This is a genomic window from Agromyces sp. NPDC056389 (genome assembly GCF_042262385.1).
Taxonomy (GTDB): domain Bacteria; phylum Actinomycetota; class Actinomycetes; order Actinomycetales; family Microbacteriaceae; genus Agromyces.
The window spans coordinates 567,468-622,862 of sequence record NZ_JBHJPN010000003.1; the positions used below are offsets into that span (position 1 = coordinate 567,468).

Below are 55,395 nucleotides of genomic sequence, written 5' to 3' on the forward strand. Positions count from 1 at the left end.
CGAGGGGCTGATCCGCACGAAGAACTCGCCGTGGAAGGTCAGCATCCACCTCTGGCTGCACTACACGGTCGATGCCCTCTGGGTGGCGAACGGCATCGTCTTCATCGTGCTGCTCTTCATCACCGGGCAGTGGATGCGCATCGTGCCCACGAGCGCCGACATCTGGCCGAACGCCGTCTCGGCTGCGCTGCAGTACGCCTCGCTCGACTGGCCCGTCGAGCACGCCTGGGTGAACTACAACAGCCTGCAGGTGCTCAGCTACTTCGCGATCGTGTTCGTCGTCGCACCGCTCGCGGTGGTCACCGGCCTGCGGCTCTCGTCGGTCTGGCCGCAGCGCGCCGAGCGCCTGAACCGCGTCTACCCGGCGAAGCTCGCGAAGGCCGTGCACTACCCGGTGATGCTCGTGTTCGTCGCCTTCGTCATCGTGCACGTGACCCTCGTGTTCGCAACGGGTGCGCTGCGCAACCTCGACGCGATGTACGCGAGCCGCGACGGTGCATCGTGGCTCGGCTTCGCGATCTTCGCGCTGTCGCTCGCGGTCATGATCGGGGGATGGTTCGCGGTGCGGCCCGCCGTGCTGAAGCCGCTCGCGAGCCGCATGGGCACCGTCACGCGCTGAGCCGGGCTCGCCCGGCTGACGCCCCGGCTCACGCCTGGGCGGTGCGTCTCGTCAGGTGCATGTGCCAGTTGGGCGGCTGCCACGTCGCGCCGCCGTCGAGCGAGAACGACTGCTGCCAGTGCGGATGCCCGGGGTCGCTCGTGATCCACTCGAATCGCTCGCGCGCCGGAGCCCCGCGCAGTTCGAAGTCGGCCTCGAACACGCCGTGACCGTCGGTGAACCGGCCTTCGACGGGAGTGTCGAGCACTCCGGGAAACCGGGTCGAGCTCCACCAGATGCGCCAGAGATCGGCACCCGGTTCGTACAGGCGCAGCGTGAAGCCCTCGAATCCGCCGCCGTCGGGGGCGTCGGGAACGAGCATGCGGTCGATGTGCCCGATGCCGTCGAGCACGGGGTGCACGTCGGCCGTCGCGTCGAACTCGACCCATTCGGTGCAGTCGGGGTCGGTCGTGTCGCGCAGCTTGCGGTTGCGCACATGCCACTCGCCGTAGAGGAACTCGAAGTCGTCGGCTGCCATGCCGGCAGTCTCCACGGCACCACCGTCATTCGAGTGATTCGGTCGGATAGGTAAGGCTCACCTCAGAAGAAAACCGCGTTGATCTGCGGAATTTCGTCCCGTCGCTGCTGCGTGTTCCACCCCCTCGGGCGTACCATCGCCGTATCGAACGGTCGTACACCGCACTGGGAGGTCACCATGAGCATGACGCTCGACGAACTGCCCGCCGTCGCCGAATGCTCGGTGGCCGGATGCTCGTACAACGATCACTCGCATTGCCATGCCGCCGCGGTCACGATCGGTGGCTCGGTCGGCGACGCGGAGTGCGCGACCTTCATCCCGCTCGGCAAGAAGGGCGGGCTCGACAAGGTGATCACGCACGTCGGGGCGTGTCAGCGAGCGGAGTGCGTGCACAACGAGTCGCTCGAGTGCACCGCGGCGTCGGTGCGCATCGGTGCGGGGTCGACCGACGACGCCGACTGCCTCACGTACGACCCGCGCTGAGGCGCGAGACCGCCGTCAGGCCACGACGTGGTCGACGGGTCCCTCGCTGAACTGGCACGACGTGGCTGAGAGGCGCGCGTCGGGATCGAGCCGCGCGAGCACGGCGCCCGCGATCGCGTAGAGCTGTTCGAGCTGCTCGGGCGCGAGGGCGTCGAGCACGTTCGCGCGCACGGTCTCGACATGGCCGGGGGCGGCCTCGGAGATCAGGGCGAGCCCGGCCTCGGTGATGGTCGCGTTCGTGGCGCGGCGGTCTTCGGGGCACGGGAACCGCTCGATGAGTCCGCGCTCCTCGAGGCGCTTGGCGACGTGCGACAGTCGGGGGAGCGTCGCATTCGTGCGCGAGGCGAGCTCGGTCATGCGCATGGTGCGCGAAGGTGCGGCGCCCAGCGCCATGAGGGCGCCGTATTCGAAGTGCGTGAGTCCGGCGTCGCGCAGCAGCTGCGCGTCGAGCGCGCCCGGGAGCAGCTCGGCGAGCGCCACGAGGCGCACCCACGCGGCCGACTCCTCGGGGGCCAGCCATCGCGTGTCATCCGTCATGCCTGAGAGTCTACCGCATTAGTTGACGCAACAACTGAATGCGCGTACAGTGTTGGTTGTCGGAACAAGTAATCGCGTCGAACGGCGCGGGGAGGAATGACATGACGACCGTCAGCATCATCGGAAACGGCAACATGGGCACCGCCATCGGCGGCATCGTGGCCGCAGGCGGCAACACCGTCGAGTTCATCGGGCGCGACACCGCCCAGCAGATCACCGGCGACATCGTCGTGCTCGCCGTGCCGCACTTCGCGATCGACGAGATCGTCGCCGCCCGCGGTGCCGAGCTCGCCGGCAAGGTCGTGGTCGACATCACGAACCCGCTCGACTTCTCGACCTTCGACTCCCTCGTCGTGCCGGCCGACGGCTCACGTGCGAGCGAGCTCGCCGCAGCCCTGCCCGACGCGAAGGTGCTGAAGGCCTTCAACACGAACTTCGCCGCCACCCTCGCTGCGAAGACCGTCGGTGCCAACCCCACCACCGTGCTCATCGCCGGCGACGACGACGACGCGAAGCTCGCCCTCGCCGAGGTCGTGCGTGCGGGCGGCGTGAACGCCGTCGACGCCGGCCGCCTCTCGCGCGCTCGCGAGCTCGAGGCCGTCGGCTTCCTGCAGCTCACCCTCGCCGTGCAGGAGAAGGTCGGCTGGGACGCCGGTATCGCGCTCGTCGCGTAACCAAGTCCGAGTGACGGTCTCCTGCGTCAGCCCCGACTGCGCAGGTAGGCCAATTGCGCTCGAACGGATGCCTCGGCTGCACTTCGCACCGAGGCATCCGTGTCGGCGTAGACGAGGTCGGTGACCGCACCCGGCCCGGCGTCGGCACCGAGTTCGCGAAGCGCCGCCCGCACCTGGTCGAGACGTTCGGCGCGGTGCGCGAGGTAGGCGCTGCAGATCGCCGCGAGGTCGGGCAGCACCGGGCCGTGGCCCGGCAGCACGCCGACGGGCCCGGGCGTGCCGAGGGCGCGCAGCGCTTCGAGCGCGTCGAGGTACGGGCCGAGGGCGCCGTCGGGGTCGGCGATGATCGTCGTGCCGCGGCCGAGGATCGTGTCGCCCGTGAGCACCGTGCCGCGGCCTTCGTCGCTGCCGACGAGGCGGTCGCCCGGCAGCGAGAAGCACACCGAGTCCGCCGTGTGCCCCGGGGATGCGACCACGTCGATCTCGAGGTCGGCCGACCGGATGCGCTCGCCGTCGACCAGCGGCGCCCCGACCAGGCAGAGCGCCGGGTCGATCGCGCGCACCGGGGCATCCGTCATCGCGTGGAAGGCGCCGAGCGACTCGGTGTGATCAGGATGGTGGTGGGTGACGAGCACGAGCTCGACGCGGCCGGCACCGGCCAGGGCGGCGAGGTGCGCCGGATCGGACGGCCCGGGGTCGACGACGACCACGGCATCGGAACCCGGTGCCCGAAGCACGTAGGAGTTCGTGCCGTCGAGGGTCATCGGCCCGGCGTTGGGCGCCAGCACGAGACGGGCGAGTGCCGACACCTGATCACCGACGACGAAACCCTGATCCATGCCGGAAGTGTATCCGCGCCGGTGCGCGCCGGCGTGCCGAGTCATAGTCTGAGGGGATGAACAGCGAGCTGGAGTCACTGACGAACCCGGCGACCACTGGCGCGGCCGCGACCGTCGTGTTGCTGCGCGACGGCGAACGCGGTCTCGAGGTGCTGCTCGCCGAACGCCCCCGCGATCGCGGCTCCTTTCCCGGAGCGTGGGTCTTCCCGGGCGGCGCGGTCGACGACGCGGATGCCGAGGGCGACCCGATCGACGGCATCGACGCGGCCCGACGTGCTGCGGTGCGGGAGACCTTCGAAGAGGTCGGGCTCGTACTCGACGGTGCCGAGCTCGTGCCGTTCTCGCACTGGACCCCGCCCGCGAACGCACCGAAGCGGCTGACGACGACGTTCTTCGCCGTGCGCGTGCCAGATGGCGAGTTGCGCCTCGCTCCCGACGAGGTCGCCGAGGCCGTGTGGATCCGACCCGAGGATGCGCTCGACCGGCACGCGGCCGGGGGCATGACGCTCTGGCCGCCGACGTGGGTGACCCTGCACGGACTGTCGAACGACGCCTCCGTCGACGAGGCGCTCGCCGACCTCCGCGGCGGCTCGGTGCAGCCGTTCGTCGCGAAGATCGCCGACGACGGCCAGATGATCCTCTGGCAGGAGGACGACGAGTTCGTGGCCGAGCACAAGCGCGAGGCGCGCGACCCCTCGGTGCCCGACGACGGGCCCGACGCCGACGGCAATCGCCACCGGCTCATGATGGACCGGTTGCCGTGGATCTACATCAACACCCTCGGCGCCGGATTCTGAGCTCGTGACCGACGTCACGGTCGTCGGCAGCGGGCCCAACGGGCTCGTCGCCGCCGTGGTCGCGGCCCGCGCCGGGCTCTCGGTGCGGGTGCTCGAGGCGGCGCCGACGATCGGCGGCGGCCTCCGCACCGCAGAGCTCACCCTGCCCGGCTTCTTGCACGACGTGTGCTCGACGGTGCACCCCGCCGGCCTCGCCTCGCCCGTGTTCAAGAGACTCGGCCTCCTCGATCGCCTCGACTGGGTGGTCCCCGAGGCCTCGTACGCGCATCCGCTCGACGGCGGCCGTGCCGGCATCGCCTGGCGGGACCTCGACCGCACCGCCGACGGTCTCGAGGCCGACGGTGCGGCCTGGCGCAGCCTGCTCGCCCCGCTCGTCGCCCGGAGCCGCGGGGTCGTCGACTTCACGGGTTCGCAGCTGCTGCGCGTGCCGCGCGACCCCGTCGCCGCCGTGAAGTTCGGTCTGCGCGCGCTCGAGCAGGGCACCGCGGCGTGGAACACCCGTTTCGTCGGCGAGGTCGCACCGGCGCTCTTCAGCGGCGTCGTCGCGCACGCGGCCGGCGGCATGCCCTCGCTCGCCTCCGCCGGCGCGGGCCTCCTCATCGCCATGCACGGGCACGGCGTCGGCTGGGGCCTGCCCATCGGCGGCTCGCAGGCGATCGCCGATGCGCTCGCCGACGAGCTCCGGGCGCGCGGCGGCGAGATCGTGACGGATGCACCGGTGGCCTCGCTCGCCGAGGTCACGGGCTCCCGCGCCGTGCTCCTCGACACCTCGCCCGAGCTGCTCTTCACCGCCGAGCTGCCCGGCCGCTACGCGCGCGCCCTGCGCCGGTACCGCTACGGCTCGGGAGTCGCGAAGGTCGACTTCGCGCTGAGCGGCCCGGTGCCGTGGCGCAACGCCGAGGTGCGCCACGCCCCCACCGTGCACCTCGGCGGCAGCCGCGCCGAGATCGCGGCGGCCGAGAACGCCGTCGCCCGCGGTTACCAGCCCGGCGTCGCGGGCGGCGGGGGCGCGCAGCATCCGTACGTGCTCGTGGCGCAGCCCACGGTCGCCGACCCCAGCCGGGCGCCGGAGGGCAAGCACGTGCTGTGGGCCTACACCCACGTGCCCGCCGGATCGACGCTCGACCCGACCGAGCTCGTCACCGCCGAGGTCGAGCGCTTCGCCCCGGGGTTCCGCGACGTCGTGCTGGCATCGGCCGCGAGCTCGGCCGCCGAGCTCGGTCGCTACAACCCGAACTACGTCGGCGGCGACATCTACTCGGGCGCACTCACGATGGCCCAGCTGCTCAAGCGGCCGGTCGTCTCGCCGAAGCCGTGGCGCACACCGGTCGAGGGCGTCTACCTCTGCTCGAGTGCCACGCCCCCCGGCCCCGCCGTGCACGGCATGAACGGATGGTTCGCTGCGAAGCTCGCCCTGCGGGAACGCTTCGGCCTGCGCTGACGGCGCCGCCCGGCGTAGCGTTGGCACGTGGAGTGGACCGCCTGGTTCGACGCGCACGACTACGAGATCGCACGGCAGATCCTGCAGCGCGGGGTCGGCGCGCTCGCGTTCGTCGCGTTCCTCTCGACGCTGAACCAGTTCCGCCCGCTCCTCGGCGAGCACGGCCTGCTGCCGGTGCCCGAGCTGTTGCGGCGCGCGAAGCGCCTCCGCGGGCCCAGCCTCTTCCGCTGGGGCTACACCGATCGGCGGCTCGTCGCCGTCGCCGTGGCGGGCCTCGTGCTCGCGGCATCCGTCGTGGCGGGGCTGCCGCAGCTCGGCCCGCCGTGGCTCCCGCTCCTCGTCTTCCTCGCGCTCTGGATCCTGTACCTCTCGATCGTGAACGTCGGGCAGACCTTCTACGGCTTCGGCTGGGAGATGCTCATCTGCGAGGCGCTCTTCACAGTCGCGTTCCTCGGCTCCGACCAGACGCCACCGCCCCTGACCATCGTCATCGCCGTGTGGTGGCTCGTGTTCCGGCTGGAGTTCGGGGCCGGCATGATCAAGATCCGCGGCGGGCGCGAGTGGCGCGACCTCTCCGCACTCATGTACCACCACGAGACGCAGCCGATGCCGGGCCCGCTCAGTCGGCAGGCGCACCTGCTGCCGAAGTGGTTCCATCGCGGCGAGGTGCTCGGCAATCACTTCGCGCAGCTCGTGGTGCCGTTCCTGCTCTTCGTGCCGGGCCCGGTCGGCTCGTCGGCGGCCACGATCGTGATCCTCACGCAGCTCTGGCTCATCGTGACCGGCAACTTCGCATGGCTCAACTGGATCACGGTCGTGCTCGCGGCATCCGCGGTCACCGACTCTGCCTGGCACTGGCTGATCCCGGCGATTCCCGAAGACCTCGGCACGGAGGCCGCGGCGACGCCGATCTGGTGGGCGGTCGTGGTGCTCGCGGCATCCGCCCTGCTCGTCGTGCTGAGCTTCTGGCCGATCAGGAACCTGTTCTCACGGCGCCAGCTCATGAACGCGTCGTTCAACCGGTGGATGCTCGTGAACGCGTACGGAGCGTTCGGCACGGTGACGAGGCGGCGCATCGAGATCGTCGTCGAGGGCACGCTCGCGGAGATCCCCGATGACTCGCCCGACGCCGAGTGGCGCGAGTACGCGTTCAAGGGCAAGCCGGGGGCGCTCCGCCGCATCCCGCGGCAGTGGGCGCCGTACCACCTGCGCCTCGACTGGCTCATGTGGTTCCTGCCGCTCGGGCGCATGTGGGAACCCTGGTTCGAGGTGTTCCTGCTGCGACTGCTCGAAGCGGATGCCGCGACGCTCGCGCTGCTCGAGACGGATCCGTTCGGCGGCGCCGCCCCGCGCTGGATCCGTGCCCGGGCGTACCACTACCGGTTCACGACGCGGGCCGAGTTCCGGCGGACCGGCGATCGGTGGGTGCGCACGCTCGAGGGAGAGGTCGTACCGGCGTCGGGTCTCGGGTGAGGGCGTTGTCGGCGGCGGCTATTCCTGCCGTCGCCGGAAGACATCGAACAGCACCCGGAGCACGAACAGCGCCGACACGACCACGAGCAGGTAGCCGAAGATCTGGAAGAGGCTCAGCGTCTCGGTGACCTGCGGGCCGGCGTCGCTGATGAGCAGCATCGCGGCCATCACGCCGAGCACGCCCGCGAGGAATGCCAGCACGACCTGATTGACGAGCGAGCGCAGCAGCGAGCGATCGCGATGGTCGGCGAAGAGGCGCACGTTGACGCTGAGCCGGCCGTTCGCGAGCGAGCCGGAGATCTGGTCGAAGCGGTGGGGGATGCGGCGGAGGATCGGCAGCATGGTGCCGACCTCGTCGACGATCGCGTCCTTCAGCGAGCTCGGCTCGAACGCGTCGGCGATGCGCGCCTTCGCGAGGCCGCTCGCGGCGGTCAGCAGGTCGAACTCGGGATCGAGCACTCGGAGCGTGCCCTCGGCGACGGCCACGGCGCGGAACGCAGCGGCGAGCTCGGGCGGGATCGCGAGCCGGTTCTCCGACAGCAGGCGGGTCATGTCGGCCACGATCGTCGAGTCGAGGGCCGACCCCAGGCCGAGCCGGGCGGCCATGAACGAACCGATCTCGCGTCGGAGCACGAACTCGTCGACGTCGTCGGGCAGCTCGACGAGGCCGAGCAGCGCATCGCTCATGGAACGGGCGTCGCCGCGGTAGAACGCCATCAGGATCTCGCCGATGCGCTCCCGCATCTCGGAGTCGAGGCGCCCGACCGAGCCGAAGTCGACGAGGCCGAGTCCGCCGTCGGTGCCGTCGTCGCCCCGCAGCAGCATCACGTTGCCGGGGTGCAGATCGGCGTGGAAGACGCCGTCGTCGATCACCTGGGTGATGAGGGAGCGGAAGAGCAGGGACGCCTGGGCCTTGCGCACGGCCTCGGGCCGCGTGCCGTCGTCATCGCCGAGCGCGCGTCCCGGGATGAACTCCATGACGAGCACGCGTGCCGTCGACAGCTCACGGAAGCAGTGCGGGATCGTGAGCCGTTCGCTCTCGGGATGCCGCGACTGGGTCGCCTCGATCGCAGCGAGGTTCGCCGCCTCCGAGCGGTAGTCGAGCTCGGCGCGGAGCGACTCGGCGAACGCCGTCGCCACCGAGCGGAGGCCGAGCGACCGACCCCACTCCGTCTCGGTCTCGAGCTTCCGCGCGAGGCGTTGCACGATGTCGAGGTCGCGCTCGACACCGGGGATGATGCCCGGCCGCTGCACCTTGACCGCGACGAGTTGCCCCGAGGCGAGCCGGGCGCGGTGCACCTGGCCGATCGACGCTGCGGCGAACGGCTCGGGATCGAACTCGGCGAACGCCTCGTCGGCCCGTGCGCCGAGTTCGTCGTGCAGGAGTTCGTCGATCTCGTTCCAGGCCGCGGGCGGCACGTTCTGCTGCAGGCGCTCGAGCTCGGCGATGTACTCGTGCGGCAGCAGTTCGGTGCGGGTCGAGAGCATCTGGCCGAGCTTGACGAACACCGGCCCCGCCTCTTCGAGGGAGATCCGCAGCGCCTTCGCGTGGGCACGGCGGCCGGCATCGGCCGCCGCTGAGCGCGAACGGTCGGGCTTGAACGGCACGAGGCCGTTGCGTACGGCGATGCGGGTCACCTCGGAGTACCGGCGACCGCGGTCGAGGGTGCGCTTGAGATCGGGGATCCACCGATCGGGTCGCGGCATGGTGCCGCTCGGCACGATGAGCTCGGCGATGACGAGGAACCCGATGGCCACGAGCACGATGATGCCGAGCTGGATCGGGATCAGGGCGAGGGTCGCCCCGCCGTCCCTCCAGACGAACTGGGACTCGAAGCCGAGCTCCGCGCCGAGGGCGATGAGCCCGGCGATGATGATGCGTCCCGTGCCGACCTGCACGCCGAGGAAGCGCCGCGAGATGGCCGCGAGCAGCATCATGAACAGGATCGTCACGATCGTGACGCCGATCACGCCCAGGATGATGGAACCCGTCGACATGTGCGCCCCCTTCGGGCGCGCGTCGCCCGCGGCCCACCCCCAGCGTATTGCTCAGGTGCCCGCGGGTTCGATCACGCCTTCGCCGGTTCTCCTGCCGGCTGGTGCTCGACGTCGTCGACATGCGCGCTCGGCATCGCGACGCCGCCCGCGATCGTGACGGCCGCCGCGACGAGCACCGCGACGAAGACGGCCGTCGAGGCCCCGTGGATCGCGACGGGGGAGTGCTCGCCGAGACCCGAGCGGGCGATCACGCCGTTCGCGACCGCCCCGAAGATCGCGACGCCGACCGCGCTGCCCATCGAGCGCAGGAACATGTTGGCGCCCGTGACGACGCCGCGCTCCGACCACGGCACCGACGACTGCGCGGCGATGAGCGTCGGCGAGGCGACGAGCCCGAGGCCAAGGCCCACGATGAAGCACGCGATCGCGGTGGTCCAGACGTTCGGCGTGAGCGAGGCCGCCACGAGCGCGGCCGAGCCGAGCACGGTGATCGTCAGGCCGATGAGCGCCGTCCGTCGGAATCCGATGCGGAGGAAGAGCCGCCCGGCCTGGCTCGCGGCGATCGGCCAGCCGAGCGTGAGCGCGGCGACCGCGAGTCCCGACACGAGGGGCGACGCGCCCGCCGTCGCCTCGAGGAAGGTCGGCACGTACGACGTCAGCCCGATGAGCACGGCGCCGACCCCGAGCGAGATGAGCGAGGTCGTCACGATGAGCCGCCGGGAGAAGACCCAGAGGGGAAGCACCGGTTCGGCCGCTCGACGCTCGATGAACACGAACGCGACGAGCAGCACGGCGCCGATCGTGAACGCTCCGACCGATTGCCACGAGAGCCACTCCCAGGCCTGTCCGCCCTCGAGCACCGCGAGGATCACCAGGGTCGACGCGATCGTCAGCACGGTCGCTCCGGCGAAGTCGATGCGATGCTTCTCGCGGGTGACGGACTCGTGGTACGAGCGGAGGAGCATCCACCCGGCGATGAGGCAGAGCGGGATGTTGACGAAGAAGATCCACCGCCACGACGCGAACTCGGCGAACAGGCCGCCGAGGGTGGGGCCGACGACCGAGGAGACCGCCCAGACGCTCGCGATGTAGCCCTGCACGCGAGCGCGCTCGCGAACCGTGTAGATGTCGCCGGTGATCGTGATGGAGACGGGCAGCACTGCTCCGGCGCCGAGGCCCTGGACGGCGCGGAAGACGATGAGCGAGGTCATGTCCCACGCGAAGCCGCAGAGCACCGAGCCGACGAGGAAGATGCCGATGCCGATCAGCATGATCGGCTTGCGCCCGACGGTGTCGGCGAGCTTCGAGTAGATCGGCACCGAGACGGCCTGGGCGAGCAGGTAGATCGAGAACAGCCACGGGAACTGGGCGAACCCGCCGAGGTCGGCCACGATCGACGGGACCGCGGTCGCGAGGATCGTCGAATCGATCGCGATGAGGCCCGTGGCCAGCATCACGGAGATGAGCACCGGCCCGCGCGCCGAACGGAATCCCACAGCAGTCGTCTCGGTCACGTTCCCCCTCGGTCTGCGGGCGCGCTGGTACCGGCCCACCTACAAGCAACGCCGTCGCACCGGATTCATTCCGGATCCGGGCGATCGGCACGAGGACGGCGCGTCGTACCGGATCGAACTCGCCGGGTCAAGCACGTGCTCGGGTCGTCGTCGCCCACTACCTTCGGACTCATGAGGATCCGCACGAAACGCCCGGTGCCCGCGCCGCCTCCCGCCGCGGCGGAGATCACGAGCGACGGCGACTCCCGAGCCCCCGAGGTGAGGATCAACGCGTTCCGCATCGGGTTCGTCGGTGCGCTCGGCGTGCTGCTCGCGGTGCTGCTCGGCGGCATCGTCGGCGAGCTCGGCACCGTGATCCTCTACGTCGCCCTCGCCCTCTTCCTCGCGCTCGGCCTCGACCCGATCGTCAGCTGGCTGCAGCGCCGCGGCATGGCCCGCTGGGTCGCGATCCTCATCGTCTTCGCGGGCGTGATCGGCATCTTCGTCGGCCTCATCGCGACGATCGTGCCGATCGTCGTCGAGCAGACCACGAACATCGTCGAGAACTGGGACGACATCGTCGAGAACGTGCAGAACAGCGAGTTCGTGGCGTGGCTGAACACGCTCGGCGGCAGCGATCACGCGATCCAGGACGCCATCGAGTCGGCGGGCAAGTGGCTCGCCGACCCCGCGAACCTCGGCTCGCTCGGCGGCGGCATCCTCGCGGTCGGCGCCGGCATCGCCGGCGGCTTCACGGGCGCGACGATCGTGCTCATCCTCACCCTCTACTTCCTCGCGTCGCTCGACTCGATGAAGCGCTACGCGGCCCGTTTCGTGCCCGCGAGCTCGCGCCCGGGCTACCGCGACGTGTCGGAGGAGATCACGGGCTCCGTCGGCCGCTACGTCATCGGCCAGTTCGGCCTCGGCGCGATCAACGGCGTGTTGAGCCTCATCTACCTGTCGATCATCGGGGCTCCCGCACCGATCCTCCTCGCGTTCATCGCCTTCCTCTTCTCGCTCGTGCCGCTCGTCGGCACCCTGACGGGCGCCATCATCATCTCGCTCGTCTCGTTCGCGGCATCGCCCGAGACCGCGCTCGCCGCGGCGATCTACTACCTGATCTACATGCAGGTCGAGGCCTACGTGCTGAGCCCACGCATCATGAGCCGCGCGGTCGCCGTGCCCGGCGCCCTCGTCGTCATCGCGGCCGTTGCGGGCGGCACGCTCGGCGGCGTGCTCGGCGCCCTCGTCGCCATCCCGGTCGCGGCCTCGCTCATCATCATCGTCGAGAAGGTCGTCTTCCCCCGACAGGACACCATCTAGGCGATCGCGCGTCGGCGAGGTCCGGCGATCTGCCATCATCGACGGATGCCTGGTGCCGTGCAGTTGATCCGAGCCTCGACGCTCTCCGACGTCGTCGAGTACGCCTACGCCGCGACCGCCCCGAAAGAGGCGCGGCTCGTCTTCCTTGCGGGGGCGTGCCCTCTCGACGACGACGGCTCGACCGTCGCTGTCGGCGACTACGCGGGCCAGGCCGCCGCGTGCGTCGAGACGATGACGCGTGCGCTCGCTGCGGCGGGCGCCACGATCGGCGATGTCATCAGCACTCGAGTGCTCGTCGCGTCGTCACGACGCGAAGACCTCGGAGCGGTGTGGCGGGTCGTGCGCGACGCCTTCGGTGCCCACGACGTTCCGAGCACTCTGCTCGGCGTCACCGTGCTCGGCTGGGAGCATCAGCTCGTCGAGATCGAAGCGGTCGCAGCCATCGTCGACTGATGCTCGCGGGGCCTCAGAACCAGATGCTGAGGTGCGGCGCGCGCTGCGCGGCGAACATGGCGTTCGCCGCTGCGATCGAGCCGGGCGAGCGCTCGGTGATGCGTCCGGCACGGGCGAGCACCGACGGATGCACCCCGCCGAGGTAGATCGCGCCGAGCTCGCGCACCCCGAGTCGGATGCTGCGGACACCCTTCGCAGATGCCGCGGCATCCGCCGGTCCGATGGCCGAGACCTCAGCGCGGCCGGCCTCGTCGACGACGAGCTCGAAGAGCCCGCCCGCGATGCCGATCGGGTCGTCGACGTCGATCACGAGTCGGCCCGGTGCGCTGTAGCGCCGCGCCGTGAGCGCGGTGACGGGGTCGATCACCCGGAGCCACAGGTGGTCGACGACGTCGGAGAAGGAGACGGCCCTGGGGTCCTCGAGGAGCCAGGGGAGCGGCTCGTCGACCGATCGCAGCAGACCGCGAGTGCCCGACACGAAGTCCTGCTCGACGAGGAACCGCCAGAGCGCCCGCTCGGCGTCGTCGGTCGCTGCGGCGAGGAAGTCGAACTCCGCGATGCCCGGCTCGTTCGGCTCGCGCGTCACGTGGAACACGGCGAAGCCCTGCGCCTGACCGCGCTCGTCGTCGTAGCGCACGACGCGTCGTGCGCGCGAACGGTCGCTGTCGGGGTCGTGGAGGCCGAGCACCCGATCGAGCAGGCCGGGCCAGCGGTCGATCTCGCCGGGAGTGCGCGCGACCGCTCGGCGGGCGATCGCGGGGGCCGCTTCGCGGATGGACGCGGCATCGACGAACTGCACGCGGCCCGGGGCATCCGGCCCCACCCAGTGCACCCGCCGACGGTCGACGAACACCGTCGCAGAGCGGGCGGCCGGGGCGTAACCGTAGCGGCCGTAGATCGTGGCCTCGGTGGCGGTGAGCATCGCGAGCGCGGCGCCAGCCGCACGTGCGTTCTGCAGCTCGGCGAGCATGAGCGCCCTGGCGATGCCGCGACGGCGATGGGTCGGCGAGACCGTGACCGAGCTCACCGCCCACGCGTCGACGCTGCGCCCGCCGGGCACGCTGAGTCCCGTCGGCCAGCTCGAGACCGTGGCGACGGGGATGGCGGGGTCGACGATGGTCGAGTCGTAGACGCCGTGCACCCGCCGCTCGGCGATCACGCGGAGGTCGTGGTCGAGCTCGATCTGCCGCGGGCGGCTGTGGTGGAAGCCCCGGAAGTCCGCTTCCACCCACGCCGATGCGGCGGCGGTGTCTGCCGTGTCGACCAGGCGATAGGCCAGGCCTCTCGCGGCGAGCGTGGCGAGCGCCGCGGTATCGGCGGGGAATCCCTGCAGGTCGAACGACATCGAACCATCGTAGTCGCGGGGTCGATCGTCTGCGCGGGGGCGATCAGGCGGTCGGGGCGGCAGCTGCCGTCGGCGGCCGTCAGCGCATCCGGTAGTCGGGAATGCTGTCGTCCGTCGCGAAGGCGTCGGTCATCCATGTCATGGTGCGGTACATGAGCGGGTTCGCGAACGTCCAGTCGCGCATCCGGATGCGCCGGCGCGACGCCGGAGCGAGGAACGGGCCGGCATTGCCCGAGCGGGCGACCTTGGTCGGCTTGCGCATGCGGCGGTCGTACGCCGCGAATGCCGCCGCGTGGTCGCCGCCCGCGGCGATCAGTTCGCCGGCGAGCACGTAGGCGCCGATGAGCGCGAGCCCGGTACCGAATCCGCCGAGCGTGTTCGCGTAGCCGGCATCGCCCACGAGTGCCGCGCGACCCTGCGTGAACGAGGTCATCCGGGTGCGCGCGAGGGCGTCGAGATAGAAGTCGGATGCCGCGCGGCTGGCCTCGAGCGCAGCGGGAACCCGCCATCCGGCGCCCGCGAACGCGGAGTCGAGGAAGGCGCGCTGCGACGCGGTGTCGTGCCGGTCGTAGTCGGGATGCTCGGCGCTGAAGACGAACAGGTTCGGCGCCTTCTGGCCGCCGAGGAGTGCCAGGCGACCGGGCTCGTTGTACCCGTAGGCGATGCCGCGCCCATCGGGGAGCCGTGTCTCGAGGTCGCCGAGCGGTGCGTGACCGCTCGCGACCGCGTAGTAGAACCCGCGCGTCTCGACGAAACGGTCCTCGGGCCCGAATACGAGACGTCGTACTGCCGAATGCACGCCATCCGCTCCGATCACGAGGTCGAACCGCTCGTCGGGTCGACGGGCGAAGGCGACGTCGACGCCGGCATCCGACTCGGCGATCGCGGTGATCTCATCGTCGAACACGTAGTCGGCGTCTGCGGCGGAGTGTGCGATCAGGATGCCGGCGAGATCGCCGCGCAGGATCTCGATGTCGCCGCCGATGAACTCGCCGGGAACGACGGCGTTCACCTGGTCGTTCGCGTCGACCATGCGCCAGTCCGTCTTCGCGGTCTGTCGTGCGTGCACCTCATCGAGGATGCCCATCCGGGTGAGCAGGGCGTGGTGCGTCCGTCCCTTGAAGTCGACGGCCTGGCCGCCGGGCCTCGCCGTCGGCGCCTTCTCGACGACCGTCACGTCGAAGCCGTTGCGGCCGAGCCATCGCGCCAGCGCGGGCCCGGCGATGCTCGCACCGGAGATGAGGATCTTCGTGGTTGTCATGTGTTGCGTTCCTTCGCCCGATTAATTGTGTCTTATGGACACAATAACGTGATCGCGTACAGTGGACGCAATCAGTTCGGAGGAGAATCGTGAGCGAGGGTGAAGCCGATGCGGCGTCGCGGGTCGCAGCCGCGGCGTTCCTCTGGTCGCAGCCGTCCGGGCGGAAGCCGGGGCCGAAGCCGAAGTACACGCTCGACGGCATCGCTGAGGCTGCGATCGCCATCGCCGACGAGTCCGGGCTCGACGAGGTAACGATGCAGCGCGTCGCCGATCGACTCGGCACGACGAAGATGGCCCTCTACCGTTACGTTCCCGGACGCGCCGAGCTCGACGCGGTCATGCTCGACACCGCGCTCGGCGCACCCGTCGTTGCCGACGAGGAGCACTGGCGCACCGCCCTGACCGCGTGGGCCGACGGCGTTCACGCTCGCGCCCTGGCGCACCCGTGGATCGTCGAGCTCGTGCAGCGGCCGCATGCACCCGGCCCGGGCGAGCTCGCGTGGTTCGAGGTCGGTCTCGGTGCGATGGCGGCACTGCCCCTTCGCGGCGGCGAGAAGCTCGACCTGCTGACCCTCCTCGTCGGGCACGTCATGTCGCTCGTCCGGCAACGTGCGCGAACGGGCGCGCCCGAACAGCAACTCGCGGCGGGCCTCGCCTCGATCCTCGCAACGCGCGCCGAGCTCTACCCGCGCACCGCGAGCGCGTTCGCGGAGGCCGGCGACGACGGGGCCCTCGACGACGCGCTGCGGTTCGGCGTCGATCGCGTGCTCGCCGGTGTCGCGGCGCTCGCCGCCGAGCGCGCGGAACGGTGAGCGTCGTCAGGGCTCGGCCGGGCACAGGGCTCCACCGAGCCTGAGCGATAGGATGCCCGAAACGCGAGGAGGCCCAATGCGTGCCGTGATTCTGAACGGTTCCGGTCGTTACGCGGACCCGTGGCATCGCCACTCCGAGACCAGTGAGGCGCTCGCCGAGCTCATCGCAGAGGCCGGGTTCGCCGTCGACATCGCCGACGAGGTCGACGAGGTGCTCGCGTCCCTGCCCGACGACGTCGCGCTCATCGTCGTGAACGCCGGCGACCCGCACGCGCCGTCTCCCGGCGGCGAGACCGAGGTCGCGCCAGATCCATCCGTGCTCGCTGCGGCCAACGCCGCCCTCGAACGGGCGATCGATCGTGGCGTCGGCATCCTCGCCATGCACACGGCGGCGGCGAGCCTGCACGACTATCCCGCGTTCGAGCGGGCGCTCGGCGCGCGTTGGGTCCGCGACAGCTCGTGGCATCCGCCGATCGGCGAGGCCGCGGTGCACATCGTGGGCAATCACGCGATCGCCGACGGGCTCGAGGACTTCTCGGTGTTCGACGAGCGGTACACCGACTTCCGGCTCGACGACGTGATCGAGCCGATCGCAGAGCACGAGCACGACGGCGTCCGCCATCCGCTCGTCTGGGCGCGGGAGTTCGGCCGCTCGCGCCTCGTCTACGACGCACTCGGCCACGACGGCCGCTCTTACGGCTCGGCCGGCCACCGGGCACTGCTCGCGGCCTCGCTCGACTGGCTCGCGCGTGTGCCGGCTCCGACGGCGAACGATCGGTGAGCCGCGTCGTCATCGCCCCTGATTCGTTCAAGGGCACGGCGAACGCAGCGGATGCCGCGGCCGCCATCGCGCGCGGATGGCAGTCGGTGCGTGCCGACGACGAGGTGATCACCCGGCCCATGGCCGACGGCGGCGAGGGCACGCTCGACGCGTTCGAGGCCGCGGTGCCGGGCGCGCGGCGGATGCGGGTCGCGGTGCGCGGGCCGGTCTCGTCGGCGGTGATCACGCACTGGCTTCTACTGCCCGACGGCACGGGCGTCGTCGAGCTCGCGGCGACGTCGGGAATCACGCTGCTCGACCCGCTCGCGCCGCTCGACGCGCACTCCGCGGGATTCGGCGAGGCGATCGTCGACGCGCTCGACACCGGGGTCGAGCGACTCCTGCTCGCGCTCGGCGGCAGCGCCTCGACCGACGGCGGCGCAGGGGCGCTGTCGGCGCTGGGCGCGCGATTCCTCGATGCCGATCAGGCGACGGTGCAGCTCGGCAATCGGGGGCTCGGCGCGCTCGCCGTGATCGATCTCGCGGGCCTGCGCCCGCTGCCGCGCGGCGGGGCGCTGATCCTCGGCGACGTCACGAATCCACTGCTCGGCGAGCGGGGAGCGGCAGCGGTCTTCGGGCCGCAGAAGGGTGCGGATGCCGCGACCGTCGCCGTGCTCGATGCCAACCTCGCCCGGTTCGCACGCCTCGTCCCGGACGTCGCTTCGGACACGCCGGGGGCTGGGGCGGCCGGCGGGACCGCGTTCGCCCTGCTCGTCTGGGGCGCGGCGATGGGCGGGGGAGCCGAGCTCATCGCGGACGCCCTCGCCCTGGAGCGGGACATCGCCGGGGCCGACCTCGTGATCACGGGCGAGGGGCGATTCGACGGTCAGTCCGAGGCGGGCAAGGCGCCGAGCGAGGTCGCCCGGTTGGCAGCGTCGTGCGGGGTGCCCGTGGCGCTCGTCGCAGGCGCGATCACGGCGGAGCCGCGTGGATTCGCGGCATCCGTCGACTTGACGCGGCTCGCCGGCGGTGGCGAGCCCGCGATGGCGGACCCGCTGCGCTGGCTCGAGGCGGCGGGCGCACGGCTCGCAGCCGAGGTCGAGATCCGAGGCGCCGGCCCGAGCTGAACCGCCCTCGTGCGCCCGTCAGATGTGGTGCATGCCGGGGTGCGGCTTCGGCGGCTCCGACCGCACGAACTTCCCGTGTCGTTCGGCGGGATCGTGGGTATCGGGATTCGCCTCGGTCGAGGTGTAGTCGCCGACGCTCGATTCGTCGTCGGCAGCGCCGTCGGTGCGGGTGTACTCGCCCGCGACCGTGCGCTCGTGGGGCCCCTCGCCGTCGACCTCGGTGTAGCTGCCCTCGAGATCGTCGGTGGCGTCGACCGCGTCGGCGGGCGTGCCCGGCTCGTCGGAGGACTGCGGCTCAGCGGGTCGGTTCGATTCGGACATCATCGCTCCCTCATCGTTGGTCGGGGCGCCGTCATCAGGGCGACGTCTCGCCCCCATGCTATGACTCCGTGCCGTGAAGGGAAGAGATGCCGCGGCACCTCACGGCGAAACGTCAGCGCAGGAACAGTCGCGCATTGGCCTGTTCAGCGTCGGAATACTGCATCGCTGCGACGCCGAGCGCACGGTTGAGGCCCGCCAGGCTCTCCTCCACCTGCAACTGGGTGGCCCGCCAGTCGGCGACCGCGCCCTGGAACGCGCTCGAGGCCTGACCCGACCACGACGACTGCAGCCCGGTCAGCTGTCCGAGGAGCGATGCCACCTCTGACTGGATGCGCCCGATCGTGCCCTGCACGGTCTGGGTGGCGGCGGACACCTGTTCGGCATCGACGTGGTAGACGGCCATCTCGGCCCCTTTCGTTCGGTGTGCCCGCCACGCTACGGCGCGGCCGGTGAACGAATCGGCGTCGAAGGACCGGTCGTGGAAGTCGTCTGCGATCGTCGCCTGTCGAGGCGGAGTGCCGGCGCACGGGGTCGGCGTCGGAGCGCCGCGCCGGATCGCGGCTCAGTCGGCAGTGACCGACTGCGGCGCGGCGGCCGAGCCGGCGAGCGGCAGCGAGACGCGGAATGTCGCTCCGCCGCCGGGAGTCTCGACGACGTCGACGGTGCCGTTGTGCGCCGCCACGATCGACGACACGATCGCGAGGCCGAGCCCCGACCCGCCGGTCTCGCGGGTGCGCGAGGTGTCGGCGCGCCAGAATCGCTGGAAGATCTTCTCGCGGATCTGCGGCGGGATGCCCTCGCCGTGGTCGACGACCTCGATCATGGCCCGCTCGGCCGCGTCGTCGACCGAGATGCGGATCTCGATGGGGCTGTCGGGCGACGTGAAGCGGATCGCGTTGCCCATCAGGTTGGTGATCACCTGACGGATCTTGTTCTCTTCGGCCAGCACGACCGTGCGGCGAACCGGCATCGGCTGGCCGGAGGCGCCAGGCGAGGCGGAGGCGCGCGCCGTCGACGGTGCGGCGATCGCCTCGGAGGCGGCTGCCGCGGCGGCGGATGCCGCCGCCGATGCGCGGGCGGCGCGTTTCGACGCGGCAGATGAACCGCTCGACTTCGTTGCCGCTCTGCGGCTGCCGGTGGTGGTCGCGGCTTCGCCCTTCGGACGGCGACCCCTGAGCCGGGCGAGCGTCGCGCCGGCGAACGAGATCGGCCCGGTCGGCGGCGCGGCGCGATCGGCCGCTGGGTCGAGTTCGACCTCGAGTTCGGGGGCGGGCTCGCCCGAGGCATCCGCGCTGCTCAGGTCTTCGGGCGCGATGACCGTGACCGTGCGGGCGGGGTGGGCCGCCATCGTGTCGAGCGCGGCATCGCGGGCCAGCGGCACGAGGTCGACCTCGGCCAGGTCGAGCGGCTTCGCCTCGTCGAGCCGGGCGAGCGCGAGCAGGTCCTCGACGAGGAGGCCCATGCGGATGGCCTCCTTCTCGATGCGCTCCATGGCCTGGCCGACCTCTTCGGGCGACTGCAGTGCGCCCATGCGATAGAGCTCGGCGTAGCCGCGCACCGACACGAGCGGCGTCCGCAGTTCGTGCGAGGCATCGCCGACGAAGCGACGCATCTGGTCGATCGTGCGCGCACGGTCGCGGAAGGCCCGGTCGATGCGGTTCAGCATCGTGTTGAGCGACCGGTTCAGCCGCCCGACCTCGGTGTTCGGCGTCGCGCCGCCGAGTCGCTGGCTGAAGTCGCCGTCGGCGATCGCGGCAGCGGTGCGTTCAACCTCGCGGAGGGGCATGAACGTCGTGGTCACGAGCATGCGCGTGAGCAGGGCGCCGACGAGCACGACCCCGAATCCGAACCCGAGGAAGATCGTGAGGTACATCGCGAGCAGCTGCTCGGTGTCTTTCGAGGAGATCGCGATGATGACCGGCGAATAGGCGCCGTGCTCGTCGGCGACCATGAGCGCGGCGACGCCGCGGAAGCTCGGTGAGCCCTGTGCGTCCTCCATCGAGAAGACCGTGTACTTCGAGGCGTTGAGCTCGGTGACCCGCGCCTGGGTGAGCTTCTCAGGGACTTGGGGGAGCTCGTCCTTGTCGCGCCCGGCCCAGTTGGTGCCGCGCAGGTCACCCGTCGAGGCGTCGTAGACCGCCACGAAGACCTCTTCGGAGGGCGTGAACTCGCGCTGGTCGAGGTTGACCGCACCCGTCAGGTACTTCTTCAGGTCGCCTGAGGCGATCGCCTCGAGCTTCGACGTCATCTGCGATTCGACGTAGGAGCGCAGCATCGCCGCGGTGCCGATTCCGGATACCAGGAGTCCGAGCGTGAGCATGAGCACGGTGACACCCGTGATCTTGGTACGCAGCGAGATGCGGTTCCACCGCTCGGAGATCTGATTCATGGCGGGCCGAGTCTAGGTGGGCCTTCCTGAGTCAGGGCTTGGAGGACTTCAGCATGTAGCCGAATCCGCGTTTGGTCTGGATCAGGGGCTCAGCGGAGTGCTGATCGAGCTTGCGGCGGAGGTAGGAGATGTAGCTCTCCACGATGCCGGCGTCGCCGTTGAAGTCGTACTCCCACACGTGGTCGAGGATCTGCGCCTTCGACAGCACCCGGTTGGGGTTCAGCATGAGGTAGCGCAGCAGCTTGAACTCGGTGGGGGAGAGCTCGACCGGCACGTCGCCGACGAGCACTTCGTGCGTGTCCTGGTCCATCGTGAGCTCGCCCGTGCGGATCACGGCGTCTTCTTCGGCGTGCATCGTGCGGCGCAGGATGGCCTTGATGCGCGCGACGATCTCGTCGAGGCTGAAGGGCTTCGTGACGTAGTCGTCGCCGCCGACGGTGAGACCGGTGATCTTGTCCTCGGTGTCGTCCTTCGCGGTGAGGAAGAGGATCGGGGCGGTGTAGCCGGCCGAACGCAGGCGCTTGGTGACGCCGAAGCCGTTCATGTCGGGCAGCATGACGTCGAGGATGATGAGGTCGGGCTCCTCCTCGAGTACCGCCGAGATGGTCTGCGCGCCGTTGCCGACCGCACGCACCGCGAATCCGGCGAACCGCAGGCTCGTCGTGAGGAGGTCGCGGATGTTGGGCTCGTCGTCGACGATGAGAATTCGTGGTCCGTCGCTCATGTGACGATTCTCTGCGCATCGGCTGGAACTTTCCTGAACATTCTTCGAGGGTCGCCGATCCGGTGTGTCGGACGACATGTGGATTGGAGCGTCGCAGCAGGCGTGGAAGACTCGGCAGCATGGCGAATCGAACCCCGGTGATCCGGCGCATCGGCCCCCGTGAGTTCGATTTCGCGCGCGAGGTCGCCGTGATGGCGATCGTCAATCGCACCCCGGATTCGTTCTACGACCGAGGGCGCACCGAGGCGCTCGACGCCGCGGTCGCCGCGGCGACCCTCGCGATCGAGCAGGGCGCCGACTGGATCGACATCGGCGGCGCGAAGTTCGCCCCCGGCCCGGCGATCCCCGCCGGGGAGGAGATCGAACGGGTGGTCCCCGTCGTCGTCGCGCTCGCCGGATCCGGTGCCGTCATCTCGGTCGACACCTTCCTCCCCGAGGTCGCTCGCGCCGCCATCGCGGCCGGCGCGCACGTGGTCAACGACACGACCGGCATCCACGACCCGGCCATGGCCGACGTCGTCGCAGAGACGGGGGCGACGATCGTCGTCACGCACAGCCTCGCGAAACCCCGTACGCCGTATCCCTCGCCGCGGTACGGGGACGTCGTCGCCGAGGTGTCGGCGTTCCTCGCGGAGCGGGTGGCGCTCGCGGAGGCGCGAGGCGTGGCATCCGATCGCATCATCGTCGACCCCGGCCACGACCTCAACAAGCACACGCTGCACTCGCTCGAGCTGACCCGCCGACTCGGCGAGATCACGAGCCTCGGCTATCCGACCCTCGTCGCACTCTCGAACAAGGACTTCGTCGGGGAGAGCCTCGGCCGGCCGCGCGACCAGCGCATCGAGGGCTCGATCGCAGCTGCGGTCTACTGCGTCATGCAGGGCGCACGCATCGTGCGCGTGCACAACGTGCGCGAGACCGTCGACGCGATGCGCATGGTCGAGGCGATCGAGGGATGGCGCGAGCCCGTCTTCCTGGAGCACAACCAGTGAACGCCGCGGCCCCGGCCCTCGACCGCGACGCGCTGCTCGCGGCGTATGCCCTGCCCGATCGCGAGACACCGCGGATCCGGATGAACTTCGTCATGAGCCTCGACGGTGCGGTGACGCTCGACGGGCGCAGCGGCGGCCTCGGTGATGAGGCCGATCGACTCGCGATGGGGGTCTTGCGCACCCTCGCCGACGTCGTGCTCGTCGGCGCCGGCACCGTGCGCGCCGAAGGCTACGGCGGCCTCCGGCTCCGCGCAGAGAACATCGCCTGGCGCCGCGAGCACGGACTCGCCGACTCGCCCCGTGTCGCCATCGTGTCGTCGGCGCTCGACCTCGATCCGGCCGACGCGGTGTTCGCCGAGGCCGCGGGTCGACCACTCGTGCTGACCCACGAGGCATCCGACCCCGATCGCCGAGCCGCGCTGTCCGCGGTGGCCGACGTGGTCGACTGCGGTGCCGAGCGGGTCGTGGCCGCACTGGTTCGCGATGCGCTCGCCGGGCGAGGACTCCCGCAGATCCTCTGCGAAGGCGGCCCGCACCTCTTCGGCTCGCTCCTCGACGCGGATCTCGTCGACGAGCTGTGCTTGAGCCTCAGCCCGCTGCTCGTCTCCGGCAGCGCCGGCCGAATCGCCCAGGGGCTCACCCAGCATGCCCGGCGGATGCGGCTCGTCCACGCGTTGCCCGCCGGGGATCTGCTGCTGCTGCGCTACGCCCGCGCCCGCTGAGCATCGCGCCGAGGGTCAGGCGGCGGCGTCGAGCGAATGCGCGTCGAGGATCGTGTAGCTGTAGCCCTGTTCGGCGAGGAAGCGCTGTCGGTTCTGCGCGAAGTCCTGGTCGACGGTGTCGCGCGAGACGAGCGTGTAGAAGTTCGCGCTGAGGCCCGACTCCTTCGGCCGCAGGAGCCGGCCGAGTCGCTGCGCCTCCTCCTGGCGTGAGCCGAACGATCCCGACACCTGGATCGCGACCGTCGCCTCGGGCAGGTCGACCGAGAAGTTCGCGACCTTCGAGACGACGAGCACGGGGGTGCGGCCGTCGCGGAACTCCTGGAAGAGGCGCTCGCGCTCGTCGACCGGCGTCGACCCGGTCAACTGCGGTGCGCCGAGCGCCTCGGCGAGCTCGTCGATCTGGTCGAGGTACTGGCCGATCACGAGGATGCGCTCGCCGGCGTGCTTGGCCACGAGCTCCTTCACCACGCCGAGCTTCGCGGGCGCCGTCGCCGCGAGCCGGTAGCGCTCGTCGTCGGCGGATGCCGCATACGTCAGCCGCTCCGACTGCGGAAGGTCGATGCGCACCTCGTAGCAGGCGGCGGGGGAGATGAAGCCCTGGGCCTCGATCTCCTTCCACGGCGCGTCGAAGCGCTTCGGGCCGATGAGACTGAACACGTCGCCCTCGCGGCCGTCCTCGCGTACGAGCGTCGCGGTGAGGCCGAGTCGCCTGCGAGCCTGCAGCTCGGCGGTGAGCTTGAACACCGGCGCCGGCAGCAGGTGCACCTCGTCGTAGACCACGAGCCCCCAGTCGAGCGCGTCGAGGAGGGCGAGATGCGCGTATTCGCCCTTCCGCTTCGCGGTGAGGATCTGGTAGGTCGCGATCGTGACGGGCTTGACCTCCTTCACCTGCCCCGAGTACTCGCCGATCTCGTCGGCGGTGAGGGTCGTGCGGCGCAACAGCTCGTCGCGCCACTGGCGGGCCGAGACCGTGTTCGTCACGAGGATCAGCGTCGTGGTCTTCGCCGTCGCCATCGCACCGGCGCCGACGAGCGTCTTGCCCGCGCCGCAGGGCAGCACGACGACGCCCGAGCCGCCGTCGAAGAAGTTGTCGATCGCCTGCTGCTGATAGCCGCGCAGCTGCCAGCCGGACTCGTCGAGATCGATCCGGTGCGGTGTGCCGGGCGTGTACCCCGCGAGGTCTTCGGCCGGCCAGCCGAGCTTCACGAGTTCCTGCTTGAGCGCGCCGCGCGCCCACGCCTCGACGAGGAAGCTGCGGTCGTCGAGGCGCTCGGTCAGCAGCGGCGCGATGCGCTTGGCCGAGGCGACCTCGGTGAGCACGGCGATGTCGTCGCTGTGCAGGCGCAGGGCGCCGTCCTCGGTGCGGTCGACGACGAGGCGCCCGTATCGGCCGACCGTCTCGCGCATGTCGACGGCGACGGTCTGCGGCACCGGGAACTTCGCATAGCGCTCGAGCGTCGAGAGCATGTCGTCGGCGTCGTGCCCGGCGGCGCGCGCGTTCCAGAGACCCAGCCGGGTGATGCGGTACGTGTGCATGTGCTCGGGCGCGCGCTCGAGCTCGGCGAACACCGCGAGGTCGTGGCGCGCGTCTTCGGCGAGCGGGTGCGCGACCTCGAGGAGGACGGTTCGGTCGCTCTGCACGATGAGTGGGCCGTCTGACATAGCGGTCGAGTCTACGCCCGGTTCATGGGAGGTGGGCCGTTGCGGTGCGTTCGGAGATCTGCACCCCGACGGATGCACGAGCGGATGCGACCCGAATCCGTGCAGATCTCCGAGCGGGCGGCGCGGTGTCAGGCGCCGGCGGGGGCGGGGGAGACGGCCGCGATCGCCGACAACGGAAGGGTGCGTTCGATGTCGGCCTTGCGGTCGCGCGCTCGAAGTCGCCCGTTGGCGACACTCGCCGGGGCCAGCAGGTAGTCGGCGGTGTCGCCGCCCGGCATGCGCACCGTGACCGTGAGCGTCTCCTTCGATCGAGCCGCGGCCTCGAGCTGCCGGGCGAGCCATGCCTGCTCGGTCGCGCCTTCGTCGCCCTCGGCGAGGACGACGTCGAGGAGCGTCTCGATCGGATCGGGCTTCGGCGCCGGCTCGGGCACCGAAGCCAGGTGGTGGCGGCTCAACCGGATGATCTCGCCGGAGGCGTCTTCGGCGGCCACCGGATACCGCGCGTCGGAGAGCGCCCAGAACACGACCTCGGGTGGAAAGCGGGAGAGCAGCCGGTGCGGACCGGTCTGGCGCAGGCCGATCGAGACGAGTGATTGGTCGACGGCGAGTGTGCGCACGAGCTGCTCGTCGTCGGAACGCACGCTCGCGCGTGCCGGGGCATCCGCTTCGTCGGCGAGCGAGACACGCAGCGACCCGAACTTCGCGGCGGCCTCGTGGACGAGGTAGGAGAGCGGTTGGGGGATGCCGGTGAGGGAGAGTCCGCCGAGGAACTCGAGGATCGACGAAGCCGTCTCGCCGGCGGCGAGTCCGCGATTGACGGATGCCGCGCTGACGCGATACGTCGACGCGAGGTCGCGGCCCTCGACGTCGGCGAAGCCGCGCAGGCGGGAGTCGAGCGTCGGCTCGAGCGGCCCCGGAGAGACGATCGACAGGTCGTGTTGCAGGTAGACCTGTTCGACCTGGGCGGGGAAGTACGCCGACAACCGGGCCGCGGCCTGGTCGAGCTCCCCGGCGAGCACGAGGAGCGCGGTCGGGGCGGGCTCGCCCGCCACCGCGAGACCGAGCGCCTCTGCCTCGCCGATGAGCCGTTCGAGGCCCTCGTCGATCCAGCGCTCGCCGGCCGGGTAGAACCATCGCACGTCGTCGCCGAGGGTGCTCGCGGTCAGCGACTCGCTGCGGCGGGCGACGAGTTCGCGGAGCGCCTCGGGGATGCGGTCGCGCCAGCACTCGGCCAAGCGCCGCCAGCGGCCGGCGGTCGACTCGAGCGACCATTCGGCGCCGCGTTCGGACTCGAGCCAGAACGCGCCCTCTCGCACGACGAGCCCGGCCTCGTCGGCTCGGTGGAAGAGCCGGGGCAGCGCGTCGAGGGCGATGCCGCTCGCCTCGGCGAGCCGCTTGGAGTCGGGCAGTGCGAGCCCGCCCTTCGCGAGCTCGCGGGCGGGCTGCGTGCCGAGCGCTGCGAGCACCTCGGCCGTGGCCGCGACGGTCGCATACGCCGTCTCGGCGGCGCGGCGGTCGATGAGGGTCCGGTCGACATCGTCTCCCGAGGCGAGCACCGGCGGCGCCGGCGTCGCGAGCTCGGCCACCGAGGGCAGCTCGGCGCCGAGCCGCGGCGAGACTCGCGCGATGACGGCCGCGGGCACGTGCACGCGGTCGTCGATGCGCACGAGCAGCATGAGGCCGCTCAATTCGTCGATCAGCTCGCCTGCGGAACCGGACAGGTCAGCGGATGCCGCGTGCCGTACCAGTTCGTCGTGCACGCCCTCGACCGTGGTGTCGCCGTCGGCGACGAGTTCGACGGCAGCGGCGAGCACGGCGAGGTGTCGCCGATCGAGACGGCCGACGGCGTGGTCGATCGAGTCGGGCGCGAGCACAGCTTCGGCGAGGTCGAAGAGATCACGTACTCCCGCCGGCTCGAACTCGCGCGAGTGCAGCGCTGCTGCGAGGGAGTCTCGCGACAGCCCGCGGAGTCGTGCGGCGAGCTCGAGCATCGTCTCCGATCAGCTCGATCCGGATCGAGCTGATCGGCCCCGCCGGACGCCGTTGACGATGAGCAGGATGATGAGGAGCACGAAGGCGATCGGCAGCCCGAACCAGGGCAGCATCGTGACGACCGCCCAGACTCCCGAGCCCATCTCGCGGACGTCGACGCCCGACATCGTGCCGATCATCACGGCGAAGAAGCAGATGATGGAGAGACCGACGATGGCGGCGAACATGTACGCGAGGACGCGTTCGGCGCGATTGTCGGTGATGGGGCCGGAATCGCTCACACTCCCAGAATAGGCCAGACGACCCGCTCTCGGGTGTCCCGGCAATAGACTGGGCGGTGGACGGCGCTGTGGTTTCAGCGCGCCTGCAGACATGAGCGAGGTTCATACGATGCCCACCGGCAAGGTCAAGTTCTACGACGAGGAAAAGGGATTCGGCTTCATCAGCTCCGATGACGGCCAGGAGGTCTTCCTCCACGCATCCGCACTTCCCGCCGGTGCGACCGTGCGGGCGGGCAGTCGACTCGAGTTCGGTGTCGCAGAGGGCAAGCGCGGCGCGCAGGCGCTGTCGGTGCGCGTGCTGGACACGCCCGTGAGTCTCACCAAGATCAATCGCAAGCCGGCCGATGACATGGCGATCATCGTCGAAGACGTCGTGAAGGTGCTCGACGGAATCGGCGCCGACCTCCGTCGCGGCCGCTACCCCGAGAAGTCGAAGGCACGCACCGTCGCGGCGGTGCTGCGCAAGGTGGCAGACGATCTCGATGCCTGAGGCCATGGAACCCGAGCAGGCACAGGTCGAGCCGGCACAGGTCGAGCAGGCGGAAGCCGACTCGATCGAGCCCGAGGCCGCTCCGGTCGTCGTGGCCGACGAGGTGCTCCTGTCGTCGGTCGACCTGGCTCGACGTGCTCTGCTCGAGGTCACCGCGCCCGAGACGGTCGGATCCGTCGTCGGGCACCTCGTCGAGGGGGAGCACGTGCTGACGCTGCTCTTCGCCTCCGACCTCAGCGGCTACCCGGGCTGGCACTGGAGCGTCACGCTGTCGCGGTTCGACGACACGGCGGAGCCGACCGTGCTCGAGACCGAGCTCATGCCCGGCGAGACCGCGCTGCTCGCACCCGACTGGGTGCCGTGGTCGGAGCGACTGGCCGACTACCGCGCAGCTCAAGAGGCGGTCGCCGCCGCGGGTGGCGCCGACGATGACGATGCCGAGGCTGCCGACGGCGACGAGCTCGACGACGAGCACGACGATGACGACGAGCACGACGATGACGACGAGCACGACGACGACGTCGACGACGAGTTCGACGGCATCGACATCGATGCGCTCGGCGCGGTCGTCGACACGGATGACTCGGACGACGACGAATCGGACGACGATTCGGACGACGACGATCAGTCGGTCGAGCGCTCCGCCGACTGATCGACGCGACGCCGGATCACCTGCACCGCCGCGAGCCCGATGAGGCCGAGCACGATACCGGTGATCGCGGCCACCGTGAACCAGCCGAGGCCGGCCGATTCGAGCGGCTCACGGAACACGAGGCACGCGACGAGCGCGATGCCCCACGCGAGCGTGCCGGCGAGCACCGCCTTGCGGCCGTCCGCCCGCGCGGGCACCGGGTCGGGACGTCGTTCGTCGTCGCTGAGCCACAGCCGCATCGGAATCAGCCGATCTGCGAGAGCACGTAGTCGATCGAAGCCGTGAGCGCCCGCACATCGTCGGGCTCGATCGCGGTGAAGGTCGCGACGCGCAGCTGGTTGCGGCCGAGCTTGCGGTACGGCTCGGTGTCGACGATGCCGTTCGCACGGAGCACCGAGGCGAGCGCCGCGGCATCCGTCGACTCGTCGAAATCGATCGTCACGACGACCTGCGAGCGGTGCGCGGGGTCGGTGACGAACGGGGTCGCGATCGAGGTGCGCTCGGCCCAGTCGTAGAGCACCGACGACGACTCGCGGGTGCGGGCGTCGGCCCAGGCGAGGCCGCCGGAGCCGTTCATCCACTCGAGCTGGTTCTCGAGCAGCAGCAGGGTCGCGAGGGCAGGGGTGTTCAGCGTCTGGTTCAGGCGCGAGTTGTCGACCGCGTTCTTCAGGGACAGGAACTCGGGGATGTATCGTCCGCTCGCCGCGACGCGCTCGACGCGCTCGATCGCCGCAGGCGACAGGAGTGCGAACCAGATTCCACCGTCGGAGGCGAAGTTCTTCTGCGGAGCGAAGTAGTAGACGTCGAACTGCGACGGGTCGACCTGGATGCCGCCGGCCGCGCTCGTGGCGTCGATGACGGTGAGCGCGCCCTCGTCGCCGGCCACGCGGGTGACCGGGGCCATCACGCCGGTGGAGGTCTCGTTCTGCGGCCAGGCGTAGACGTCGACGCCGACGAGCGCCGACGTCTCGGCGCGCGACCCGGGCTCGGCCTTGCGCACGTCGGGCGCCTGCAGCCACGGCGCTGCTGCGGCCGCGGCGAACTTCGCGCCGAACTCGCCGAACGAGGCGAGCTGGGCCCGCTCCTCGATCAGGCCGAACGCCGCGGCGTCCCAGAACGCGGTGGATCCGCCGTTGCCGAGCACGACCTCGTATCCGTCGGGGAGGGTGAAGAGCTCCGAGAGGCCGGTGCGCACGCTTCCAACGAGCTGCTTGACCGGCGCCTGGCGGTGCGAGGTGCCGAGGACCGACGGGCCGACTGCGGCGAGATGCGCGAGCTGCTCGGGGCGCACCTTGGAGGGTCCGCATCCGAATCGGCCGTCGGCGGGCAGCAGGTCACTGGGAATCACGATGCTCGGCATGGGTCGAGTCTAGTGATCGGGTGCCGCCCGGTAGGCTGGACGACGGGCTGTGACAACGGGAGGATGGCGCGTGACCGACCTGATCGACACCACGGAGATGTATCTCCGCACGATCCTCGATCTCGAGGAGGAGAACATCGTGCCGCTGCGCGCACGGATCTCCGAACGACTCGGTCATTCGGGGCCGACCGTCTCCCAGACGGTGGCCCGTATGGAACGCGACGGACTCGTCGTGGTCTCCGGAGACCGGCACCTCGAGCTCACCCCCGACGGTCGCTCCAAGGCCGTGCACGTCATGCGCAAGCATCGTCTCGCCGAGCGACTCCTCGCCGACGTCATCGGACTCGAGTGGGAATTCGTCCACGACGAGGCCTGCCGCTGGGAGCACGTGATGAGCGAGCAGGTCGAGCGACGCCTCATCGAGATCCTCGGCGGCCCCCGCGAGTCGCCCTACGGCAACCCGATTCCCGGACTCGAAGAACTCGGGCTTCCGCCCGCCGACGCCTTCATGGAGGGCGTCGTCAACCTCGTCGAAGCCGTCGAGGCGAGCGACGAGCCCGTGCGCGGCGTGCTCCGCCGACTCGGCGAGCCCGTGCAGTTCGATCCCGAGCTCCTCAGCCAGATGAAGCAGGCCGGGGTCGTGCCCGGTGCCATCGCGACGTTCAGCCGCGCAGGCGGCTACGTGCTCGTCGTCGTCGACGGCGTCGAGGGCGGACTCGAGCTGCCGACCGAAGTCGCGAGCCACCTCTTCATCGCCAAATAGCCTGATCAGCGCCGCGCTGTGACCAGAATGTGACATTCGGGCACTCCTCGCGTAGTCTCATTCGAGTCCGCCGGCGAGAAGCCAGTCGGAGGACCAGGGTCGAGACGCCTCCCAAGCCCACCGCTCGATCAAGTACCCGTAAGCGCCCGCGTGCGCATCCGGTGGGGTGACATCCGTTGTCATGGGGCGACGGAGGTACACATTTTGGCTCGATTCTCACGGCGACGGCTCACCAGGAACCCCGCCCGCGGAGCTGCGACGAAGGCGATCATCGCCGCGAAAGCACCCGTTTCCCCCACTTCCCCCCAGCCTGATGCCGCGGCTCGCGTCGCGTCGACGCTGCCGTCGACGCGTCGACTGCGCCGCGGTCCGGTCGCGAACGTGCTCGTGATGGCGGTCTCGGCCGGCATCGTCGGCACGCTCGCGATCCCGGCATACGCATTCGCGCCCGGCTCGACCGGTCCGCAGTTCGCGCAGACGGATGTGACGAAGTTGACCAAGGCGCAGGCGCAGTCGGTCGAGGTGACCGACGACGTCATCGCCGCCCCGGTGACGACCGACGGCTACGACACCGTCTCTGGCGCCGAACTGCAGGCGGCCGCCGAGGCAGCTGCTCAGGCCGAAGCCGCGCGAGTCGCCGCGGAGCAGGCCATGACGTCGTACGCCGCGTCGTACTCGGGCCCGTCGGTCGGTGACTTCCTCGCCAACCCGCCGTACCCGAACTTCGACCTCGCGAGCGTCTACAGCGTCGCGACGCAGTACACCGGCGTCCCCTACGTCTACGGCGGCGCCACGCCCGCCGGGTTCGACTGCTCGGGCTTCGTGATGTACGTCTACGCGCAGTTCGGCGTCAGCATGCCCCACTCCTCGGCCGGTCAGGGTGCCATGGGCACCCGCATCTCCGAGGCCGACGCCCAGCCCGGCGACCTCGTGATCATGCCGGGTCACGACGGGTTCTACGCCGGCAACGGCATGATCCTGCACGCGCCCTACGAAGGCGCATCCGTTCGCGTTCAGCCCATCTGGACGAGCGATTACTACATCGTGCGCATCGGCATCTGATCGATGAACATCGCGTGACAGCACGCGTGAATGGCGCGCCGGAAGTTCCCGGCGCGCCATTCGTGTTCTAACCTGAGACCCTGACGATCCGAGAGATCCGGGCAGGAGAAGCCGATGAGCCAGTCGTGCAGCATCCATTCCACGGATGCGCGCGCGCACTTCGACCATCGGCGCAGCAGTCGAACGAGCACCACCCGGGCCTACGCCCCGACGGGCACTGTCATCACGACGGTGCCCGTTCTCTGTTCTCCGGGCTCCTCGAGCCACCGCGATCCGGTGTTGCCCCGCATCGCCCGACGTCCTCTCGGACCGCCGATCCGTTCACGCGGCTGGAAGCCATCCAGCACCGATCGAAAGGCACTCCATGCGCACCCTCGTGCTCAACGCGGGCTATGAGCCGCTCGCCGTCGTCTCCTTCAAGCGGGCGCTGCTCCTCGTCATGAATCACAAGGCCACCGTCATCCAGCACGACGTCGGAAACCCGGTCTGCGCCGCGAACGGATCGTGGCAGCGACCGAGCGTCATCCTCCTGACCCGGTACGTGCGCGCTCCTCGGATGAATCAGGCGCCGGTGAGCCGGCGGGGGGTGCTCCGACGTGACGACCACGCATGCGCGTACTGCGCCCGGCCGGCGGCGACGATCGACCACGTGCTTCCGCGTTCGAGGGGCGGGCGTGACACCTGGGAGAACCTCGTCGCCTGCTGCCTTCGCTGCAACAACACGAAGAGCGACCGCACGCCGGCCGAGATGGGCTGGGAGCTCCGATTCACGCCCGGGCGCCCGACCGGGCGCAACTGGGTGGCGCGCGGGTTCGAGCGACCGCTTCCGCAGTGGGACGAGTACCTCGCGACGGCGGCCTGACCCGGTCGTCCGTCAGGTCGGGCGCGGGTTCTTCCCTCCGGGGCACGGCGGGTCTACGCTGCCGATCGGGAGCTCGTTTCGGCTCCGCCGGTGCGGACGTGCAGGAGGATCGGAATGGTCGAATCGTCAGCTCTCGCGCAGATGCTGCGGCATCCCGCCCGGAGCGCGGAGGCCAAGGAGTCCTCGGCCCTCCTCGTCGGAGCGGCGGCGTTCGCCGTCGGCGGCCTCATCGGCCTGTTCGTCTTCTGGGACCGCGACGTGCCGATCGCCGGTCACGGATCGATCGGCGTCTACGCGGCGATCGGCGGCGGCATCGCCGCGCTCGTCGCGTTCGTGTTCGGTTGCGCGGTGCGCCGCTCCCGTGCCCGCACGGCGCCGGGGTTCCGGCGGCGCCTGCACTGGTTCGACGTCGCCGCCTTGGCGCTCGCGCTCGGCGTCATCGCCCTCCTCGGCTGGACCGGGTTGGCATCGCTGCTCAGCGAGAGCTTCGTCGGGGCCCTCGTCTACGGGTTCCCGGCCGCGATCCTCGGCGGGGTCGCCATGGCGGTCTCGGCTTACATGGCCTATCTCTCGGCGGTGAACCTCACGCCGATGCTGCTCTCGCTCGTGCTCGCGCTGTTCCTCGCCGTCGGGGCGCTCGCGAGCATGCTGAGCGCGACCGATCCGCTCTGGTGGCAGAAGAACCTCAGCACGCTCGGCATCAGCGACGACGTCTCGGCTCTGGCGTTCAACCTGACGCTCGTCATCGCCGGCGTGATGGTGACGACCATCGCGCACTACGCGACGTCGTTCCTTCCCGCCGACACCCACGCCGAGCGACGGGGCCGAAACCTCGTGCGACTGGGCCTGATCGTCATCGGAATCCTGCTCGCCTGCGTCGGCATCTTCCCCGTCGACGAGTTCCTCGGCGCGCACAACCTCTCGGCGACGGGCATGGCGATCGTGTACGTGGTCATGGTGCTGAGCCTGCATGCGCTGCTGCCGACGATGCCGAAGGTGTTCATCGTGCTCGGGTACGTCTACGTCGGCGTCATCGTGGTGCTCGCAGCCTTCTTCATCAGCGGGTACTACAACCTCACCGCCGTCGAACTGATCGTCGCCGTGCTGGTCTTCAGCTGGGTCATCGTCTTCCTGCGCAATACGGGCGCGGTCGAGCAGGGTGACGATGTGCCGCAGCTCCCGCACGATGACGGGCAGGCCGTGACAAAGACGCGAGCTGTGCCCTAAGGTGAAACGAGTCCGGCGTCCCCGAGTCGCCGGCACACCCGAGAAGCCACTCCATTCCCGGGCTGCACTGCGGCCTCGGAACGGTGCCCGGAGGTCCAACTGTTGAACGGTGACGAGACGAACGACGCATCGGAGCGCCCGCGCTCCTCGCGTCGATCGGCCGACCGAGGTCGAGCGCGACGAAGCGCCCCAGCCGAGCGACGACGCTCCAAACAGCCGAAGGGTCGAGCGGGTGCCGCGGCATCCGTACCGGCCGCACCGGACTCCTCAGCGGCAGCCGATGTCGCAGCGGCCGTCACCCGCGCACCTCGCGTGCCCACCCGCCGGAACGGCCCGTTCCGCGTCTTCTCGACGATGCTCGTGGTGCCGGCGATCGTCGGCACCGTCGCGCTGCCGGCATACGCGTTCATGCCGGGCGGCGAGACGTTCGGGGCATCCGGCGCCTTCAGCCTCTCGCGGGCCGAAGCGCAAGACGTCGAGGTCTCCTCGCTCGTGAGCGGTGCTCCGCTGTCGACCGAGGCGTACACCGTCGAGACGAAGGCCGAGATCGAGGCTGCGGCCCTCGACCAGGAGGAGCGCGACAAGGCCGCATGGGCGGCCAACCTCGCGTCGCGCGGCTCCGGCAGCTACGCCATCTACACCGTCAAGGCCGAGGGCGACGACTACCCCTGGTGGGACCAGACACCCGACGACTACGGCGGAGGGCTGTCGCCGCTGCGGTACTACTTCCGCGAGTGCGTCGACTTCGTGGCCTGGCGCATGAACCGCGACGCCGGGGTCACGAGCGCCCCCTGGAAGTGGGACTGGTCGAACCTCGCCTCCGGCAGCGCATACGCCTGGGCCGACGCCTGGGCGAGCAAGGGATGGCCGACGTCGAGCGAACCGGTCATCGGCGCGGTCGCCTGGTTCCCCTACAACCACGTCGCCTACGTGCAGTCGATCAACGCCGACGGAAGCGTGAACATCGAGGAGTACAACCAGAACTCCGACCACTCGTACCATCGTCGTACGATCGCCGCAGCCGACGCGCTGTACCTCTACCCGCCGGGCTGAGCCCGAACGTCGTCGCCGTCCGTCGCAGTCCGACGGGCCGCCTCGGGCCCGGGACCGCTAGGCCCGCGCCAGGCAGGCGGGGGCCGGCGTCTCGACGACACCGACGACGCGCACCGGCACTCCGACCGTGTCGAGCGCGACGATCGCGATCGAGTCAGAGCCCTGATCGGCGACGAGCGCGAACCGTTCGTCGTGCGTCAGCTCGAGATCGCGTGGATGCCGCCCGCCCGTCGCGATCGTCGAGACGAGTTCGAGCGTGCGCGCCTCGGGGTCGAGCCGCATGGCGCGCAGCGCGTCGGCGTCTCGATCGCCGATGAGCACGATGCCGCCGCGGGTCAGCCGGATCGCCGAGCAGCCGAGCCCGCGCGGCTCGACGTCGTCGCCGATCGGGAACCACGCCACTTCACGACCCTCGGCGAGGTCGATGATGCTCGCCGTGCGGTCGAGTTCGTTCGCGGTGACGGCGAGGTCGCCGGCGATCACGAGGTGTCGGGGGCCAGCGCCGGCGTGCACGACGATGTCGCGCTGCTCGTCATGGCCGAGGGCTTCGGGGAGCGCATCGAGCGCGAGCACGCGCACCCGATCGGAGCCGAGGTCGGGCACGAGCAGCCGGTCTCGTGCCGTGTCGAGCACCGCCTGATGGGGATGGGACGATTCCTGGCGCTCCCGGTTCGGGCCCGAACCCGAGAAGTCGGCGCTGAGGGCGACGTCGGCCGGGGCATCCGGAGCGACGTGATGCACCGAGACGCGTGCGCCCGAGTAGTTCGCCGCGAAGATCAGTCCGCCGGACTCGTCGAACGCGAGGTGGCAGGGGTCGGCGGCCCCGGTGGCGCCCAGCAGCCCGAAGGGCGCGAGCGTGTCGCCCTCGAACGTCCACGTCGAGACGCGGCCCTCGGTGAGTTCGTGCACGATGCCGAGCACGCCCGTGGCCGGTGAGACGGCGAGGAACATGGGATTCGGGCCGACGTCGACGGGTTCGCCGAGTGCTGCGACGCCGTCGGCCGCGATGTCGAGCGAGCGGATGCCGCGCGCCGCAGTGCCGAGCGCACCGACCGTCGACGCTCCCACCCAGAACCTCGTGCCCGTCGATCCGCTCATGCCGCTCCGTTCTGCGGCACCGCCGCGATCCACCGACGCTCGCGCGCCGCAGAACACGCTACCGCGCGGCGGGTAGACTCGGATGCGGCCAGCCTCTGTAGCTCAATGGAAGAGCAACTCCGTCCTAAGGAGCAGGTTGGGGGTTCGAGTCCCTCCAGGGGCACCAGCAACGGTTCAGCCGCCGATCAGGCCCCTGATGTCGTCGGCGGTGAGCGTCTCGCTGAAGAGCTCGCCGTCGTCCATGATCGATGAGACGAGCTTCGCCTTGCGGGCCTTCAGCGCCATCACCTTCTCCTCGATCGTGCCCTCTGCGACCATGCGGTAGACGTTCACCGACTTCGACTGGCCGATGCGGTGCGCACGGTCGACGGCCTGCGCCTCGCTCGCCGGGTTCCACCACGGGTCGAGCAGGAACACGTAGTCGGCCTCGGTGAGGTTCAGGCCGAAGCCGCCGGCCTTCAGGCTGATCAGGAACACGGGGGCGCTGCCCTCGCGGAACTTCGCGATGACGTCGCCGCGGCGAGTGGTCGACCCGTCGAGGTAGGCGTACGGCACGCCCGCGGCCTCGAGTCGCGCTGCGGCGATCTGCAGGAACGAGGTGAACTGGCTGAAGACGAGCGCACGGTGCCCCTCCGCAACGACCTCGTCGAGCTGGTCGAAGAGGGCGTCGAGCTTCGCCGATGGCACCTCGGCGTACTGCTCCGAATCGATGAGCGCCGCATGCAGGCTCAGCATGCGGAGCAGGGTGAGCGAGCGGAACACCGTGAAGCGGTTGCGATCGAGGTCGTCGATGAGGCCGAGCAGCTTCTGCCGCTCGAGCTGCAGGAACGCGTCGTAGACCCGCTGGTGCTCGGGGTCGAGCTGCACGGTCAGCACCTGCTCCTGCTTCGGCGGCAGCTCGGGCGCGACGACGTCCTTCGTGCGGCGCAGCATGAACGGGCGGATGCGCCGGCGCAGCGTGGCCAGGCGCTCGGCGTTGTGGTCGTTCTCGATCGGCCGGGCGAAGCGCTCGGCGAAGCCGCGGGCCGAGGGGAAGAGCCCGGGCGCGACGATCTTGAGCAGCGCCCACAGCTCCATGAGGTTGTTCTCGACGGGCGTGCCGGTGACGGCCAGGCGGAACGGCGCACGGATGTCGCGTGCGGCCGCATTCGCCTTCGACGAGTGGTTCTTCACGAACTGCGCCTCGTCGAGCACGAGCCCAGCCCAGTCGAGGCCGGCGAACTCGGGGGCGTCGAGGCGCAGGATCGCGTAGCTCGTCACGACGATGTCGGCGCGCGCCGCGACATCCGCGAGCCGTGTTCCGCTGGCCGCCCTCGTGGCGGTGACCGTCTCGACGCGCAGGCCCGGCACGAAGCGCGTGGCCTCCGCCGCCCAGTTCGAGACGACCGAGGTCGGCGCCACGACCAGGAACGGGCGACGCTCGCCCTCGGCGGCGGTCTCATGGGCGTGCGCGATGAGCGCGAGCGTCTGCGCGGTCTTGCCGAGGCCCATGTCGTCGGCGAGGATGCCGCCGAGGCCGTGCCGGTGCAGGAATGCGAGCCAGCGGAATCCGGCGAGCTGGTAGGGCCGCAGCTCCATCGCGAGCCCGGCGGGCGGGGCGATCTCGTCGACGCCGTCGGCGGCGCGGAGCCCGGCGACCGTCTCGCGCCAGGCCACGGCCGTCTCCGACTGGTCGGCGAGGTCCTCGAACTCCGCCCAGAGACTCGTCTGGTAGCGGCTGATGGTGAGGCCGGCCTCCCACTCGCGGAGCGAACCGGCCTCCTCGATGAGTTCGCGCAGCGGGTCGAACACCGGTTGCTTCAGCGACAGGTAGCTGCCGTCGACGAGGAGGAGCTTCGCCCGACCCTTCGCGAGCGCGCTGAACAGCGGCCCGAACGGCACCCGCTTGCCCTCGACCGTGACGACGACGCCGAGGTCGAACCAGTCGGTGCGATCGCTCTCGACCGTGGTGACGGTGAGCGTCGGCGCCTCGACGAGCTCGCGGTACGCGGGCGGTTCCCCGACGACGTCGATCCGCAGCCGCTCGAGCTCCTGCAGCCGCGGCACGAGCCGGGCCGTGAACTCGGCGCTCGCGAGACCGCGCAGCTCCGCCTCCGGGCGGAGCCTCGGCTCGGTGCCGGGGGCGACCGCCGGCAGGCCGGCAGGATCGTCGGCGAGCAGTACGGCAGCCGATGTCGCGACGAGCCGCTCCCGTTCGGGATCGTGGAACTCGGCGTCGGGGGCGTCGAGCGCGAACCTTCGCCCGCCGTCGGCCTCCCACTGCCACTCGAGTCGCACGACGTGGTTCGGCTCGTGGTGCATGGTCGCCACGAGCGTCGCAGGGGGCAGCTCGGGCAGTGCGAAGCTGCCGTCGCCGCTTGCGAGGCGCAGCGACCGTGCCAGCGCCGGGTACTGCTCGTCGACGAACGCGTCGACCTCTGCGGCGGGAACGATGATCGGTGCGCGTCGACGCACCGCGGCGCGGCCGGCGGCGGTGAGCGGCGCTGCGAGCGGCGCGAGCGTGATCGTGCCGTCCAGGAAGTCGAAGGCGTAGACGCCGTGGTCACCGATGAGTCGCACGAGCTCGGTCGGGTAGCTGCGTCCGCCGACGGCGACCGACGGGGCGAGCACGAGGTCGGTGTCGCGCGAGGAGGCAGCATCCGACGAGGCAGGCGTGCCCGCCTCGTGCTGCTGGTCCTCACCGGGCACGCCTGCTGCGAGCCGAGCGTCGAGCCCGATCACCGCGGGTCGTGCGATGTCGATCACCGTGCGCGCCGTTCCGCCGACGAGTGCGATGCCGAGTCGTGGCGCGGCGTCGAGCAGGGCCCACAGCGTGCGGCTCTCGTACTCGTCGAGCGAGATCCACGCGGAGCCGTACTCGGCGAACGCGGAGTGCCTCGTGCCCTTCAGCAGCGAGAACTCGGCGAACCAGCGCGCCTGCGCGGGGTCGAACCCGCCTGCACGACCCTGGAAGCCGATGTTCTGCCAGGTCAGGCTGCCCTTGATCCAGCCGCCGCGGCTGCCGCGGGTCACCGGGCGTACGGCGAGGCGATCGACCGAAGCCGCCGACGACGCCGGTTCGTCGCGGGCCGTCTGGCGGGCGCTGGCCTTGCGGGAGACCCGTTCGCGCAGCTCGAACTGGAGTGCGAGCGGCTGACGGATCGCCGCGTCATCCGCCGGCCCGGAGGAGCCGTGCGCGGCGCCGGCGAGCACAGCCAGTTCTCCGCGCCATCCGGTCGCCGCAGCGCTCGCCGCGTCGCTGGCCTCGAGGTCGGCGGCGTCGGCCTGCTCGCGCTTGTGCCGTTCGGCCGCGGCGATCAGGGTTGCTGCGACGTGCTTGCAGTTGCGCCCGACCGGGCACGTGCACGCGCCCGCGAGGATCGTCGCCCGCCCCGGCATGCCGAGGTCGAGCTTCACCGTCGAGCGGTACGGTTCGGGTGCGGTGCCGCGCACCTCGGCGCTCAACCGGAAGTGGGCGGGGTCCCAGTCCAACGAGACGACGGCACCGGCGCGTTCGGCGGTGCGGCCGCGGCTCAGGTTCAGCGGACCGACGAACCTCGCGATCGCGAGCTCCTCCACGAACGGGTACGTGTCGACGGGCATCCTTCAATCGTCGCACCTCGCGAGGGTCGGAATTGACGCGCTCGTGAACCGGGGATTCCCCGGCGTCGATTCCTCCAGTACAGTCGGGCGTCACCGACCGAGAGGCTACTGATGGATTCTGCGGGACTCGACGCCCGGTCGATGCGGTCGGGCGCTCGCGCAGGCGACCCATCGCCTCGACGTTCTCGAGGACGAAGGGTCCTCGTGATCGCGCTCGGAGTGTCGGTACTGCTCTGGGGAGCACTCCTCATTCCGGCGTCATTCCTCCTCGGCGAGGTCGGAGTCAGCGCGAATGGGGCGTTCCATTCGGAGACCGAACGATTCGCGGAGCGTCGTCTCGCTGCAGAGGAGGCGATCGCGATCTCAGAGGCAGAGATCTCGTTCGCGGCCGCGACGTTGGATGCGCCGTCCGAGCGGATCGGCGCGGCGGCGAGGTCCGAACTCGATCGCGCACGGATCGCGGCGCGGCGCGAGCTGGATCGACTCGCGGAGCTGCTGCAGAGCCAGATCGAAGAGGTTCGGGCGGCACGGCCACTGCTTCCGCCGGAGCTGGCACCGCATGTCTGGATGAACGCCGCTGAGCGCATCCATGATCTGCCGGTGCCGTCCAACATCGACTTCCAGGCTGAGACGACGGCCCTCTACATCGCCGGAGACGCCGTCGATCGGGACATCGAGGAGTGGAAGCGCGAGCACGCGGATGAGCTCCGGGAGCAGCTCCGATCCGATATCGCCGAGGACGCCGGTATCGGGCGGGGAGCGCCCGATACCGAGCGTGTGGACGGATTCGATCGGATCGTCCACGTCACCTCGTATGTCGAGGAACCGGATCCGAGCGAATGTGCCGGCGCCGTCGACCTCGCCGACGTCTCGTTCGGGGCACGGATCATCGGCGAGATGTGGGAGTGCGGCGGTGCGGACTTCCCGAGATGGGAGGGGGCGACGGTCCGGCTGAGCGGCCTCGAGTACAGTGGCGCCTATCGCGTCGAGGGAACGGTCGCCTACCTCGATGTCTGGACGTGGGATCCCGCTGATCTTCCGGTGGGCTACGACCTGTTCTACGAGACGTACCTCGAGGAGAGGGACGCGTACGTGTATGTGGGACTGACGAAGCTCGAGTCGTTGCCCGATCTCCCGAACCCGTTCAGCCCGGTGACGTGAGTTCCGACGCTGCCGACGCCTGGATGCGCGCGATGCGCCGTGTCGACCAGCGCCCGCTGAGCGGCCCGATGACGATGAGGAGCGCCCACGTCCACCGGGCCCAGTCGGTGCCGAAGAGGTAGGCGACCGGGATCGAGGCGAGGAAGACGGCCGGCGTCATGAGGGTGTCGATGAACTTCACCGTGTCGGCGCGGCGCGGAAGCGGGTCGCGGAGCACTCCGTCGCGGCGGGCGATGAAGAAGACCGCCGACTGGGCGAGCACGGCGACGCTGATGTTCAGCGCGTAGACCGTGACGGTCAGCGGTGCGTCGGCCAGTTCGAGGTCGCTCACACCCTGGGTCGAGAAGGGGATGAGCACGACGAAGGCGATCGCCACGAGGTTCGCCGTGATGACCGCTGGAGTGATCGCGCTGAACCCCGCGACGATGCGGTGGTTGGCGCGCCAGAACACGGCGATCACGGCGAAGCTGACGCCGAACCCGAGCAGTTGCCAGCCGAGGCCGCTCGCGAGGAGCGTCGACATGCTCTGCCACTCGGAGGCCTCGGGCGGATCGATGTTCACGACGAGGAGGGTCAGGGCGATCGCATAGACCGCGTCGAGGAATGCGAAGGTTCGCGCGAACTCGACGCTCTCACGTTCGTAGCGGTGCGCGGTGCGGGTCGCCGAGCTCACGTTCCTGCCCCTTCGCCTCAGCCGAGCACGTCGTCGAGGTCGTACGCGACCGGCCGCTCGATCTGCTCGAAGGTGCACGAGCGCGGCTCGCGGTCGGGCCGCCATCGTTCGAACTGCGCCGTGTGGCGGAAGCGGTCGCCTTCGAGCTGGTCGTAGCGCACCTCGGCGACGAGCTCCGGCCGCAGTTGCACGAACGACACGTCGCGGCCCGATGAGAATCGACTGCGCTCCGTCTCGCCGGTGACCGCCGCGCCGTCGTCGCCGCGGACGACGTACGGCGCGAGCTCGTCGATGAGTTCGAGCCGCCGCGCATTGCTGAACGCCGACATGCCGCCGACGTTGCGGAGCCGCCCCTCGTCGTCGTAGAGGCCGAGCAGGATCGAGCCGACGCCGCTGCCCGAGGCGTGGATGCGGTAGCCGAGCGCGACCACGTCGGCGGTGCGGTGATGCTTCGCCTTCAGCATCACGCGCTTGCCGGGGGAGTAGGTCGCGGCGAGCGGCTTGGCGACGACGCCGTCGAGGCCGGCGCCCTCGAACTCCTCGAGCCAGCGTCGGGCGAGCGAGACGTCTGTCGTGATGCGGGTCAACCTGATCGGGTCGCCGATGTCGCCGACGAGGCGTTCGAGCGCTGCCCTGCGCTCGGAGAACGGCCGGTCGAGCAGCGAGACGCCGTCGGATTCGATCAGGTCGAATGCCACGAACATCGCCGGGGTCTCGCGCGCGAGCAGCTCGACCCGGCTCGCAGCGGGGTGGATGCGCTGGGACAGCGCCTCCCAGTCGAGCCGCGCCTGCCCGGTGCGGGCTGTCGAGATCACGATCTCGCCGTCGAGCACGCACGGCACCGGCAGGAGGCGCGTGAACGCCTCGACGAGCTCGGGGAAGTACCGGGTGAGCGGCTTCGCCCCTCGGCTGCCGATCTCGACGTCTTCGCCGTCGAACGAGACGATGCCGCGGAAGCCGTCCCATTTCGGTTCGTACGCGAGGCCGCCGTCGACCGAGTCGGGATCGGGCACGCCGGGAACGGCCTTGGCGAGCATGGGGGCGACGATCTCGTTGGGCGCCATGGCCTCAACGATAGGACCGTACAGCCTCCGCTGGCGAGAGGTCCCCGCCTCAGATCACGGCGCGCAGGCCGGCCGACAACGCGGTGTGGTGCTCGAAGACGAGGTTCGTCTCTGTGAGGGCGACCGCCGGGTTCGCCGAGAGGTTCTTCAGCACGAACTGGCGCACGTGGTCGCTGTCGCGCACGCGCACATGGATGAGGAAGTCCTCGGATCCGCCGAGGAAGAAGAGCTGGGAGACCTCGGGCTGCGTGCGGAGTTCGTCGGAGATCTGCTCCATGAGGTGCCGGGCCCCCGGCCGGATGCGCACGCTCACGAGCGCCTGCAGGTGGTAACCGAGCGCTGCGGGATCGATCTCGGCGGTGTAGCGCACGATGACGCCGCGTTCGCGCAGCGAGCGGACGCGTGCCAGGCAGGTCGAGGGCGAGACGCCGACCGCGCGGGCGAGGTCGACGTTGGGGATGCGCGCGTTCTCGTGGAGCCGGGCGATGATCTGGCGGTCGATCGCGTCGAGCACGACCGGCGTGGGTTCAGCGCCGGGTGCGCTGATCTGCGGTGCATCGGGCATCGAGACATCCTTGATTCGAATGAGTGCAGCGGATTTCGTCATTCTATCGAATTCTGTGCGGTTGATCTGTCGGAGCAGCGAACAAGCGGCGAGAATTGTGCCACTTGTCACCACGACATTCGAACCACAGCAACGGAGCAACCCCCATGCGCATCGGCGTGCCTGCAGAGATCAAGAACAACGAGTTCCGCGTCGCGATGACGCCCGCGGGCGTGCACGCGCTCGCCACCCGGGGCCACGAGGTCGCCATCCAGGCCGGTGCCGGCACGGGGGCCGGGTACCTCGACGCCGAGTACGCCGAGGCCGGCGCGACGATCGTCGCGACCGCCGCGGAGGCGTGGTCGGCCGACCTCGTGCTGAAGGTCAAGGAGCCGATCGCGGCCGAGTACGGGTTCCTCCGCGCCGACCTCACGCTCTTCACGTACCTCCACCTCGCGGCCGACCTGCCGCTGACCCGGGCGATCCTCGACTCGGGCGTCACCGCGATCGCCTACGAGACGGTGCAGCTCGCCGACCGCTCGCTGCCGCTCCTCACTCCCATGAGCGAGGTCGCCGGCCGTCTCGCGCCGCAGGTCGGCGCGGCCGAGCTGCTCGCCTCGAGGGGCGGGCGCGGAGTGCTGCTCGCGGGTGTTCCCGGCACTTCCCCCGCCAAGGTCGTCGTCATCGGCGGCGGCGTCGCGGGCGAGCAGGCTGCGGCGACCGCGCTGGGCCTCGGCGCCGACGTCACCGTGTTCGACATCTCGCTGCCGAAGTTGCGCGAGATCGACGCCCGCTACGACCACCGCATCCACACCCTCGCCTCGTCGCCGTACGAGATCGCGCGGCAGCTGAAGGACGCCGACCTCGTCGTCGGCGCCGTGCTCGTTCCCGGTGCCGCCGCACCGAAGGTCGTCAGCGACGCGATGGTCGCCGCGATGAAGCCGGGCTCCGTGCTCGTCGACATCGCGATCGACCAGGGCGGATGCTTCGAGGGCTCGCGCCCGACGACGCACGCCGAGCCGACCTTCCGGGTGCACGACGCGATCTACTACTGCGTCGCCAACATGCCCGGTGCGGTGCCCGCGACATCGACGCCCGCGCTCACGAATGCGACGCTGCCGTACACGCTGAAGATCGCCGACCTCGGCTGGGAGGCCGCGCTCGCCGCGGACCCCGCCCTCGCCAAGGGCCTGAACGCGACCGCCGGCAAGCTCACGAACGAGGGCGTCGCCGCGGCACACGGCCTCGAGCTCGCCTCGATCTGATCCGATCTGATCCGAGACCGCTGCGGCGTGCCTCCGGGCCGCCGCGGCGGTGCTCCGCCGTGCGTGCTGCGGCGCCCTCGGCAGACGCGCTCAGGAGAGCGTGAGGAAGAGCTTCTCGAGTTCGTCGACGCTGAGGCGCTCCGAGGCATCCGCGGTCGGCGACCCGTCGGGCTCGGCGAGGCACTCGCGCATCGCGGTCGAGATGACCGCGAAGCCGGCCTTGTCGAGCGCACTCGAGACCGCGGAGAGCTGGGTGACGACCGTGCGGCAGTCGGCACCCGACTCGACCGCATCGATGACGGCGTTGAGCTGGCCGCGAGCCCGTTTCAGCCGGTTGGCGATGCGGCGCTGCGCATCGGCCTTGGACAGGGAGGCGGTCGTCACGCCGCGCCGCCGAGCGTGACGGGCAGCCCGGCCTGGTGCCACGCGACGATACCGCCGTCGATGTTCACCGCGTCGACGCCGCGACTCTCGAGGTACTGCGCCGCCTGGGCGCTCCGGCCGCCCGCGTGGCACAGCACGTAGACCGTCGTGTCGCTCGGCACCTCGGCGACGCGGTCGACGAGCTCGCCGAGTGGGATGTCGAGCGTGCCCTCGATGCGGGCCTGGGCGAGTTCGTTCGGCTCGCGCACGTCGAGGATGACGGCGTCGGTGATCGCGTGGACGTCGTTCGGGGTGATGGTTCGCATCGGGGCTCCTGTTTCGGTGTCTGGTCGGGTGCCGGTGTCGGCAGCGGGTGGGGGTGCGGGGTTCACGCGGCGAGCGGCAGCTCGGCGAGCTCCCTGGCGCGCCGGCCGTCGCGCCAGGTGAGGTAGCCGCCGTCGAGGTTCACGACGTCGTGGCCGAGCCCGGCGAGCAGGCGGGCGGCGGTGTGCGCGCCCTGCCCGACGCGGCACTGCACGACGACACGGCGGCCCGCGAACTCGCCGTGACGCTCGCGAAGGGACTCCACCGGGATCCAGTGCGAACCGGGGATGCGCCCCTCGGCGAGCTGCGCCTCGGCGCGCACGTCGAGGAGCACGGCGCCGGTGGCCAGCTCGTGCTCGAGTTCGTGCCACTGGATGATGCGATCCTCGCCGCTCGCGAGATTGCGCGCGACGTAGCCGAGCATGTTGATCGGGTCCTTCGCCGATCCGTACTGCGGCGCGTACGCGAGCTCGAGATCGGCGAGCGCGGATGCCGCGAGGCCGATGCTCATCGCCGTTGCGATGACGTCGATGCGCTTGTCGACGCCGTCGGTGCCGACGGCCTGCGCTCCGAGGATGCGGTCGTCGTGGGCGTCGATCACGAGCTTCAGCGAGAGCGGCGCTGCGCCGGGATAGTACGTGGCGTGGGAGAACGGATGGGTGTGGATGACGCGGACCTCGCGACCGCGTTCGCGGGCGACGCGCTCCGACCAGCCGACGCTCGCGGCGGTGAGGCCGGCCGCATCGACGATCGACGTCCCGAGGGCGGGCCGTGACGGGGCCGCTGTTCCGGCGATCGTGTCGGCGACGGCGCGTCCGTGGCGGTTGGCCAGGCCGGCGAGGGTCGTCAGCGTGCCGGTGCCGTCGTTCGCGTCGCGCTTCTCCGCGGCGTCGCCGATCGCGAAGATCGCCGGGTCGCTCGTGCGGTGGAAGGCGTCGACCGCGATGCCGCCGCTCGCGCCGATCGCGATGCCGGCATCGGCGGCGAGGGTTGCCTCGGGGGTCACGCCGATCGCGGTGATCACGAGCGCGGCCGGCAACCGGCTGCCGTCGCCGAGCAGCACGTGGTCGGCGTCGATCGCGACGACGGGCTGACCGAGGCGCACGTCGATGCCGAGTCCGACGAGGTGGTCGGCGATGGGTGACGCCATCTCCTCGTCGAGATCGGCGAGCAGGTGGGCGCCGCGCTGCACGAGCGTGACGTCGAGCCCTCGCCGGAGCAGGTTGTCGGCCATCTCGATGCCGATGAACCCGCCGCCGATGACCACGACCGGGCCGGAGGCCGGCATCGCGTCGAGGTCGGCCATGATCCGGTCGAGGTCGTCGAGGGTGCGGAGCGTGCGCACCGGGGCATCCGTCGCCGCGTTCGCGAGCCGACGTGGCGCCGCACCGGGGGAGAGCACGAGCTCGTCGTAGCGGATCTCCGTCGTCGTGTCGTCGTCGAGCCGGCGCACCGTGACGGTCTTCGCCGCACGGTCGATCGCCACGGCCTCGTGTCGCACCCGCGCGTCGATGCGGAATCGCGCCGCGAGCCGTTCCGGCGTCTGCAGCGACAGGGCATCCCGATCCGCGATCACGCCCGACACGTGGTAGGGCAGGCCGCAGTTCGCGAACGAGACCTCGCTGCTTCGCTCGAGCACGATGATCTCGCGCTCCTCGTCGAGTCGGCGCAGGCGTGTCGCGGCGGACATGCCGCCGGCGACGCCGCCGACGACGACCGTCGTGCGCGGGGGCGTTGCGGGGGACTCGGACGTTGCGGCAGGGCTCACGGGCAGTGCTGGACTCACTCGGGCGACGGTAGCACAATACCCTGGGGGTATCGAAAGAGCTCCTCGCGCGGCGATGCTCCGAGGAATCCGCGTGATTCCACGTATGGTGTCGGTGTGCGGCGGCTCGATCGGAATCACGACGAGGAGGACATCCTCGACCCCGAAGTCGATGCTGCCGCCGAGAACCTCACCCCGGAGCATATGCGACACGACATCACGAGCCCCGATGGATTGAGCCTCGGCGACCCCGACCTCGTCGCGGGCAACGTCGCCGAACCCGCATGGCGGCGGTGGAACGCCGAGCTCGCCGCAGTGGGCGGCCGCTCGCCGCTCGCACGCTTCGTCGACACCCCGCACACCCGCATCGAGCTCTCTACGACGCATCCCGGCGGCCTGCCGCAGTTCATCACCGGCAAGTCCACCCTCCTCTCGAGCCTCATCCGCGACGAGCTCGCGCTCCGCAACGCGAGGCTCGCCGCGGCCGAGATCACCCAGAAGGGCATCGAGCTGCGCTCGGTGCGCGGCATCGAGTCGGTGCACCTGGCGATCGGCCTCGCCTCGTGGCGCAACGCAGGGGAGGAGTTCCTTGCCCCGGTGCTGCTGCGCCCCCTCGCCATCCGTCGATACGGGCGCGACTTCGAACTGAAGCTCAAGGGCCAGCCGTTCCTGAACCCGGCGCTCGCCCGGGAACTCCGCGAGCAGTTCCAGATCACGCTCGACGCCGACGCGTTCGTGGCGCTCGCGATCACGAACGGCGTCTTCAAGCCGCAGCCCGTCATCGACCGGCTCCGCGGGCTCACGAGCCACCTGCCGTGGTTCCACGTGGCGCCGCGTCTCGTCGTCTCCTCGTTCGCCGAGGTCGGCCCCGAGATGGCAGCGGATGCCGCGAAGCTCGACCACCCCGTCATCGACGCGATCGCCGGCAACCCCGCCGCTCGCGCGGCCGTCGTCGCCGCGACCGGTGAGCGTGTGCGCGCGGTGGCGCAGGACGCACGGCCGCCGTCGACCGACACGCTGCTCCTCGACGCCGACCCCGAACAGGAGCAGGCGGTCGCCGAGATCGAAGCTGGCACCTCGGTCGTCGTGAAGACGCTGCCCGGCACCGGCGGCACGCAGACGATCGTGAACGCCATCGGCGCGCTCGTCGCGAAGGACAAGCGAGTGCTCGTGGTCGGCGCCCGTCGGGCGAGCCTCGACGGCATCGCGCACCGGCTCGGCCAGGTCGGGCTCGGCGGCGCCGCCGTGACGACCGCCGGGCTCCGCCGCGAGCTGATCCAGTCGATCTCGCGTAACGAGAAGGCCGAACGGCCCAGGGTCGCAGACGTCGACGACGCCCTCGTGCGGCTCCGCAAGGTGCTGCTCGACTACCGCTCCGCGCTGACCCGCACCGATCCCGAGCTGCACGTCTCGGTGCTCGACGCGCTCGGAGAACTTGCGAGCCTCGCACTCGTGCCGAACCCGCCGTCGACGACGGCGCGCCTCGACCACGCCGCGCTCGTGGCCGTCGCCGACCGTCGCGAGGAGATCGCGGGCGACCTCGCGCGCGCAGCCTCGCTCGGCGAATTCCGCTACGGCCCCGGCGATTCGCCCTGGTACGGGGCGTCGTTCACCTCCTCCGACGAGGCGACCGGTGCGCACGAACTCGCGAAGCGACTCTCCCGCAGCGACCTGCCGCGCCTCCTCGACCGGGGCCGCGCGCTCATCGCCCAGACCCGACTGCGCGAGTTCGAGTCGGTCGCCGAGCTCGGCGTCTTCCTGCGGTTGCTGCTCGATGTGCGCGAGACGCTCGACCGCTTCCAGCCCTCGGTCTTCGACCGGCCGCTCGGCGAACTGATCGCAGCGACCTCCTCGCGCCGCGACTCGCCCGGCATGTCGGGCGCCAACCGCAGGCGCCTGCGCCGGCACGCGCTCGAGTTCGTGCGCCCCGGCGTGCACGTCTCCGACCTGAACTCGGCGCTCCGCGGCATCCAGCAGCAGCGCACGCTCTGGCAGCGCTACTCCGATGCCGGCGCGATCCCCGGCGTGCCCGTCGGCATCGACGACGTGCACGTCGCCTACCAGCACGTCGTCGGCGACCTCGCGGCGCTCGACGCGCCGCTGGGCGTCGTCGGCACGTCGCGCCAGCTCGGATCCCGTCCGATTCGGGAACTCACCTCGGCACTCGAGGGCCTCGCCGCCGAGTCGGAGGTGCTGACCAACCTTCAGGAGCGCACGGCGGTGCTCGGGCGACTCCGCGACCTCGGCCTCGACCCGCTGCTGCTCGACCTCGCCAAGCGCCACGTGCCCGAGCGGGCCGTCGCCGCCGAACTCGAGCTCGCATGGTGGCAGTCGGTGCTGGAGTCGGTGCTCGCACACGAGAAGGCGCTGCTCGGCGCGAACACCTCGGTGCTCGACCGCCTCGAGGGGGATTTCCGGCTCGTCGACGAGGCCCACGCCTCAGCGGCGGGCCCGCTCCTCGCATGGCGGCTCGCAGAGAACTGGAAGGTCGCGCTCGTCGACCACGCCGACGAGGCCGGGCGACTGAAGCGGATGCTCCGCGGCGACCGGGTGCGACCCGAGACGCTGCAGGCGGAGACGCCGCACCTCTTCCGCGCCCTCGCCCCGATCTGGCTGGCCTCGCCGTACGACGTCGCAGCGATCGACGATTCGATCGGCTTCGACACGGTGATCCTCGTCGACGCGGGCGCCACGAGCATCGCCGAGAACCTCGGCGCCATCCGCCGGGCGAAGCAGGTCGTCGCGTTCGGCGATCCCGTGACCCAGACGCCCACGCTCTTCGAGACGGGCCTCGACGATGTCGAGCAGCCCAGGATCTCGTCGACCGAGCACGGCGTCGACGCCCTGCACGCCGATTCGGCGCTCGCACGGCTCGGCGAACTGCTGCCGACGCTCACGCTCACCCGCAGTTACCGTGCCGGCGGAGAGGACCTCGCCGAACTCGTCAACAACCGCTTCTACGCGGGGCGCATCTCCTCGCTGCCATGGGCAGGCAGCTTCCTCGGCCACGGCAGCCTCGGCCTGCACTACGTCGCCGGCAACGGCCTGCCCGACACCGTCACCGGCACCGTCGAGTCGATCGACTCCGAGGTGGCGAAGGTCGTCGAGCTCGTGATGGAGCACGCGGTCAAGCGGCCGCGGGAGTCGCTCATGGTGATCACCGCGAGCACGAAGCACGCCGGGCGCGTGCACCAGTCGGTGCTCGCGGCCTTCGCCAAGCGCACCGACCTCTCGGACTTCATCCTCAAGGACCGCGCGGAGCCGTTCACGGTGCTCACGCTCGAGCAGGCGGTCGCGCAGAGCCGCGACCGGGTGATCTTCTCGGTCGGCTACGGTCGCACCCCGCACGGCCGGCTGCTCTCGAACTTCGGCTCGCTCGGCGAACCGGGTGGAGACCGGCTGCTGGCCGTCGGCATGACCCGCGCACGCCGTTCGATGGACGTCGTCTCGGCGTTCCGCCCGGAGGACATCGACGAGGACCGGCAGAGCCACGGCGTGCTGGCACTTGCGAACGTGCTGACGCAGACCGAGGAGCGCGCTGCGGGGCCGAGCGCGACGGGGGAGGCGCCCTCGATGCTGCACGACCTCGCCGCACGGCTCGAGCGCCGCGGCGTGCGGGTCAGCGTCGGCCATCGCGGCCGACTCGCGCTGGCCGCTGCGAACGCGGGCAAGGCGGTCGTCGTCGAGACCGACGACGCGCTCGCCGGTCTCAGCCTTCGGGAGTCGCTGCGTCTACGGCCCGACGTGCTGCGCCGCCTCGGCTGGCACTACCTGCGTGTGCACAGCTTCGAGCTCTTCGGCAACCCCGATGCAGTCGCCTCACGTGTCGCGTCGCTGCTCGGGCGACCCGATGCGGAGCGCACCGCGGATGCCGCGGCCGAACGCCGATGACCGAAGAGCCGCGTCAGCGCGTCGAACGCGCCTCCGGTCGGGCTCGCCGTGCGCGTCTCACACCGGCGCCGGGCTCCGATCCGTCGCCTGAAGCGCCGGTCGATCGCCCGGACGACCCGGCGGGGCCGCCGAAGGGGAAGGCCGGCGCCGGTTCATCCGATGACGAACGCCTGACCCGCGACCGGCCGCCGCACTGGAAGCAGACCTAGCTACTCGCGATGGGCGCCGGTGCCACCGGCGCGCTCCGCGAGCAGGTCGCGGATCTGGGCGAGCATGGTGAGCTCGGTCTCGGGCTCTTCGGGGTCGGGCTGGCCCGCCTTGCGCTTGGCCTCCGCCCGCTCCTTGAAGTGGTTCATCGGCATCACGAAGACGAAGTAGACGACGGCGGCGACGGCGAGGAACGAGATGATCGCGCCGATGATCGTGCCGTACGCGAAGGTCGCGGTGCCGAGCTTGAAGGTCAGGTCGTCGAGGGTGTCGGCTTTGAACAACAGGCTGATCAGGGGGTTGATGAGTCCTTCGACGATCGCGTTCACGACCGAGGTGAACGCAGCGCCGATGACGACCGCGACCGCGAGGTCGATGACGTTGCCGCGCATGATGAATTCTTTGAAGCCCTTGATCATGGCTCTCCCCCTTGGTCGATGGCGGATCCGAGTTCGGCGGACCCCGGTGTCGTGGGACCGACGGGCACCACGCTAGCCGAAGGTCACTTCGACGTTGAAGCGCCGCCGCCGGTCGTGCCGCCGCCGGACGACGAGGAGGAACCCGACGCAGACGACCCGGAGGAGCCGGTGCTGGAGCCCGAGCTCGACGACCCGGAGGAGCCGGAACCCGATGAACCCGAGCCGCCGTTGCGGGAGTCGGTGCGGTAGAAGCCCGAGCCGTTGAAAGTCACGCCGATCGTGTTGAAGAGCTTTCGGAGCTTGCCGCCGCAGACCTCGCAGACCGTCAGCGTGTCGTCGGTGAAGGCCTGGTGGATGTCGAAGGCGTTGTCGCACTCGGTGCAACGGTAGGAGTACGTGGGCATGGAGCTTCTTCCGATTTCGGGTTTGCGTCGGCGGTTCGCCGGTCAGAACGCGATGATGCGCGTGGGCGTCACGATGCCGTTCACCGGCTGGTCGTGCACCTCACGCGGCACGGTCTCGACGAACTCGCTGTCGAAGACCACGGCGTACACCGGAGGACATTTTCCCATCGATCCGAGGGTCTTGTCGAAATAGCCCCTGCCCCAGCCGAGGCGCATGCCCGTCGCATCGATCGCAGCGGCCGGCACGATGATGAGATCGACGTCGTTGATCGCCATCGGGCCGAGCAGTTCGCCGACCGCCTCGGGGGTGCCGTGCAGGCCGAGCGTCTCGGTCTCCTCCTCGCCGACGGTCCAGTCGAGCAGGCCGTCCTCGCGAGTCACCGGGAAGAGCACGCGGATGCCTCGGGCCTCGGCCCAGTTCACGAACGGTCGGGTGTTCGGCTCGGTCGGCATCGACAGGTAGCACGAGATCGACTGGGCCTCGGTCGAGCCGATCAGTTCTTCCAGCCGGGCGGTGAAGCCCTCGGTCGCGAGCTCGCGCTCGTGCGCCGGCATGTTGCGGCGTCGCTCGCGCAGTTCGGCGCGGAGGATCCGCTTGTCCACATCCGGATCGTCGGGCATGGCTCACATCCTAGGACGATGCGGCCGGAACGCCTCGGAGGGGCGGCCGGTACGCTGAGTCGCATGACTCAACGGATCACGAAGGCCGTCATCCCCGCAGCAGGACTCGGCACTCGATTCCTGCCTGCGACGAAGGCGATGCCGAAGGAGATGCTCCCGGTCGTCGACCGGCCCGCCATCCAGTACGTCGTCGAAGAGGCCGTCGAAGCCGGTCTGACGGATGTGCTGATGGTGACCGGACGCAACAAGAACGCGCTCGAGAACCACTTCGACCGCGTCGCCGAACTCGAGGCGACACTCGAGGCGAAGGGCGACACGGCCAAGCTCGCGAAGGTTCACGAGTCGACCGACCTGGCCGATATGCACTACGTCCGCCAGGGCGACCCGCTCGGACTCGGACACGCGGTGCTGCGCGCACGCATGCACGTCGGCAACGAGCCGTTCGCCGTGCTGCTCGGCGACGACATCATCGATGCCCGCGACACGCTGCTGACGCGCATGCTCCAGGAGCAGGGCGATCGTGACGCCTCGATCGTGGCGCTCCTCGAGGTCGACCCCGATTCGATCCACCTGTACGGCGCCGCGGCGGTCGAGGCGACCGACGACCCCGACGTCGTGCGCGTCACGGGCCTCGTCGAGAAGCCGGCCAAAGACGTCGCGCCGTCGAACTACGCGGTCATCGGCCGCTACGTGCTGAAGCCCGAGGTGTTCGGCATCCTCGAGCACACGCCGCCGGGCAAGGGCGGCGAGATCCAGCTGACCGATGCGCTCATGACCATGGCCGCCGACGTCGAAGGCACGGGCGGCGTCTACGGCGTCGTCTTCCGCGGACGCCGCTACGACACGGGTGACAAGCTCGACTACATCAAGGCGGTCATCCAGCTCGCCGCGGATCGAGAGGATCTCGGACCCGATCTCCGCCCGTGGCTCATCGAGTACGCGGCAGGACTCGATACAGTCTGAGAATGCCCGCAGTCGCCGTGCCAACCCTGCGAGACGGTGACGTCACGCTGCGACCCATCCGCGTCCGCGACGCGAAGCCGCTCGAACGAGTGCTGCTCGCCAATCGCGGATGGCTTCGGCAGTGGGAGGCGACGTACCCGGGCGGCGGCTCGGTGATCGACACGCGCGCGAGCATCCGCAACCTGCTGGCGCACGCGCGCACCGGTCACGCGCTTCCCTTCGTCATCGAGATCGACGGTCGACTGGTCGGACAGCTGAACGTCTCGTCGATCGCGTACGGCTCGCTGTCGTCGGCGACGATCGGCTACTGGGTCGCGCGTGATGTCGCCGGTCGCGGCATCACCCCGACGGCCGTCGCGCTCGCCACCGACTACTGCTTCCATACGCTGCGGCTGCACCGCATGGAGATCTGCATCAGGCCCGAGAACGCGCCGTCGCTGCGTGTGGTCGAGAAGCTCGGGTTCCGATACGAGGGGCTCCGGCGGCGGTTCATCCACATCGACGGCGTCTGGAGCGACCATTTCGCGTTCGCGCTGGTGAGCGAGGAAGTGCCGCGCGGGGTGCTCCGGCGCTGGCGTGACGGACTCGTGTCTGAGGGGGTCGCGCGAGTGAACGATGCCGACCGCGAGGCATCCGCGAGGCCGCTGGAGCTGCCAGATCGGTGAACACGCGGGCGCTGAGTACGTCTGAAGGCATGTAGTGACCTAGCGTTGTCCCATGGACGTGATCGGTGGGGGACTGCTCGTGGCCGTGGCGGCCGCGCTGTGGATCGCGTACCTCCTGCCGAACTGGCTGCGTCGTCGCCAGTACATGGCCACCGAACGCAACGCCGTGCGGCTCCAGCAGACGCTCCGCATCCTCGCAGAGACGGCCGAGACGCCCGAGGCGGTCAGGGTCGAGGCGACGGCTCGCGAGGTCGCAGCGCAGCAGCGAATCCTGCAGCAGCGCGAGGCGACGGCCCGGCTCACGGCGGAGGCCGAGGAGCGAGAGGCGCTCGCAGAGCGCTGGGCCGCGGAAGGCGCAGTGGATGCCGCGCGCCTCCGCGTGGGCGTCGTGCTCGCCGCCGCCGCAGCGGCGACCGAGCCGATCGCCATCATCGCCCCCGTCGAGCCGTCGAGCGCGCCCGCAACGGTCACCCGCTCCGCGGCAGGCGCCCTCGCACGCAGACGACTGCGCCGCGGGCGGGCCCTCTGTTCGCTCGTCCTCCTCGTGTCGCTGCTCACCGTCATCGGCGGCGGCGTCGCTGCCGCGTTCGGGGCCTCGCTCATCACCCCGGTGATCGGCGCGTTCGGCGTCGTACTCGCCATCGCGGGGCTCGTCCGGCTCGCGCGGGTGCGCCCTGCAGCTCCCGTGGCAGCGCGACCGGCGGCCACCGCCGAGGCGGCACCGTTCGAGCCCATCGACCTCGTCGAGACCGAGTCGCCCGCAGACGGCTGGGTTCCGCAACCGCTGCCGAAGCCGCTGCATCTTTCCAGGGGCACGATCGCTGCGATGGCGATGGCTTCCATCGACGCGGCGGCCGAGCTCAAGCGAGCAGAGGTCGGCGACGACATCGCACGCCGTGCCGCTGAGCTCGAGCCCGAGCTGCCGGTGATCGCGCCCGCCGCAGCGGCCGCGGCATCTGCAGCTCGCGCTCGGGTGGCGCCCCAGATTCACGAGGACGTTCCCGTCAGCCCGTATGCGCGCATGGGCATCGTCGACGAGGCGCAGGCGGGCTTCGACGATCTCGACGCCGTCCTGCGTCGTCGGCGCCAGGCCGGCTGATCGGGGCACGTGGTCCGGAGCACCGACCGCGGGATGATAGGCTCTTTCTCGCTCGGGCCCATGGCGCAGTTGGTAGCGCGTCTCGTTCGCAATGAGAAGGTCGGGGGTTCGAATCCCCCTGGGTCCACCGAGTACGAAGTCCCCGCCCTGATCGGGCGGGGACTTCTGCGTTGCTGGGGTGGGGCAGCCGGCCGAGCTGCCGGCCCGGCGTAGGCTGGGCACGATGTCAGACGCGCCGGCCACTCGCTCGATCCCCGTCTCCGAAGCGCACCGCTGGCGCGCGTACTGGGTGTGCGTCGCCGTCGCGGCCCTCACGATCATGGACCTCTCGAAGGTCAACGTCGGGTTGCCGGCGATCGAGGACGCATTCGACGCCGGGTCGACCGAACTGCAGCTCATCGTCGCGGGGTACGTGCTCACGTTCGGCCTCACGCTCGTGCCGGCCGGGCGCATCGGCGACCAGCGCTCGCGCAAGACCCTCTTCATCGTCGGCCTCAGCCTCTTCACGCTCACGAGCTGCATCGCGGCGCTCGCGCCGAACGCGACGGTGCTGCTGGTCGCGCGGCTCCTGCAGGGCGTCGCCGCCGGCATCCAGATGCCGCAGGTGCTCGGGCTCATCCAGGAGCTCTTCCACGGCAAGGAGCGCGGCAGAGCCTTCGGCCTGTTCGGGGCGACCATCGGCCTCGCGACGGCGTTCGGTCCCACCCTCGGCGGCCTCATGATCGCGATCGGCGGACCTGAAGACGGATGGCGCGGCATCTTCTGGATCAACGTGCCGCTCGC

Annotated in this window: 54 protein-coding genes and 2 tRNA genes (2 of these 56 running past the window's edge); 29 read left to right on the plus strand and 27 right to left on the minus strand. The window is 70.5% G+C overall.

Features of this window, described 5'->3' with window-relative positions; genetic code table 11:
* Positions 1-619, plus strand: partial view of a cytochrome b/b6 domain-containing protein gene (locus ACFCVM_RS18750; RefSeq protein WP_375838250.1) — the 3' portion only. Its footprint begins 326 nt before the window's first position; the window shows 619 of its 945 coding nt (coding positions 327-945); the start codon falls outside the window, past its left edge; its stop codon occupies positions 617-619.
* Positions 620-647: 28 nt separating this feature from the next.
* Here the strand turns inward: ACFCVM_RS18750 and ACFCVM_RS18755 are convergent, their stop codons facing one another.
* The gene (locus tag ACFCVM_RS18755) at positions 648-1,136 is read right to left on the minus strand and encodes a hypothetical protein (protein WP_375838251.1); all 489 of its coding nucleotides are present in this window, start codon (positions 1,134-1,136) and stop codon (positions 648-650) included.
* Between the two features lie 177 nt (positions 1,137-1,313).
* Here ACFCVM_RS18755 and ACFCVM_RS18760 point away from each other — a divergent pair, with 177 nt between their 5' ends.
* Positions 1,314-1,619, plus strand: a complete 306-nt coding sequence (locus tag ACFCVM_RS18760) for a DUF1540 domain-containing protein (RefSeq protein ID WP_179552378.1) — start codon at positions 1,314-1,316, stop codon at positions 1,617-1,619.
* A gap of 15 nt (positions 1,620-1,634) precedes the next feature.
* Here the strand turns inward: ACFCVM_RS18760 and ACFCVM_RS18765 are convergent, their stop codons facing one another.
* The gene (locus ACFCVM_RS18765; RefSeq protein ID WP_375838252.1) at positions 1,635-2,156 is read right to left on the minus strand and encodes a MarR family winged helix-turn-helix transcriptional regulator; all 522 of its coding nucleotides are present in this window, start codon (positions 2,154-2,156) and stop codon (positions 1,635-1,637) included.
* A gap of 101 nt (positions 2,157-2,257) precedes the next feature.
* Here ACFCVM_RS18765 and ACFCVM_RS18770 point away from each other — a divergent pair, with 101 nt between their 5' ends.
* The gene (locus tag ACFCVM_RS18770; RefSeq protein ID WP_375838253.1) at positions 2,258-2,830 is read left to right on the plus strand and encodes an NADPH-dependent F420 reductase; all 573 of its coding nucleotides are present in this window, start codon (positions 2,258-2,260) and stop codon (positions 2,828-2,830) included.
* A gap of 26 nt (positions 2,831-2,856) precedes the next feature.
* Here the strand turns inward: ACFCVM_RS18770 and ACFCVM_RS18775 are convergent, their stop codons facing one another.
* Positions 2,857-3,669 carry an MBL fold metallo-hydrolase gene (locus ACFCVM_RS18775; protein ID WP_375838254.1) on the minus strand — a complete coding sequence of 271 codons (813 nt, stop codon included), beginning with the start codon at positions 3,667-3,669 and terminating at the stop codon, positions 2,857-2,859.
* A gap of 56 nt (positions 3,670-3,725) precedes the next feature.
* On the opposite strand from ACFCVM_RS18775, the gene ACFCVM_RS18780 reads away from it, so the two are divergent.
* From ACFCVM_RS18780 to ACFCVM_RS18790, 3 genes are read left to right on the plus strand one after another with little or no spacing between them, the layout of a single operon-like run.
* A complete protein-coding gene (locus ACFCVM_RS18780) occupies positions 3,726-4,466 on the plus strand; it encodes an NUDIX domain-containing protein (protein ID WP_375838255.1) in 741 nt (246 codons plus the stop codon).
* 4 nt (positions 4,467-4,470) lie between these two features.
* On the plus strand, positions 4,471-5,907 hold the full coding sequence (locus tag ACFCVM_RS18785; protein ID WP_375838256.1) for a phytoene desaturase family protein: 1,437 nt from the start codon (positions 4,471-4,473) through the stop codon (positions 5,905-5,907).
* 27 nt (positions 5,908-5,934) lie between these two features.
* Entirely contained in the window at positions 5,935-7,380 is a 1,446-nt protein-coding gene (locus ACFCVM_RS18790; protein ID WP_375838257.1) for a lipase maturation factor family protein, read from the plus strand.
* An 18-nt stretch (positions 7,381-7,398) separates the two neighbouring features.
* Here ACFCVM_RS18790 and ACFCVM_RS18795 read toward each other — a convergent pair whose 3' ends face one another.
* The gene (locus ACFCVM_RS18795) at positions 7,399-9,378 is read right to left on the minus strand and encodes an ABC1 kinase family protein (RefSeq protein WP_375838258.1); all 1,980 of its coding nucleotides are present in this window, start codon (positions 9,376-9,378) and stop codon (positions 7,399-7,401) included.
* Between the two features lie 71 nt (positions 9,379-9,449).
* Positions 9,450-10,832: an MDR family MFS transporter gene (locus tag ACFCVM_RS18800; RefSeq protein WP_375838324.1), complete on the minus strand. Its 1,383-nt coding sequence runs from the start codon at positions 10,830-10,832 to the stop codon at positions 9,450-9,452.
* Positions 10,833-11,063: 231 nt separating this feature from the next.
* On the opposite strand from ACFCVM_RS18800, the gene ACFCVM_RS18805 reads away from it, so the two are divergent.
* Positions 11,064-12,194: an AI-2E family transporter gene (locus tag ACFCVM_RS18805; RefSeq protein ID WP_375838259.1), complete on the plus strand. Its 1,131-nt coding sequence runs from the start codon at positions 11,064-11,066 to the stop codon at positions 12,192-12,194.
* A 45-nt stretch (positions 12,195-12,239) separates the two neighbouring features.
* A complete protein-coding gene (locus ACFCVM_RS18810; RefSeq protein WP_375838260.1) occupies positions 12,240-12,647 on the plus strand; it encodes a RidA family protein in 408 nt (135 codons plus the stop codon).
* A 13-nt stretch (positions 12,648-12,660) separates the two neighbouring features.
* Here the strand turns inward: ACFCVM_RS18810 and ACFCVM_RS18815 are convergent, their stop codons facing one another.
* Both ACFCVM_RS18815 and ACFCVM_RS18820 read right to left on the minus strand, forming a co-directional pair.
* Positions 12,661-13,992, minus strand: a complete 1,332-nt coding sequence (locus ACFCVM_RS18815) for a GNAT family N-acetyltransferase (RefSeq protein ID WP_375838261.1) — start codon at positions 13,990-13,992, stop codon at positions 12,661-12,663.
* A 79-nt stretch (positions 13,993-14,071) separates the two neighbouring features.
* Positions 14,072-15,253 (minus strand): FAD-dependent monooxygenase, encoded by a 1,182-nt coding sequence (locus tag ACFCVM_RS18820; RefSeq protein ID WP_375838262.1) that lies wholly within the window; start codon positions 15,251-15,253, stop codon positions 14,072-14,074.
* A gap of 89 nt (positions 15,254-15,342) precedes the next feature.
* On the opposite strand from ACFCVM_RS18820, the gene ACFCVM_RS18825 reads away from it, so the two are divergent.
* The 3 genes from ACFCVM_RS18825 (at position 15,343) to ACFCVM_RS18835 (ending at position 17,952) form a co-directional block, all read left to right on the plus strand.
* Entirely contained in the window at positions 15,343-16,065 is a 723-nt protein-coding gene (locus ACFCVM_RS18825; protein ID WP_375838263.1) for a TetR/AcrR family transcriptional regulator, read from the plus strand.
* Between the two features lie 76 nt (positions 16,066-16,141).
* On the plus strand, positions 16,142-16,846 hold the full coding sequence (locus ACFCVM_RS18830; protein WP_375838264.1) for a ThuA domain-containing protein: 705 nt from the start codon (positions 16,142-16,144) through the stop codon (positions 16,844-16,846).
* Positions 16,843-17,952, plus strand: a complete 1,110-nt coding sequence (locus ACFCVM_RS18835; protein WP_375838265.1) for a glycerate kinase — start codon at positions 16,843-16,845, stop codon at positions 17,950-17,952. Before ACFCVM_RS18830 ends, ACFCVM_RS18835 begins: the two co-directional genes overlap by 4 nt.
* An 18-nt stretch (positions 17,953-17,970) precedes the next feature.
* Here the strand turns inward: ACFCVM_RS18835 and ACFCVM_RS18840 are convergent, their stop codons facing one another.
* The 4 genes from ACFCVM_RS18840 to ACFCVM_RS18855 all read right to left on the minus strand — a co-directional run bounded on the left by ACFCVM_RS18840 (position 17,971) and on the right by ACFCVM_RS18855 (position 21,386).
* Positions 17,971-18,276 carry a hypothetical protein gene (locus tag ACFCVM_RS18840; RefSeq protein WP_375838266.1) on the minus strand — a complete coding sequence of 102 codons (306 nt, stop codon included), beginning with the start codon at positions 18,274-18,276 and terminating at the stop codon, positions 17,971-17,973.
* 109 nt (positions 18,277-18,385) lie between these two features.
* Positions 18,386-18,676 carry a WXG100 family type VII secretion target gene (locus ACFCVM_RS18845; protein WP_375838267.1) on the minus strand — a complete coding sequence of 97 codons (291 nt, stop codon included), beginning with the start codon at positions 18,674-18,676 and terminating at the stop codon, positions 18,386-18,388.
* A gap of 159 nt (positions 18,677-18,835) precedes the next feature.
* Positions 18,836-20,662 (minus strand): ATP-binding protein, encoded by a 1,827-nt coding sequence (locus tag ACFCVM_RS18850; protein ID WP_375838268.1) that lies wholly within the window; start codon positions 20,660-20,662, stop codon positions 18,836-18,838.
* A gap of 31 nt (positions 20,663-20,693) precedes the next feature.
* The gene (locus ACFCVM_RS18855) at positions 20,694-21,386 is read right to left on the minus strand and encodes a response regulator transcription factor (RefSeq protein ID WP_022894322.1); all 693 of its coding nucleotides are present in this window, start codon (positions 21,384-21,386) and stop codon (positions 20,694-20,696) included.
* 119 nt (positions 21,387-21,505) lie between these two features.
* On the opposite strand from ACFCVM_RS18855, the gene folP reads away from it, so the two are divergent.
* Both folP and ACFCVM_RS18865 read left to right on the plus strand, forming a co-directional pair.
* Complete coding sequence (gene folP, locus ACFCVM_RS18860) at positions 21,506-22,378, plus strand: dihydropteroate synthase (protein ID WP_375838269.1); 873 nt, start codon at positions 21,506-21,508, stop codon at positions 22,376-22,378.
* On the plus strand, positions 22,375-23,100 hold the full coding sequence (locus ACFCVM_RS18865) for a pyrimidine reductase family protein (RefSeq protein WP_375838270.1): 726 nt from the start codon (positions 22,375-22,377) through the stop codon (positions 23,098-23,100). Before folP ends, ACFCVM_RS18865 begins: the two co-directional genes overlap by 4 nt.
* Positions 23,101-23,115: 15 nt before the next feature.
* Here ACFCVM_RS18865 and ACFCVM_RS18870 read toward each other — a convergent pair whose 3' ends face one another.
* The 3 genes from ACFCVM_RS18870 to ACFCVM_RS18880 form a co-directional block, all read right to left on the minus strand.
* Entirely contained in the window at positions 23,116-24,762 is a 1,647-nt protein-coding gene (locus ACFCVM_RS18870) for a DNA repair helicase XPB (RefSeq protein ID WP_375838271.1), read from the minus strand.
* Between the two features lie 128 nt (positions 24,763-24,890).
* Complete coding sequence (locus ACFCVM_RS18875) at positions 24,891-26,753, minus strand: helicase-associated domain-containing protein (protein WP_375838272.1); 1,863 nt, start codon at positions 26,751-26,753, stop codon at positions 24,891-24,893.
* Between the two features lie 9 nt (positions 26,754-26,762).
* Positions 26,763-27,035 carry a multidrug ABC transporter ATPase gene (locus ACFCVM_RS18880; protein ID WP_375838273.1) on the minus strand — a complete coding sequence of 91 codons (273 nt, stop codon included), beginning with the start codon at positions 27,033-27,035 and terminating at the stop codon, positions 26,763-26,765.
* A 109-nt stretch (positions 27,036-27,144) separates the two neighbouring features.
* Between ACFCVM_RS18880 and ACFCVM_RS18885 the strand changes: the two genes are divergently transcribed.
* Positions 27,145-27,525, plus strand: a complete 381-nt coding sequence (locus ACFCVM_RS18885) for a cold-shock protein (RefSeq protein WP_375838274.1) — start codon at positions 27,145-27,147, stop codon at positions 27,523-27,525.
* Positions 27,518-28,177 (plus strand): DUF3027 domain-containing protein, encoded by a 660-nt coding sequence (locus ACFCVM_RS18890; RefSeq protein ID WP_375838275.1) that lies wholly within the window; start codon positions 27,518-27,520, stop codon positions 28,175-28,177. Before ACFCVM_RS18885 ends, ACFCVM_RS18890 begins: the two co-directional genes overlap by 8 nt.
* On the opposite strand, the gene ACFCVM_RS18895 is transcribed toward ACFCVM_RS18890, so the two are convergent.
* Both ACFCVM_RS18895 and serC read right to left on the minus strand, forming a co-directional pair.
* Positions 28,150-28,416, minus strand: a complete 267-nt coding sequence (locus ACFCVM_RS18895; RefSeq protein WP_375838276.1) for a DUF2530 domain-containing protein — start codon at positions 28,414-28,416, stop codon at positions 28,150-28,152. The two genes, ACFCVM_RS18890 and ACFCVM_RS18895, sit on opposite strands and share 28 nt — an antisense overlap.
* Before the next feature lie 5 nt (positions 28,417-28,421).
* Complete coding sequence (serC, locus tag ACFCVM_RS18900; RefSeq protein ID WP_375838277.1) at positions 28,422-29,537, minus strand: phosphoserine transaminase; 1,116 nt, start codon at positions 29,535-29,537, stop codon at positions 28,422-28,424.
* A 70-nt stretch (positions 29,538-29,607) separates the two neighbouring features.
* Here serC and ACFCVM_RS18905 point away from each other — a divergent pair, with 70 nt between their 5' ends.
* The 5 genes from ACFCVM_RS18905 to ACFCVM_RS18925 all read left to right on the plus strand — a co-directional run bounded on the left by ACFCVM_RS18905 (position 29,608) and on the right by ACFCVM_RS18925 (position 34,504).
* Positions 29,608-30,300 (plus strand): metal-dependent transcriptional regulator, encoded by a 693-nt coding sequence (locus tag ACFCVM_RS18905; protein WP_375838278.1) that lies wholly within the window; start codon positions 29,608-29,610, stop codon positions 30,298-30,300.
* 204 nt (positions 30,301-30,504) lie between these two features.
* Positions 30,505-31,362 (plus strand): C40 family peptidase, encoded by an 858-nt coding sequence (locus tag ACFCVM_RS18910; protein ID WP_375838279.1) that lies wholly within the window; start codon positions 30,505-30,507, stop codon positions 31,360-31,362.
* A gap of 364 nt (positions 31,363-31,726) precedes the next feature.
* Entirely contained in the window at positions 31,727-32,224 is a 498-nt protein-coding gene (locus ACFCVM_RS18915) for an HNH endonuclease (RefSeq protein WP_375838280.1), read from the plus strand.
* Between the two features lie 114 nt (positions 32,225-32,338).
* Positions 32,339-33,451 (plus strand): hypothetical protein, encoded by a 1,113-nt coding sequence (locus tag ACFCVM_RS18920; RefSeq protein WP_375838281.1) that lies wholly within the window; start codon positions 32,339-32,341, stop codon positions 33,449-33,451.
* Positions 33,452-33,763: 312 nt separating this feature from the next.
* Positions 33,764-34,504, plus strand: coding sequence for a CHAP domain-containing protein (locus ACFCVM_RS18925; protein ID WP_375838282.1), 741 nt, complete (start codon positions 33,764-33,766; stop codon positions 34,502-34,504).
* A 57-nt stretch (positions 34,505-34,561) separates the two neighbouring features.
* Here ACFCVM_RS18925 and ACFCVM_RS18930 read toward each other — a convergent pair whose 3' ends face one another.
* The gene (locus ACFCVM_RS18930; RefSeq protein WP_375838283.1) at positions 34,562-35,602 is read right to left on the minus strand and encodes a lactonase family protein; all 1,041 of its coding nucleotides are present in this window, start codon (positions 35,600-35,602) and stop codon (positions 34,562-34,564) included.
* 91 nt (positions 35,603-35,693) lie between these two features.
* Between ACFCVM_RS18930 and ACFCVM_RS18935 the strand changes: the two genes are divergently transcribed.
* A tRNA-Arg gene (locus tag ACFCVM_RS18935) sits at positions 35,694-35,768 on the plus strand.
* An 8-nt stretch (positions 35,769-35,776) separates the two neighbouring features.
* Here the strand turns inward: ACFCVM_RS18935 and ACFCVM_RS18940 are convergent.
* Complete coding sequence (locus tag ACFCVM_RS18940) at positions 35,777-39,184, minus strand: SNF2-related protein (RefSeq protein ID WP_375838284.1); 3,408 nt, start codon at positions 39,182-39,184, stop codon at positions 35,777-35,779.
* A 204-nt stretch (positions 39,185-39,388) separates the two neighbouring features.
* On the opposite strand from ACFCVM_RS18940, the gene ACFCVM_RS18945 reads away from it, so the two are divergent.
* Complete coding sequence (locus ACFCVM_RS18945; protein WP_375838285.1) at positions 39,389-40,345, plus strand: hypothetical protein; 957 nt, start codon at positions 39,389-39,391, stop codon at positions 40,343-40,345.
* Here the strand turns inward: ACFCVM_RS18945 and ACFCVM_RS18950 are convergent.
* Genes ACFCVM_RS18950 through ACFCVM_RS18960 form a run of 3 tightly spaced genes read right to left on the minus strand, consistent with a single transcriptional unit; the run spans position 40,329 to position 42,647 of the window.
* Positions 40,329-41,018 (minus strand): TMEM175 family protein, encoded by a 690-nt coding sequence (locus ACFCVM_RS18950; RefSeq protein ID WP_375838286.1) that lies wholly within the window; start codon positions 41,016-41,018, stop codon positions 40,329-40,331. The genes ACFCVM_RS18945 and ACFCVM_RS18950 overlap by 17 nt on opposite strands.
* Positions 41,019-41,035: 17 nt before the next feature.
* Positions 41,036-42,082 (minus strand): ATP-dependent DNA ligase, encoded by a 1,047-nt coding sequence (locus ACFCVM_RS18955; RefSeq protein WP_375838287.1) that lies wholly within the window; start codon positions 42,080-42,082, stop codon positions 41,036-41,038.
* A 49-nt stretch (positions 42,083-42,131) separates the two neighbouring features.
* A complete protein-coding gene (locus ACFCVM_RS18960) occupies positions 42,132-42,647 on the minus strand; it encodes an Lrp/AsnC family transcriptional regulator (RefSeq protein ID WP_375838288.1) in 516 nt (171 codons plus the stop codon).
* A gap of 146 nt (positions 42,648-42,793) precedes the next feature.
* On the opposite strand from ACFCVM_RS18960, the gene ald reads away from it, so the two are divergent.
* A complete protein-coding gene (ald, locus tag ACFCVM_RS18965; RefSeq protein ID WP_375838289.1) occupies positions 42,794-43,891 on the plus strand; it encodes an alanine dehydrogenase in 1,098 nt (365 codons plus the stop codon).
* Positions 43,892-43,981: 90 nt separating this feature from the next.
* Here ald and ACFCVM_RS18970 read toward each other — a convergent pair whose 3' ends face one another.
* The 3 genes from ACFCVM_RS18970 to ACFCVM_RS18980 all read right to left on the minus strand — a co-directional run bounded on the left by ACFCVM_RS18970 (position 43,982) and on the right by ACFCVM_RS18980 (position 46,364).
* Positions 43,982-44,275: a metal-sensitive transcriptional regulator gene (locus ACFCVM_RS18970; protein ID WP_375838290.1), complete on the minus strand. Its 294-nt coding sequence runs from the start codon at positions 44,273-44,275 to the stop codon at positions 43,982-43,984.
* Positions 44,272-44,580 carry a rhodanese-like domain-containing protein gene (locus ACFCVM_RS18975; RefSeq protein ID WP_375838291.1) on the minus strand — a complete coding sequence of 103 codons (309 nt, stop codon included), beginning with the start codon at positions 44,578-44,580 and terminating at the stop codon, positions 44,272-44,274. The genes ACFCVM_RS18970 and ACFCVM_RS18975 overlap by 4 nt, the downstream gene beginning before the upstream one ends.
* A gap of 62 nt (positions 44,581-44,642) precedes the next feature.
* A complete protein-coding gene (locus ACFCVM_RS18980) occupies positions 44,643-46,364 on the minus strand; it encodes an FAD-dependent oxidoreductase (RefSeq protein ID WP_375838292.1) in 1,722 nt (573 codons plus the stop codon).
* Positions 46,365-46,460: 96 nt separating this feature from the next.
* Here ACFCVM_RS18980 and ACFCVM_RS18985 point away from each other — a divergent pair, with 96 nt between their 5' ends.
* Positions 46,461-50,234, plus strand: a complete 3,774-nt coding sequence (locus tag ACFCVM_RS18985) for an AAA family ATPase (RefSeq protein ID WP_375838293.1) — start codon at positions 46,461-46,463, stop codon at positions 50,232-50,234.
* Positions 50,235-50,443: 209 nt separating this feature from the next.
* On the opposite strand, the gene mscL is transcribed toward ACFCVM_RS18985, so the two are convergent.
* The 3 genes from mscL to ACFCVM_RS19000 form a co-directional block, all read right to left on the minus strand.
* Positions 50,444-50,860, minus strand: a complete 417-nt coding sequence (gene mscL, locus ACFCVM_RS18990) for a large conductance mechanosensitive channel protein MscL (RefSeq protein WP_375838294.1) — start codon at positions 50,858-50,860, stop codon at positions 50,444-50,446.
* An 83-nt stretch (positions 50,861-50,943) separates the two neighbouring features.
* Entirely contained in the window at positions 50,944-51,264 is a 321-nt protein-coding gene (locus tag ACFCVM_RS18995; protein ID WP_375838295.1) for an FmdB family zinc ribbon protein, read from the minus strand.
* 42 nt (positions 51,265-51,306) lie between these two features.
* Positions 51,307-51,885, minus strand: coding sequence for a 5-formyltetrahydrofolate cyclo-ligase (locus tag ACFCVM_RS19000; RefSeq protein ID WP_375838296.1), 579 nt, complete (start codon positions 51,883-51,885; stop codon positions 51,307-51,309).
* 63 nt (positions 51,886-51,948) lie between these two features.
* Between ACFCVM_RS19000 and galU the strand changes: the two genes are divergently transcribed.
* The 5 genes from galU to ACFCVM_RS19025 all read left to right on the plus strand — a co-directional run.
* The gene (galU, locus tag ACFCVM_RS19005; protein ID WP_375838297.1) at positions 51,949-52,848 is read left to right on the plus strand and encodes a UTP--glucose-1-phosphate uridylyltransferase GalU; all 900 of its coding nucleotides are present in this window, start codon (positions 51,949-51,951) and stop codon (positions 52,846-52,848) included.
* A gap of 2 nt (positions 52,849-52,850) precedes the next feature.
* Positions 52,851-53,513, plus strand: coding sequence for a GNAT family N-acetyltransferase (locus ACFCVM_RS19010; RefSeq protein ID WP_375838298.1), 663 nt, complete (start codon positions 52,851-52,853; stop codon positions 53,511-53,513).
* A 52-nt stretch (positions 53,514-53,565) separates the two neighbouring features.
* Complete coding sequence (locus ACFCVM_RS19015) at positions 53,566-54,612, plus strand: hypothetical protein (protein WP_375838299.1); 1,047 nt, start codon at positions 53,566-53,568, stop codon at positions 54,610-54,612.
* Between the two features lie 54 nt (positions 54,613-54,666).
* Positions 54,667-54,739: transfer RNA gene (locus ACFCVM_RS19020), tRNA-Ala, on the plus strand.
* 96 nt (positions 54,740-54,835) lie between these two features.
* On the plus strand, positions 54,836-55,395 hold the beginning of the coding sequence (locus tag ACFCVM_RS19025) for an MFS transporter (protein ID WP_375838300.1). It continues 937 nt past the right edge of the window; the window shows 560 of its 1,497 coding nt (coding positions 1-560); it begins with the start codon at positions 54,836-54,838; its stop codon lies off the right edge, out of view.

Bases quoted from the DNA above. Each gene is read 5' to 3' on its own strand.
- ACFCVM_RS18830 (WP_375838264.1), top strand. From the start codon at position 16,142: ATGCGTGCCGTGATTCTGAACGGTTCCGGTCGTTACGCGGACCCGTGG.
- galU (WP_375838297.1), top strand. From the start codon at position 51,949: ATGACTCAACGGATCACGAAGGCCGTCATCCCCGCAGCAGGACTCGGC.
- ACFCVM_RS18810 (WP_375838260.1), top strand. From the start codon at position 12,240: ATGCCTGGTGCCGTGCAGTTGATCCGAGCCTCGACGCTCTCCGACGTC.
- ACFCVM_RS18850 (WP_375838268.1), bottom strand. From the start codon at position 20,662: ATGAATCAGATCTCCGAGCGGTGGAACCGCATCTCGCTGCGTACCAAG.
- ACFCVM_RS18770 (WP_375838253.1), top strand. From the start codon at position 2,258: ATGACGACCGTCAGCATCATCGGAAACGGCAACATGGGCACCGCCATC.
- ACFCVM_RS18870 (WP_375838271.1), bottom strand. From the start codon at position 24,762: ATGTCAGACGGCCCACTCATCGTGCAGAGCGACCGAACCGTCCTCCTC.
- ACFCVM_RS18920 (WP_375838281.1), top strand. From the start codon at position 32,339: ATGGTCGAATCGTCAGCTCTCGCGCAGATGCTGCGGCATCCCGCCCGG.
- ACFCVM_RS19015 (WP_375838299.1), top strand. From the start codon at position 53,566: ATGGACGTGATCGGTGGGGGACTGCTCGTGGCCGTGGCGGCCGCGCTG.
- ACFCVM_RS18995 (WP_375838295.1), bottom strand. From the start codon at position 51,264: ATGCCCACGTACTCCTACCGTTGCACCGAGTGCGACAACGCCTTCGAC.
- mscL (WP_375838294.1), bottom strand. From the start codon at position 50,860: ATGATCAAGGGCTTCAAAGAATTCATCATGCGCGGCAACGTCATCGAC.
- ACFCVM_RS18890 (WP_375838275.1), top strand. From the start codon at position 27,518: ATGCCTGAGGCCATGGAACCCGAGCAGGCACAGGTCGAGCCGGCACAG.
- ACFCVM_RS18815 (WP_375838261.1), bottom strand. From the start codon at position 13,992: ATGTCGTTCGACCTGCAGGGATTCCCCGCCGATACCGCGGCGCTCGCC.
- ACFCVM_RS18975 (WP_375838291.1), bottom strand. From the start codon at position 44,580: ATGCGAACCATCACCCCGAACGACGTCCACGCGATCACCGACGCCGTC.
- ACFCVM_RS18805 (WP_375838259.1), top strand. From the start codon at position 11,064: ATGAGGATCCGCACGAAACGCCCGGTGCCCGCGCCGCCTCCCGCCGCG.
- ACFCVM_RS18930 (WP_375838283.1), bottom strand. From the start codon at position 35,602: ATGAGCGGATCGACGGGCACGAGGTTCTGGGTGGGAGCGTCGACGGTC.
- ACFCVM_RS18895 (WP_375838276.1), bottom strand. From the start codon at position 28,416: ATGCGGCTGTGGCTCAGCGACGACGAACGACGTCCCGACCCGGTGCCC.
- ACFCVM_RS18955 (WP_375838287.1), bottom strand. From the start codon at position 42,082: ATGGCGCCCAACGAGATCGTCGCCCCCATGCTCGCCAAGGCCGTTCCC.
- ACFCVM_RS18840 (WP_375838266.1), bottom strand. From the start codon at position 18,276: ATGATGTCCGAATCGAACCGACCCGCTGAGCCGCAGTCCTCCGACGAG.
- serC (WP_375838277.1), bottom strand. From the start codon at position 29,537: ATGCCGAGCATCGTGATTCCCAGTGACCTGCTGCCCGCCGACGGCCGA.
- ACFCVM_RS18885 (WP_375838274.1), top strand. From the start codon at position 27,145: ATGCCCACCGGCAAGGTCAAGTTCTACGACGAGGAAAAGGGATTCGGC.
- ACFCVM_RS18780 (WP_375838255.1), top strand. From the start codon at position 3,726: ATGAACAGCGAGCTGGAGTCACTGACGAACCCGGCGACCACTGGCGCG.
- ACFCVM_RS18855 (WP_022894322.1), bottom strand. From the start codon at position 21,386: ATGAGCGACGGACCACGAATTCTCATCGTCGACGACGAGCCCAACATC.
- ACFCVM_RS18940 (WP_375838284.1), bottom strand. From the start codon at position 39,184: ATGCCCGTCGACACGTACCCGTTCGTGGAGGAGCTCGCGATCGCGAGG.
- ald (WP_375838289.1), top strand. From the start codon at position 42,794: ATGCGCATCGGCGTGCCTGCAGAGATCAAGAACAACGAGTTCCGCGTC.
- ACFCVM_RS18765 (WP_375838252.1), bottom strand. From the start codon at position 2,156: ATGACGGATGACACGCGATGGCTGGCCCCCGAGGAGTCGGCCGCGTGG.
- ACFCVM_RS18960 (WP_375838288.1), bottom strand. From the start codon at position 42,647: ATGCCCGATGCACCGCAGATCAGCGCACCCGGCGCTGAACCCACGCCG.
- ACFCVM_RS18915 (WP_375838280.1), top strand. From the start codon at position 31,727: ATGCGCACCCTCGTGCTCAACGCGGGCTATGAGCCGCTCGCCGTCGTC.
- ACFCVM_RS18800 (WP_375838324.1), bottom strand. From the start codon at position 10,832: ATGCTGGCCACGGGCCTCATCGCGATCGATTCGACGATCCTCGCGACC.
- ACFCVM_RS19000 (WP_375838296.1), bottom strand. From the start codon at position 51,885: ATGCCCGACGATCCGGATGTGGACAAGCGGATCCTCCGCGCCGAACTG.
- ACFCVM_RS18820 (WP_375838262.1), bottom strand. From the start codon at position 15,253: ATGACAACCACGAAGATCCTCATCTCCGGTGCGAGCATCGCCGGGCCC.
- ACFCVM_RS18760 (WP_179552378.1), top strand. From the start codon at position 1,314: ATGAGCATGACGCTCGACGAACTGCCCGCCGTCGCCGAATGCTCGGTG.
- ACFCVM_RS19010 (WP_375838298.1), top strand. From the start codon at position 52,851: ATGCCCGCAGTCGCCGTGCCAACCCTGCGAGACGGTGACGTCACGCTG.
- ACFCVM_RS18845 (WP_375838267.1), bottom strand. From the start codon at position 18,676: ATGGCCGTCTACCACGTCGATGCCGAACAGGTGTCCGCCGCCACCCAG.
- ACFCVM_RS18875 (WP_375838272.1), bottom strand. From the start codon at position 26,753: ATGCTCGAGCTCGCCGCACGACTCCGCGGGCTGTCGCGAGACTCCCTC.
- folP (WP_375838269.1), top strand. From the start codon at position 21,506: ATGGCGAATCGAACCCCGGTGATCCGGCGCATCGGCCCCCGTGAGTTC.
- ACFCVM_RS18755 (WP_375838251.1), bottom strand. From the start codon at position 1,136: ATGGCAGCCGACGACTTCGAGTTCCTCTACGGCGAGTGGCATGTGCGC.
- ACFCVM_RS18775 (WP_375838254.1), bottom strand. From the start codon at position 3,669: ATGGATCAGGGTTTCGTCGTCGGTGATCAGGTGTCGGCACTCGCCCGT.
- ACFCVM_RS18795 (WP_375838258.1), bottom strand. From the start codon at position 9,378: ATGTCGACGGGTTCCATCATCCTGGGCGTGATCGGCGTCACGATCGTG.